This window comes from Verrucosispora sp. TAA-831 (genome assembly GCF_050780145.1).
Taxonomy (GTDB): domain Bacteria; phylum Actinomycetota; class Actinomycetes; order Mycobacteriales; family Micromonosporaceae; genus Micromonospora.
Genome location: NZ_CP192240.1, coordinates 1 through 55,646, shown reverse-complemented (window position 1 = coordinate 55,646; position 55,646 = coordinate 1). Strand labels below are relative to the sequence as shown.

The 55,646-nt window shown below is 71.5% G+C and carries 57 protein-coding genes and 3 tRNA genes; 34 read left to right on the top strand and 26 right to left on the bottom strand.

Annotated elements, in window-relative coordinates:
• Positions 1-53 precede the first annotated feature (53 nt).
• Positions 54-965, top strand: coding sequence for a UbiA family prenyltransferase (locus tag ACQVFL_RS00300; protein WP_396691967.1), 912 nt, complete (start codon positions 54-56; stop codon positions 963-965).
• Positions 966-1,002: 37 nt separating this feature from the next.
• On the opposite strand, the gene ACQVFL_RS00295 is transcribed toward ACQVFL_RS00300, so the two are convergent.
• Both ACQVFL_RS00295 and ACQVFL_RS00290 read right to left on the bottom strand, forming a co-directional pair.
• Complete coding sequence (locus tag ACQVFL_RS00295; RefSeq protein WP_396691966.1) at positions 1,003-1,677, bottom strand: response regulator; 675 nt, start codon at positions 1,675-1,677, stop codon at positions 1,003-1,005.
• Positions 1,674-2,750 (bottom strand): sensor histidine kinase, encoded by a 1,077-nt coding sequence (locus tag ACQVFL_RS00290; RefSeq protein ID WP_396691965.1) that lies wholly within the window; start codon positions 2,748-2,750, stop codon positions 1,674-1,676. Before ACQVFL_RS00290 ends, ACQVFL_RS00295 begins: the two co-directional genes overlap by 4 nt.
• A 500-nt stretch (positions 2,751-3,250) precedes the next feature.
• Here ACQVFL_RS00290 and ACQVFL_RS00285 point away from each other — a divergent pair, with 500 nt between their 5' ends.
• Entirely contained in the window at positions 3,251-4,009 is a 759-nt protein-coding gene (locus ACQVFL_RS00285) for a hypothetical protein (protein ID WP_431728283.1), read from the top strand.
• 12 nt (positions 4,010-4,021) lie between these two features.
• On the opposite strand, the gene ACQVFL_RS00280 is transcribed toward ACQVFL_RS00285, so the two are convergent.
• Positions 4,022-4,711, bottom strand: coding sequence for a TetR/AcrR family transcriptional regulator C-terminal domain-containing protein (locus ACQVFL_RS00280; protein WP_396691963.1), 690 nt, complete (start codon positions 4,709-4,711; stop codon positions 4,022-4,024).
• Between the two features lie 192 nt (positions 4,712-4,903).
• Between ACQVFL_RS00280 and ACQVFL_RS00275 the strand changes: the two genes are divergently transcribed.
• Both ACQVFL_RS00275 and ACQVFL_RS00270 read left to right on the top strand, forming a co-directional pair.
• A complete protein-coding gene (locus ACQVFL_RS00275; RefSeq protein WP_431728282.1) occupies positions 4,904-5,602 on the top strand; it encodes a DUF4386 domain-containing protein in 699 nt (232 codons plus the stop codon).
• Positions 5,603-5,760: 158 nt separating this feature from the next.
• Positions 5,761-6,219 carry a hypothetical protein gene (locus ACQVFL_RS00270; protein WP_396691961.1) on the top strand — a complete coding sequence of 153 codons (459 nt, stop codon included), beginning with the start codon at positions 5,761-5,763 and terminating at the stop codon, positions 6,217-6,219.
• Positions 6,220-6,278: 59 nt separating this feature from the next.
• Here ACQVFL_RS00270 and ACQVFL_RS00265 read toward each other — a convergent pair whose 3' ends face one another.
• A complete protein-coding gene (locus ACQVFL_RS00265; RefSeq protein ID WP_431728281.1) occupies positions 6,279-8,663 on the bottom strand; it encodes a glycoside hydrolase family 65 protein in 2,385 nt (794 codons plus the stop codon).
• 58 nt (positions 8,664-8,721) lie between these two features.
• Positions 8,722-9,423 (bottom strand): prepilin peptidase, encoded by a 702-nt coding sequence (locus ACQVFL_RS00260; protein ID WP_431729923.1) that lies wholly within the window; start codon positions 9,421-9,423, stop codon positions 8,722-8,724.
• 704 nt (positions 9,424-10,127) lie between these two features.
• On the opposite strand from ACQVFL_RS00260, the gene ACQVFL_RS00255 reads away from it, so the two are divergent.
• The 12 genes from ACQVFL_RS00255 to ACQVFL_RS00200 all read left to right on the top strand — a co-directional run bounded on the left by ACQVFL_RS00255 (position 10,128) and on the right by ACQVFL_RS00200 (position 19,158).
• Positions 10,128-10,703 carry a hypothetical protein gene (locus ACQVFL_RS00255; RefSeq protein ID WP_396691959.1) on the top strand — a complete coding sequence of 192 codons (576 nt, stop codon included), beginning with the start codon at positions 10,128-10,130 and terminating at the stop codon, positions 10,701-10,703.
• Positions 10,704-10,762: 59 nt separating this feature from the next.
• On the top strand, positions 10,763-11,668 hold the full coding sequence (locus tag ACQVFL_RS00250; RefSeq protein ID WP_431729922.1) for a hypothetical protein: 906 nt from the start codon (positions 10,763-10,765) through the stop codon (positions 11,666-11,668).
• On the top strand, positions 11,665-12,333 hold the full coding sequence (locus ACQVFL_RS00245) for an SAF domain-containing protein (protein ID WP_431728280.1): 669 nt from the start codon (positions 11,665-11,667) through the stop codon (positions 12,331-12,333). The genes ACQVFL_RS00250 and ACQVFL_RS00245 overlap by 4 nt, the downstream gene beginning before the upstream one ends.
• 2 nt (positions 12,334-12,335) lie before the next feature.
• The gene (locus ACQVFL_RS00240) at positions 12,336-13,136 is read left to right on the top strand and encodes a ParA family protein (protein WP_396691957.1); all 801 of its coding nucleotides are present in this window, start codon (positions 12,336-12,338) and stop codon (positions 13,134-13,136) included.
• Positions 13,126-14,655 (top strand): CpaF family protein, encoded by a 1,530-nt coding sequence (locus ACQVFL_RS00235; protein WP_396691956.1) that lies wholly within the window; start codon positions 13,126-13,128, stop codon positions 14,653-14,655. Before ACQVFL_RS00240 ends, ACQVFL_RS00235 begins: the two co-directional genes overlap by 11 nt.
• Positions 14,656-14,658: 3 nt before the next feature.
• Positions 14,659-15,561 carry a type II secretion system F family protein gene (locus tag ACQVFL_RS00230; RefSeq protein WP_431728279.1) on the top strand — a complete coding sequence of 301 codons (903 nt, stop codon included), beginning with the start codon at positions 14,659-14,661 and terminating at the stop codon, positions 15,559-15,561.
• A complete protein-coding gene (locus ACQVFL_RS00225; RefSeq protein ID WP_431728278.1) occupies positions 15,558-16,421 on the top strand; it encodes a type II secretion system F family protein in 864 nt (287 codons plus the stop codon). Before ACQVFL_RS00230 ends, ACQVFL_RS00225 begins: the two co-directional genes overlap by 4 nt.
• Positions 16,422-16,523: 102 nt before the next feature.
• Positions 16,524-16,718 (top strand): hypothetical protein, encoded by a 195-nt coding sequence (locus ACQVFL_RS00220; RefSeq protein ID WP_396692694.1) that lies wholly within the window; start codon positions 16,524-16,526, stop codon positions 16,716-16,718.
• A gap of 3 nt (positions 16,719-16,721) precedes the next feature.
• Complete coding sequence (locus tag ACQVFL_RS00215) at positions 16,722-17,168, top strand: TadE/TadG family type IV pilus assembly protein (RefSeq protein WP_431728277.1); 447 nt, start codon at positions 16,722-16,724, stop codon at positions 17,166-17,168.
• Positions 17,150-17,617, top strand: coding sequence for a TadE/TadG family type IV pilus assembly protein (locus tag ACQVFL_RS00210; protein WP_431728276.1), 468 nt, complete (start codon positions 17,150-17,152; stop codon positions 17,615-17,617). Before ACQVFL_RS00215 ends, ACQVFL_RS00210 begins: the two co-directional genes overlap by 19 nt.
• The gene (locus ACQVFL_RS00205; protein ID WP_431728275.1) at positions 17,614-18,039 is read left to right on the top strand and encodes a pilus assembly protein TadG-related protein; all 426 of its coding nucleotides are present in this window, start codon (positions 17,614-17,616) and stop codon (positions 18,037-18,039) included. Before ACQVFL_RS00210 ends, ACQVFL_RS00205 begins: the two co-directional genes overlap by 4 nt.
• 15 nt (positions 18,040-18,054) lie before the next feature.
• A complete protein-coding gene (locus tag ACQVFL_RS00200; protein WP_431728274.1) occupies positions 18,055-19,158 on the top strand; it encodes a LysM peptidoglycan-binding domain-containing protein in 1,104 nt (367 codons plus the stop codon).
• A gap of 111 nt (positions 19,159-19,269) precedes the next feature.
• Here the strand turns inward: ACQVFL_RS00200 and ACQVFL_RS00195 are convergent, their stop codons facing one another.
• The 11 genes from ACQVFL_RS00195 to ACQVFL_RS00145 form a co-directional block, all read right to left on the bottom strand.
• Positions 19,270-20,121, bottom strand: a complete 852-nt coding sequence (locus ACQVFL_RS00195) for a Rieske 2Fe-2S domain-containing protein (protein WP_431728273.1) — start codon at positions 20,119-20,121, stop codon at positions 19,270-19,272.
• A 186-nt stretch (positions 20,122-20,307) separates the two neighbouring features.
• Positions 20,308-24,594, bottom strand: coding sequence for a discoidin domain-containing protein (locus tag ACQVFL_RS00190; protein WP_431728272.1), 4,287 nt, complete (start codon positions 24,592-24,594; stop codon positions 20,308-20,310).
• A 103-nt stretch (positions 24,595-24,697) separates the two neighbouring features.
• A complete protein-coding gene (locus ACQVFL_RS00185) occupies positions 24,698-27,574 on the bottom strand; it encodes a discoidin domain-containing protein (RefSeq protein ID WP_431728271.1) in 2,877 nt (958 codons plus the stop codon).
• A 132-nt stretch (positions 27,575-27,706) separates the two neighbouring features.
• Entirely contained in the window at positions 27,707-29,344 is a 1,638-nt protein-coding gene (locus ACQVFL_RS00180; RefSeq protein WP_396691946.1) for a glycoside hydrolase family 13 protein, read from the bottom strand.
• A 26-nt stretch (positions 29,345-29,370) separates the two neighbouring features.
• Positions 29,371-30,258: a carbohydrate ABC transporter permease gene (locus ACQVFL_RS00175; protein WP_396691945.1), complete on the bottom strand. Its 888-nt coding sequence runs from the start codon at positions 30,256-30,258 to the stop codon at positions 29,371-29,373.
• Positions 30,259-30,270: 12 nt separating this feature from the next.
• Positions 30,271-31,227 (bottom strand): carbohydrate ABC transporter permease, encoded by a 957-nt coding sequence (locus ACQVFL_RS00170; RefSeq protein WP_396691944.1) that lies wholly within the window; start codon positions 31,225-31,227, stop codon positions 30,271-30,273.
• Between the two features lie 83 nt (positions 31,228-31,310).
• On the bottom strand, positions 31,311-32,681 hold the full coding sequence (locus ACQVFL_RS00165) for an ABC transporter substrate-binding protein (RefSeq protein WP_396691943.1): 1,371 nt from the start codon (positions 32,679-32,681) through the stop codon (positions 31,311-31,313).
• 359 nt (positions 32,682-33,040) lie between these two features.
• Positions 33,041-34,042 (bottom strand): LacI family DNA-binding transcriptional regulator, encoded by a 1,002-nt coding sequence (locus ACQVFL_RS00160; RefSeq protein ID WP_396691942.1) that lies wholly within the window; start codon positions 34,040-34,042, stop codon positions 33,041-33,043.
• A gap of 72 nt (positions 34,043-34,114) precedes the next feature.
• Positions 34,115-35,593: a dihydrolipoyl dehydrogenase family protein gene (locus tag ACQVFL_RS00155; protein WP_431728270.1), complete on the bottom strand. Its 1,479-nt coding sequence runs from the start codon at positions 35,591-35,593 to the stop codon at positions 34,115-34,117.
• Between the two features lie 55 nt (positions 35,594-35,648).
• Positions 35,649-36,971, bottom strand: coding sequence for a cryptochrome/photolyase family protein (locus ACQVFL_RS00150; protein WP_431728269.1), 1,323 nt, complete (start codon positions 36,969-36,971; stop codon positions 35,649-35,651).
• Positions 36,968-37,879, bottom strand: coding sequence for a phytoene/squalene synthase family protein (locus ACQVFL_RS00145; protein WP_431728268.1), 912 nt, complete (start codon positions 37,877-37,879; stop codon positions 36,968-36,970). The genes ACQVFL_RS00150 and ACQVFL_RS00145 overlap by 4 nt, the downstream gene beginning before the upstream one ends.
• Before the next feature lie 65 nt (positions 37,880-37,944).
• Here ACQVFL_RS00145 and ACQVFL_RS00140 point away from each other — a divergent pair, with 65 nt between their 5' ends.
• The 8 genes from ACQVFL_RS00140 (at position 37,945) to ACQVFL_RS00105 (ending at position 43,572) form a co-directional block, all read left to right on the top strand.
• The gene (locus ACQVFL_RS00140; RefSeq protein WP_396691938.1) at positions 37,945-39,099 is read left to right on the top strand and encodes a polyprenyl synthetase family protein; all 1,155 of its coding nucleotides are present in this window, start codon (positions 37,945-37,947) and stop codon (positions 39,097-39,099) included.
• Positions 39,099-40,595: a phytoene desaturase family protein gene (gene crtI, locus ACQVFL_RS00135; protein WP_431728267.1), complete on the top strand. Its 1,497-nt coding sequence runs from the start codon at positions 39,099-39,101 to the stop codon at positions 40,593-40,595. Before ACQVFL_RS00140 ends, crtI begins: the two co-directional genes overlap by 1 nt.
• Before the next feature lie 16 nt (positions 40,596-40,611).
• Complete coding sequence (idi, locus tag ACQVFL_RS00130; RefSeq protein ID WP_396691936.1) at positions 40,612-41,190, top strand: isopentenyl-diphosphate Delta-isomerase; 579 nt, start codon at positions 40,612-40,614, stop codon at positions 41,188-41,190.
• Positions 41,180-42,115, top strand: a complete 936-nt coding sequence (locus ACQVFL_RS00125; protein ID WP_396691935.1) for a MerR family transcriptional regulator — start codon at positions 41,180-41,182, stop codon at positions 42,113-42,115. Before idi ends, ACQVFL_RS00125 begins: the two co-directional genes overlap by 11 nt.
• A 156-nt stretch (positions 42,116-42,271) precedes the next feature.
• The gene (locus ACQVFL_RS00120; RefSeq protein WP_396691934.1) at positions 42,272-43,060 is read left to right on the top strand and encodes a polysaccharide deacetylase family protein; all 789 of its coding nucleotides are present in this window, start codon (positions 42,272-42,274) and stop codon (positions 43,058-43,060) included.
• A 153-nt stretch (positions 43,061-43,213) separates the two neighbouring features.
• Positions 43,214-43,286: transfer RNA gene (locus tag ACQVFL_RS00115), tRNA-Glu, on the top strand.
• 33 nt (positions 43,287-43,319) lie between these two features.
• Positions 43,320-43,393, top strand: a tRNA-Asp gene (locus ACQVFL_RS00110).
• Positions 43,394-43,495: 102 nt separating this feature from the next.
• Positions 43,496-43,572 (top strand) — tRNA-Phe (locus ACQVFL_RS00105).
• A gap of 97 nt (positions 43,573-43,669) precedes the next feature.
• On the opposite strand, the gene ACQVFL_RS00100 is transcribed toward ACQVFL_RS00105, so the two are convergent.
• Positions 43,670-43,945 carry a hypothetical protein gene (locus ACQVFL_RS00100; RefSeq protein WP_431728266.1) on the bottom strand — a complete coding sequence of 92 codons (276 nt, stop codon included), beginning with the start codon at positions 43,943-43,945 and terminating at the stop codon, positions 43,670-43,672.
• 326 nt (positions 43,946-44,271) lie between these two features.
• Positions 44,272-44,676, bottom strand: a complete 405-nt coding sequence (locus ACQVFL_RS00095; protein ID WP_431728265.1) for a GntR family transcriptional regulator — start codon at positions 44,674-44,676, stop codon at positions 44,272-44,274.
• Between the two features lie 161 nt (positions 44,677-44,837).
• Here ACQVFL_RS00095 and ACQVFL_RS00090 point away from each other — a divergent pair, with 161 nt between their 5' ends.
• The 3 genes from ACQVFL_RS00090 (at position 44,838) to ACQVFL_RS00080 (ending at position 46,696) form a co-directional block, all read left to right on the top strand.
• A complete protein-coding gene (locus ACQVFL_RS00090) occupies positions 44,838-46,073 on the top strand; it encodes a helix-turn-helix domain-containing protein (protein WP_431728264.1) in 1,236 nt (411 codons plus the stop codon).
• Positions 46,074-46,332: 259 nt separating this feature from the next.
• A complete protein-coding gene (locus ACQVFL_RS00085) occupies positions 46,333-46,506 on the top strand; it encodes a hypothetical protein (RefSeq protein ID WP_431728263.1) in 174 nt (57 codons plus the stop codon).
• Complete coding sequence (locus tag ACQVFL_RS00080) at positions 46,499-46,696, top strand: hypothetical protein (protein WP_431728262.1); 198 nt, start codon at positions 46,499-46,501, stop codon at positions 46,694-46,696. Before ACQVFL_RS00085 ends, ACQVFL_RS00080 begins: the two co-directional genes overlap by 8 nt.
• Before the next feature lie 61 nt (positions 46,697-46,757).
• On the opposite strand, the gene ACQVFL_RS00075 is transcribed toward ACQVFL_RS00080, so the two are convergent.
• Positions 46,758-46,979, bottom strand: coding sequence for a hypothetical protein (locus ACQVFL_RS00075; protein ID WP_431728261.1), 222 nt, complete (start codon positions 46,977-46,979; stop codon positions 46,758-46,760).
• Between the two features lie 148 nt (positions 46,980-47,127).
• Here ACQVFL_RS00075 and ACQVFL_RS00070 point away from each other — a divergent pair, with 148 nt between their 5' ends.
• From ACQVFL_RS00070 to ACQVFL_RS00040, 7 genes are all read left to right on the top strand, one after another.
• On the top strand, positions 47,128-48,549 hold the full coding sequence (locus tag ACQVFL_RS00070; RefSeq protein ID WP_431728260.1) for a hypothetical protein: 1,422 nt from the start codon (positions 47,128-47,130) through the stop codon (positions 48,547-48,549).
• A gap of 3 nt (positions 48,550-48,552) precedes the next feature.
• Positions 48,553-48,747 carry a hypothetical protein gene (locus ACQVFL_RS00065; RefSeq protein ID WP_431728259.1) on the top strand — a complete coding sequence of 65 codons (195 nt, stop codon included), beginning with the start codon at positions 48,553-48,555 and terminating at the stop codon, positions 48,745-48,747.
• Between the two features lie 77 nt (positions 48,748-48,824).
• Positions 48,825-49,163, top strand: coding sequence for a hypothetical protein (locus ACQVFL_RS00060; protein WP_431728258.1), 339 nt, complete (start codon positions 48,825-48,827; stop codon positions 49,161-49,163).
• Positions 49,163-49,399 carry a hypothetical protein gene (locus ACQVFL_RS00055; protein ID WP_431728257.1) on the top strand — a complete coding sequence of 79 codons (237 nt, stop codon included), beginning with the start codon at positions 49,163-49,165 and terminating at the stop codon, positions 49,397-49,399. The genes ACQVFL_RS00060 and ACQVFL_RS00055 overlap by 1 nt, the downstream gene beginning before the upstream one ends.
• Before the next feature lie 14 nt (positions 49,400-49,413).
• Entirely contained in the window at positions 49,414-49,923 is a 510-nt protein-coding gene (locus ACQVFL_RS00050; protein WP_387261538.1) for a hypothetical protein, read from the top strand.
• Positions 49,923-50,405, top strand: a complete 483-nt coding sequence (locus ACQVFL_RS00045; RefSeq protein ID WP_431728256.1) for a hypothetical protein — start codon at positions 49,923-49,925, stop codon at positions 50,403-50,405. Before ACQVFL_RS00050 ends, ACQVFL_RS00045 begins: the two co-directional genes overlap by 1 nt.
• 147 nt (positions 50,406-50,552) lie before the next feature.
• The gene (locus ACQVFL_RS00040; RefSeq protein ID WP_431728255.1) at positions 50,553-50,954 is read left to right on the top strand and encodes an MmpS family transport accessory protein; all 402 of its coding nucleotides are present in this window, start codon (positions 50,553-50,555) and stop codon (positions 50,952-50,954) included.
• A 114-nt stretch (positions 50,955-51,068) separates the two neighbouring features.
• Here ACQVFL_RS00040 and ACQVFL_RS00035 read toward each other — a convergent pair whose 3' ends face one another.
• The 7 genes from ACQVFL_RS00035 to ACQVFL_RS00005 form a co-directional block, all read right to left on the bottom strand.
• The gene (locus ACQVFL_RS00035) at positions 51,069-51,317 is read right to left on the bottom strand and encodes a hypothetical protein (RefSeq protein ID WP_431728254.1); all 249 of its coding nucleotides are present in this window, start codon (positions 51,315-51,317) and stop codon (positions 51,069-51,071) included.
• Complete coding sequence (locus ACQVFL_RS00030; protein ID WP_431728253.1) at positions 51,314-51,517, bottom strand: hypothetical protein; 204 nt, start codon at positions 51,515-51,517, stop codon at positions 51,314-51,316. The genes ACQVFL_RS00035 and ACQVFL_RS00030 overlap by 4 nt, the downstream gene beginning before the upstream one ends.
• Before the next feature lie 11 nt (positions 51,518-51,528).
• Positions 51,529-51,843: a hypothetical protein gene (locus tag ACQVFL_RS00025; RefSeq protein WP_431728252.1), complete on the bottom strand. Its 315-nt coding sequence runs from the start codon at positions 51,841-51,843 to the stop codon at positions 51,529-51,531.
• Between the two features lie 9 nt (positions 51,844-51,852).
• A complete protein-coding gene (locus ACQVFL_RS00020) occupies positions 51,853-52,227 on the bottom strand; it encodes a hypothetical protein (protein ID WP_431728251.1) in 375 nt (124 codons plus the stop codon).
• Positions 52,228-52,229: 2 nt separating this feature from the next.
• Positions 52,230-53,084, bottom strand: a complete 855-nt coding sequence (locus ACQVFL_RS00015; RefSeq protein WP_431728250.1) for a peptidoglycan-binding protein — start codon at positions 53,082-53,084, stop codon at positions 52,230-52,232.
• A gap of 242 nt (positions 53,085-53,326) precedes the next feature.
• Positions 53,327-55,105 (bottom strand): hypothetical protein, encoded by a 1,779-nt coding sequence (locus ACQVFL_RS00010; protein ID WP_431728249.1) that lies wholly within the window; start codon positions 55,103-55,105, stop codon positions 53,327-53,329.
• Between the two features lie 13 nt (positions 55,106-55,118).
• Positions 55,119-55,562: a hypothetical protein gene (locus ACQVFL_RS00005; protein WP_431728248.1), complete on the bottom strand. Its 444-nt coding sequence runs from the start codon at positions 55,560-55,562 to the stop codon at positions 55,119-55,121.
• Between the last annotated feature and the right edge of the window lie 84 nt (positions 55,563-55,646).

The following is a 55,646-nucleotide window of genomic DNA, read 5'->3' as shown; positions in this document are numbered from 1 at the left end:
CGACTGATCGAGAATAGAGGCATCAATGCCGTGTCGCTATTCGAGGGGCGCCGATGTCTATTCAGTCGATTGCGGATCCGCTCTCGGGCGGTTCGCTGTCCCGGGTCGTCGGCCTCTCATTCTCGGAGAGCCGTCCGGTGGTGCAGGCCGTCTTCCAGCTCCGCTTCCTGACCGGCGCACTGCTGGCCGCACCGCCATTTCATCCGACCGCGGTACGGGACCTGACAGTGGGCGCACTGGCCTGGCTCTGCGCCACCTGGCAGGTGTATCTGCTCAACGGTCTCTGCGACCGCACCGAGGACCGACACAACGGCTCGGGCCGACCGCTCGCCACCGGCGCGCTGTCCGCCACCTCCGCCGGTGGGGCGGCGGCCGTCCTCAGCGTCCTCGCGATGACCCTCGGCCTGCTGGTCTCCCCCGGCTTCACCGTCCTGGTGGCGGCCATGCTGGCGCTCGGCTGGCTCTACTCGGCGGCGCCCCGACCGCAGAAGGCCAACCTGCCCGGCTTCGTCGGCGTGGTGGTGGGCGGCGGCCTGGCCACCTATCTGGCGGGCTGGCACGCGGCCGGCGGCGGCGTGCCGGACCCACGAGCGGTGACGGTGGCCGTGGCGCTGTCGTTCTGGATGGGCCTGGTGGGCATGACCAAGGACCTGCCGGACGTGGCCGGCGACCGGCTGGCCGGTCGGCACACCCTGCCGATCGTGCTGCCCGAACGTGTCGCGCGTCGACTGCTCGCCGCCGGCGCGCTGCTCGTCGCGGCGGGGCTGGCCACGGTCGCCGTCGCCGAGCCGACCCTGGTGCCGGCGGCCGGACTGCTGCTGGCCGGTGCGGTGGTGCTGGGCGTCTGCGTCCTGACCGGGTTGAGCCAGGGCGACCGCAGCCGCCGACGCCGCCCCTACCGCGCCTTCATGGTCACCCAGTACGCGGTGCACCTGACGGTGATCGCCCAGTGCCTCGCGGTCTGAGTGACCGCCCGCCGGTCCTGTCGCTGGCGGCTGCGGGTCAGCGGGAGAGCCGCTGCCCGTCGGAGATGATCCGGCGGGCGACCGCCTTGCGGATCGCGTCCACCCGGGACACGGCGTTGAGTTTGGCGTACGCGTTGGTGAGATGCCGTTTCACGGTGGCCTCGGTGATGAGCAGCCGGGAGGCGATCTGCTGGTTGCTCAGCGCACTCGCGGCGAGGACCAGGACCTCCCGTTCACGCTGGGTCAGCGCGGTGCCCGGCCCGCCCGAGCCGGGCGGCCGGCGGTCCAGTTGCTCGACCGTGCCGCGCGAGACCGCCAGCAGGACGTTCGCCGACGGCCCGCGCACCGACCGGACCGCCGCCAGCAACTCGTCGCGCAGGATCGTCTTCAACAGGTACGCGCTGGCGCCCGCCTCCAGCACCTCACGGACCAACTCGGCGTCGTCGTGCATGGTGAGCACGATGATCTGCACCTCGCGACGCTGGTGCAGCACCTGCCGGATGGTCTCGGTGACACCCGCTCCGGGCATCTCCACGTCGAGCAGCAGCACGTCCGGCTGGTGGGCGACGACCAGCTCGACCGCCTCCGGGCCGCTGCCGCCCTCGCCGACGATCTGGATGCCCGGATCGGTGCCGAGCACCTCCTTGAGGCCCTCGCGGAACAGGTTGTGGTCGTCCACCACCACCACGCGGATGATGCCCGACGTGCTCATCCTTCGGGGCCGTAGAGCGGCACCTCGACCGCGACAACCGTGCCGCTGCCGGGTGCCGAGGTGATGGTGAACCGGCCGTTGAGCAGGTCGGCGCGCTCGGCCATGGACCGTAGCCCGAAACCGGCGGTCTGCGCGTCGATCAGGTCGAAGCCGCGACCGTCGTCGACCACCTCGGCGTTGATCGCGTCCTCGGTGGCGACGATCGTGATGCGCAGCTCGGTGGCCTCGCCGTGCCGTACCGCGTTGCGCGCGGCCTCGCGCAGGATGAGGTACAACTCCTCACCGACCTCCCGGGGCATGACCTTGACGTCACCGGTGACGGTCAGCCCGGTGCGGATGGTGGCCGGCACGCTGGACGAGAGGTAGCCCCGCAGGGCCGGCTCGATGCCGTCCGCGCCGAACGAGCGGCGCAGCTCGGCGGTCAACTCCTGCACGGTCTGCAGCGCCTCCCGCATCTCGTGCATCGCGGCGCCGACCTTGGCGTCGGCCCGCGGCCGGTCGTGCGCGCCGTAGTGCCGGGACAGGTCGAGGTGTTGTAACGAGAGGCCGATCGAGTGGCCGAGCCGGTCGTGCAGGTCACGGGCGATCCGGCGACGCTCCTCGCGGCGCGACGCCTGCAACTTCTCGATCAGGTAGTTCACGTACGCCAACGAGGAGAGCGACACCCGTCGGGCGATGGCGTCGTGCAGGGCGAGGGCGACGGCAGCGACCCGGGCCGGGTCGGTGATGACGTGACGCCGCAGGATGATCGGCAGCGCGACCTCGAAGAGCAGCGCGGCGGCCCGCAGCGACTCGATCGGATGGATGTTGCGCAACGCGCGGTCCACCCCGATCTCGGTGGGCAGCAACGCATGATCGACGACTTCGTCGATCTCGGCGGGCGGGTCGACGATCGGCGCCGGAAGGTCGAACTGCTCCACCACGTCGGCGACGATCGCGTGGACGTTGCGCCGCAACTGACCGAGCACCGGAGCATTACGGGTCAGTGCGATCGAAGCGGACTCCAGACGCCGATGATGCTCGCGAAAGATCTCTTCGGCCAGTCCGTCGTGCGTACCTGTCTGAAAGCCCACGTGCTATCCCTGTATTCGATTCCACCGATTAGGCCCACTGATATTCCTACTGCCGTGTCCCCGTGCGTGGATCCGATTTCGGGCTTGTTTCATGGGAGCGCTCCCGAGGCGTTCACTCTAACAGGAGACATGGATCACAGCAAGCAAGGTGCGCCCTTACCGGCATGGTCGACGCGCGCCGAGTGGCCGCCCGGGCACGGTCGACCGCCGTCTACAGCAGGCAGGACCGTCGATTTCCGATCGACCACCGTGGCGGCGATAAGACCGTTTTAAGCCGACCGGTTGGCAGATATTGGGAAACCGAGGTGTGCGACCCGAGAAGTGATCGATCAAATTGACGACCGGCTTACGTCGAACGGCGGCAGACAATTGACCGAAAGGTGGAGCCGCGTGCCCGACGATCCCGGCGACGGCCGCCATTCGTCCCCTATGGACGACGAGTTCCACCGCGCGGCGCGCCGAGTCGACGGACTGTCGCAGGGGTACGCCATGCTGCGGCCATGAACTCGTCGCCGCAGTGGCTCAGCCGCTACCGCAGGGGCCAACGGGAGCAGGTCTGGCACGAGCTGCACCAGTGGGGCAGCAGGATCCGGCTCCGCCCCGAGCTGGCCGAGGAGGCGCAGTCCGTCTGCGACGAGATGGCCCACCGGGCCCGGCAGAACGTCGAGGTGCTGGTGGCGCGGCTGACCGCAGCCGGCTACCGGTTCCACGAGAACGACGACGAGGAGACGCCGGTGACGCGCCCGCACGTCCCGCCGACCACACAGGCCGACGCGCACGCCGACTGGCTCCGGGACCGGTTCGAGGCGGTGCCGATGACGGTGTGCTCCTGGGTCCGGCTGGTGGGCGACGTGTGGCTGGTCGGCACGCATCCGGAGTGGGCCGCCTCGGCGTCGGCCGACCCGCTGGTGATCGAGCTGGAGGGGTCCCGCCACCCCGACGGATCGTCCCTGCGCGAGTACTACGACGAGGAGTGGGCGCAGTGGCAGGAGGAGCAGGACACCGACGAGGAGTCCGGGGTGTTCGTGCTCCCGGTCGCGCCGGACCGACTGCACAAGGAGAACACCAGCGGCGGCGAGCCGTACGGCTTCGTGCTGCCCGACGGGGCCACGGACGGCCTGTTCGCCGGTGAGACGATCACCTCCTTCGTCGGCTACCTGAACCACGTCTTCGGCAGCGGCGGCTTTCCCTGGCCCACCGGGTCGGAGAGCGAGTGGCAGGTCAAGAGCGGCCTGGCCGAGGACCTCCTGCCGCTCTGACCGCTGCGGGCGTCACCCCCGGGCTCGTTCGAGGCCGCCGAAGAGCAGGTCGAGGGTGAACTCGAACTCGGTCTGCGAGTCGCACCAGCCGAGCGTGGGATCGTCCGCCTCGTGCACCTCGGCGGCCACCATCGCCGTCAGGTGGGGCAGCTTCTCGGCCATCGCGGCCAGCTCCGCCTCGGCGACCTCGACATCGGTCGCCCCACCGGCCGCGGCCGGGCGGAACACCTCCTGGGCGAAGCCGAGCGCGAGACTGCCGAACGCGTGCAGGGCACGGTGGGCGATGCGATAGGAGAAACCGCCGTCGCGCAACGTGGCGATGATCTGGTCGTAGTAGGCGTACACACCGGGCGGCACGGTCGGGCGGGAGCCGAGTAGGCCGGGTGCCCACGGGTGGCGCAGCATCACCGCGCGGGCGGCGAGGAAGCGCTGTCGCAGACGCGTACGCCAGTCGTCGCCGGCCACCGTCGCGTCGGCCGCCTCCGCCGCGGCCTCGATCTCGGCGATGACCGCCTCTACCAGGCCGTCGAGCAGCCCCTCCTTGCCCGGCAGGTGGTAATAGAGCGACATCGCCTCGACGCCGAGCCCGGCGGCCAGACGGCGCATGGTCAGCGCGGCCAGCCCCTCCGCGTCCACCAGCGCGATCGCCGCGGCGAGGGCCCGCTCCCGACTCAGCGGCTCCCGAGGTCTTCTCGCTCCCATCCGGCCCCCATCTTCCCTTTACCTTACATCGTATGGTTGCCTTACGTCGTAAGACACCGTGTTCCCGACCCGGCACCGCTTGCCCGATCCGACACCGCCCTTCCTCACCCGGCACCGCCTTGCCGACCCGACATGGCCTTGCCGACCCGACACCGGCCGCGCCGCCGACGCGCACCCCGAAGGAGCCTTCCCATGCACCCGTTGATCCGCACCGCCCGCGCGACCGGGTTGTTCTACCTCAGCCTCGCCATCGCCGGCGCACTGGGTTTCCTCACCATCCGGCCCCGGATCCTCGCCGCCGGTGATCCCGACGCCACCCTGGCCCACCTGGCCGGCAACGAGTCCCTCGCCCGCGTCGGCATCGCTCTCGAACTGCTCGTGGTGCTCGCCCAGACGTGCACCGCCGTCTGGTTCTACCGCCTGTTCCGCGCCGTCGACGCCACCACCGCCGGCAGCATCGCCGTGTTCGGCATGGTCAACGCCGTCGCGATCCTGGGCAGCGCGGCGTTGCTCGCGACCGCCGTCCAGGTGGCCACCGACCCGTTCGGCGACGCCGCCTCCACCGTGCAACTGCTGTACCTGATCAGCGGTGACCTCTGGACGGTCGGCGGAATCTTCTTCGGCCTCTGGCTGATCCCGATGGGCTGGTGCGTGCTCCGGTCCGGCTGGCTGCCCCGCGCCCTCGGCTGGACCCTCGTCGTCGGCGGCCTCGGCTACGTGCTCAACACGTTCGTCACCTACCTCGTACCCGATGCCGGGATCCTCGCCGACCTGCTCGTCGTCCCGGCGACCGTGGGCGAGTTCTGGATCCTCGGCTACCTGATCGTCCGGGGCGTACGACGGTCGGCGCTGACCGAACCGGCGCGGGCCACCGCCGCGACGGCCGCCTGAACGCCGCTGACACCGCGACCACCGTCGCCGAGACACGGCAGCGGGACACGACGGCGCGCCGATGCGCGGACCGGCCGGGCCGTCGTGTCGTTGATCCGGTTGTGCCCGCCGCCCACCGGCCACCACGGTGGGGGCGCCGACGACCGGAAGGGACGCCGATGACCAGTGAACGCGAGACCGTGGAGGTCGACCCCGCGCTGTTCCAGGCCGTCTACGACTCACCCGCGTCGCTGCCCGGGCGGCACCGGTGGACCACTCCGGAGGCCGACGTCCGGCGGATCGAGAAGCTGCTCGGTATGCCGCCACGCACCATCGGCGCACCGCTCTGGGTCAGCGGCGACCAGCCGGACTGTCCCAAGTGCGGTCGCCGGATCACCTGGTACGACATCGTCGCCTCGGCGTTGAAGGGCGTCCACGACCCGGCGATGATCGCCACCGTGATCCTCGGCGACCGCCGGTACGTCAACACCGGACTGCCCGCCGCCATCCCCGACGTCCGCTGCACCGACTGTCGCTCACCGATCGACGGGCTTCGCAGCTTCAAGTGCCACAACTGGGCGTACGCCTTCGAGGAGCTGACGGCGATCCAGCAACGCATGGCCGGCACCCAGACGTAAGGAAGGGTCCCCTGCTATACACCCGGCGTTAGCAGGGGACCCTTCCTTTCACACGGCCCCTACGCGGCGGCGGCGCGACGGGCGGGCCGGCGGCCGGGAGGGGCGGTCGGCTCGTCGCCGAAGTCCGGCACCGACGGCATCGGTCGGCGGGCCGGGGCACCGGCGACCACCCGTACCCGCTCGCCGAGATGCCAGAGGTCGACGGCGGTGTCGGCCGGGGCGTCGGGCAGTTCGTAGCGGGCCTCGTCGGCGGTGAGGGTGACCAGCAGCCGGTGCCCGTGCCAGCACAGGCTGAACGCCAGCCGCTCGATCCGGTCGGGCAGCCGGGGATCGAACGAGAGCAGCTCACGGTCGTCGCGCATGCCGCCGAAGCCCTGCACCAGCGCCAACCACGAGCCGCCCAGCGAGGCCAGGTGCAGCCCGTCGCCCGTCTTGTCACCGATGTCTTCCAGGTCCTGCAACACCGACTCGGCGAACAGGTCGTACGCCAGGTCGAGGTGACCCAGTTCGGCCGCGAGCACCGCCTGCGGCGCGGCGGACAGCGACGAGTCCCGGACCGTACGCGCCTCGTAGTAGGCGAAGTTGGCCGCCTTCTCCTCCACGGTGAACTCCCCGGGGCAGCGCAGCATGGCCAGCACCAGGTCGGCCTGCTTGACCACCTGGCGGCGGTACAGCTCCAGGTAGGGGAAGTGCAGCAGCAGCGGATAGTCGTCGTCGCCGGTGTCGTCGAAGTTCCACTCCGGTTGGCTGGTGAAGCCGGCCGCCTGCTGGTGCACCCCACGCTTGGCGTCGTACGGCAGCACCATCGCGTCGGCCGCCGCCCGCCAACCGGCCACCTCGGCCGGGTCCACGCCCAACCGACCGGCCGCCTCCGGATACCGCGCGACGGCGTCCGCCGCACCGCGCAGGTTCCGCCGGGCCATCAGGTTGGTGAACGCGTTGTCGTCGACGAGTGCGGCGTACTCGTCCGGGCCGGTGACCCCGAAGATGTGGAAGCCGCCGTCGTCGGTGAAGTGCCCGAAACCGCGCCACAGCCGGGCGCTCTCCACCAGCAGTTCCAGCCCGGCCCCAGCCCGGAACTCCTCGTCGCCGGTGGCGGCGACGTAGCGCAGCACCGCGTCGGCGATGTCGGCGTTGACGTGCAGCCCGGCGGTGCCGGCCGGCCAGTAGCCGGAACACTCCTCGCCGCCGATGGTCCGCCACGGGAAGGTGGCACCGGTCAGCCGCAGTTCCGCCGCGCGATCCCGCGCCCGGGGCAGGTGTGCGTGCCGCCAGCCCAGGGCGGACCGGGCGACACCGGGAGCCACGTACGTCAGGACCGGCAGCACGTACTGCTCGGTGTCCCAGAGCACGTGTCCGTCGTACCCGTTGCCGGTCAGTCCCTTGGCCGGGATGCACAGCGGACCGTCGGGGCGGCCCGCCTGGATCAGGTGGAACATGGCGAACCGGATCGCCAGTTGGAGTTCCTCGTCGCCGTCGAGCACCACGTCGGCGGTCTGCCAGGCGGTGTCGAGGGCGGCCCGTTGGTCGGCGAGCAGGGTGTCGAAGCCCGCCGTACGGGCCGCGTCCGCCTCGGCGGTCACCTGGTCGGCGAGTTCCTCGGCGTCGGTGCCGTCGACCGGTGCCCACTCGTACGCCACGAACTTGGTGAGGCGTACCCGTGCGCCGGCCCCGACGGTTCCGGTGAGGGTGAGTCGGATCCGGTCCTCGGTGGCGTCGGTGCTGGTGGCGATCTCGTCGGGGGCCGACAGGCGGTGCGCCACGGCGACGGCGATCCGCTGGTCACTGTGCTCGGTGCGGTGCACCAGTACCCCGTCGACGCCGTCGGCGTGGTGCCGCTCGGCGGTCAGCGGGTCGTGGATGATCGACGCGGCCCGGGGGTCGTCGGCGCGCTCCGGGACTCGCTCGTTGGCCAGCAGGTCGGCGCAGATCCGCAGCTCGACCGCCTCGTCCAGGGGTTCCACCGTCCAGTCGAGGGCGGCGACCCGGCGGCGCGGCAGCGACACCAGTCGAGTGCTGCGGACCCGCACCCCGTGTCCGGCCGGCGAGATCCATTCGGTGACCCGTTGGAGCACCCCGGCCCGCAGGTCGAGCACCTGTTCGTGGGTGCGCAGGGTCCCGGTGCGGACGTCCAGCGGTTCGCCGCCGACCCAGAGCCGGACGAGGGTGGCGTTCGGCGCGCTGATCACGCTGTCGCTGAGCTGCGGGAAGGCGTAGCCGTCCTCGGGGTAGTCGAGCGCCCGCCGTTCGTGGAACCCGTTGAGGTAGCTGCCCGGCATGTCGCAGGGGTCGCCCTCGTCCAGCGTTCCGCGCCAGCCGAGCCAGCCGTTGCTCAACGCGAAGATCGATTCGGTCTCGCCGAGCCGGTCCAGGTCGTCCTGGGTGCGGACGATCCGCCACCGGCCGTCCGACGTCGGTGACGGCCGGTCGGGGGTGCTCTGCACAGCGCCTCCTGGGGTGCGACGACGAGCCCTGCGGACCGTCATTTCCCCGCCGGCCCGCTCACCACACCAGCAGCAGCGCCCCCAGGGTGCCGAGCACCAGGTACGGCCCGAACGGCAGGTGGCTCGACCAACGGGCCCGTCCGGTGACCAGCAGGGCCAGCGCCACCAGCCCGGAGAGGACCAGCGCGAGCAGCAGCCCGGTCACGAGCAGGCTCCAGCCGTACCAGCCGAGCAACGCGCCCGCGCTGAGCGCGAGCTTGGCGTCGCCGATGCCGAACCCGCGCGCACCGAGCAGCAGCGTGGTGACCGCGAAGAAGAGGGCCAGCCCGAGCCCGGCAGCGACGGCGCGCCACCAGGGCGTGGCCCCGGCACCGGTCAGCGCGGCGACGCCGAGCAGCAGCCAGATGCCCGTCGCGGCCGGCCAGGTGAGCCGGTCCGGCAGCCGGTGCACCGCGAGGTCGACGAAGACCAGGGGAATCGCGAAGGCCAGCCACCACGCGGCTGCGGCGAACTCGGCGACCGGCGGGCGGGTCAGCAGCAGCCCAGCGAGGACGGCCACGGCGACCAGCTCGACGCTGCCGGGTAGCGCGCCGACCCGCGCGCCGCATCCGTCGCAGCGGGCGGTCGGCCCGAGCGCCGGCCACGGCCGGGCCAGGCTGATCGGAGCGCCGCATGCCTCGCAGGCGGACCTGCTGCCGACCTCGGCGGGTACGGCGAACCGCGCGATCGCGTACCGCATCAGCGGGGTGATCGCCAGCATGGCCAGGGCACGCCGACCCGGCCGGCGGGTGGCCGAGGCGTCCGACGGTGGGTGTTCGGCCGATGCCCGCTCGCGGAGCGGCGGGCTCGGGTCGCGCCGGCTCATGCGGCAGACTCCGCAGTCGACCCCACCACGGACCGTAGTGTGTCCGCTCGGTGCGAGTGGTGGAACGAACGTCGGGCCGGGGCTCCTCCGGCTCTCACGGAGTGTCGACCGAAACGCGCCGGACCGACTGATGCAATTCCCATGGAATGCAATTGGCGCGATAACAAGCCGGAAATGACCGGGGACAGATCGGACCACATGCCATTTCCCGTCACATGACGAACGGCTGATCGACCGCTCCACGAACGACGGTTCGGCACGACCGACCGTACGCGTCCGCCCGACGCTCCGGGCGTCACGACCGATACCCGCAACCTACCGGTAACCACCTGACACCACCACCATCCATGACTCAGCGTGTTCGGTTGAATTGCCTCTGTTGCATCGGCCGGCATCAGCCTATGCTCGCCCCTTGGACGTGGCGCAACCCATGTCGACGGGGGCAGCACCAGCCAGGCAGTGCATTTATGGAGATCTACACAGGTAAATGCGGCTGCGATTCGGGCAGGACCGGGGAACGGCCCTCCGGTCGTACTACCGCACGCCTGGGAAACGCCGGCGACGGCGGTCGCCGGATCAGCACCGAGGAGGGCACGAAGGTGCGAGCACGGCAGCTCAGTCGCTGGACGGCCGGTCTGGTCGCGGTGGCGGCGGTCGGCACGACCACCGCCTGCGGCGGCGCTCAGCAGGAGGCGACCACCACGACACCGGCCGAGCGACGCGGGACACCGGCCGACACGCAGCGGGTGGCCGAGGAGAAGGCCGCCGAGAAGGCGGCGCTGGCGGCCTACACCGGCTATCTCACCGCCTCCCGCACAGCGAGCCGCCGGAGCGACCCGCAACATCCGGACCTGACCCGCTTCCTCGGTGACCCGCTGCTGACCCGGGTCCGGCTCAGCCTGGTCAAGGCCCGGGACAACGGTGCCGTCAGCGTCGGCACGATCCGCTCCGACCCCGCCGTGACCTCGGTCAACCTGGACGCCTCGCCGCCCACCGTGGAGATCCAGGACTGCCTCGACGCGACCGGCTACCGGCTGGTCTACCGCAACGACGAGAAGAAGACGGTGCCCGGCACCCGGGGCTCCCGACACCTGGCCACCGCCACCGCCCTGCGCTACCCCGACGGTCGCTGGCTGATCAGCGCCGGGGCCGCCCACCGGGACCAGCCGTGCTGACCGCGGGCGCGACGCGAGCCCCACGGCCCCGGGACGACGACCCGCGTCCCGGTCGTCGGCTGGTCCGCCGGACGCTGCTCGGTAGCGCCCTGGCCCTGCTGCTGCTGACCACCGGGCCGGCGGTGCCGGCACACGCCGACCCCGGCGCCGAGTGTCCGCCCGCCCAGCCCAACTGCAACGTCTGGGACGACGACCCCGGCAACGGTGGCAACGGTGGCAACAACGGCGGTGGGGGCAACAACGGCGGCGACAACGGCGGCGGTGGCGCTGGCGTCTGCCAGTGGAACGGAAAGACCATCCCCTGTTACACCGACGATCTGGGCTGGTTCAACAGCAACGACGGTTGCTACTACAAGCTCGCTGAGCCGCAGCCGGAGGCCCGCGAGGGCTACCAGTGGTACACGCGCACCTGCAACGGCGGCGATCTCGGTGCCGTGGAGGTCGTCGAACTGCCCGAGGCACCACCGGGCTTCGGGGCCCCGCCGGACCCGGAGGAGTTGGCCCGTCGGGCGTTCGCCTCGATCAGCCTCGTCGCTCCCCGAGCCAGGGTCGCCCCCCGTAAACACATCGGCCCCGGCCTGGTCGGGCTGCCGGTCTGGATGTGGGCGGAGCGCGGCCCGAACCAGTTCGGTCCGCTGACCGCCTCCGCCTCGGACCGCGGTCTGACCGTCAGCATCCGCGCCGAGGTCGACGAGGTCGTCTGGAACATGGGCAACGGCGTCAAGGTCACCTGCAAGGGCCCGGGCACCGCGTACGACCGGGATGGTCGGCACGCCGGCAAGAAGTCCCCGGACTGCGGCTATCACAGCGGCTACCCGAGAGCCGACACGTACGAGGTGCAGGCGACGACGCACTGGAACGTGACGTGGGTGGGCGGCGGCCGGAGCGGCACCATCCCCGGCGTCACCCGCACCACCGGTCCGGTCGAGATCCAGATCAACGAGCTTCAGGTGGTGACCCGATGAGCGTGGCGACCCGCAACGGCAACCCTTCGGTGGACGCGCCGGTCGCCCCGCCCCGGGTGGTCCGCCAGCGTCGGGTACGCCCCGGCCTGCTCGGCCTGGCCGTCCTGCTGATCGCCCTCGGCGGCCTGGGTTCGGCGTTCGCGATCACCTCGGTCCGCGCCACCGGCAGCTACCTCGCCGTAGCGCAGACCGTCGAGGTGGGCAGCGTGCTCGGCGCGGACGACCTGGTGGCCGTGCAGGTGGCCGGTGGGCAGGGGCTCGACCCCGTGCCGTCCGGTCGGCTCGCCGAGGTGATCGGGATGCGGGCGGCCGTCTCGCTCGCCCCGGGGACGCTGCTGACCATGGCGCAGCTCACCGACGACCCGCTGCTCGGCCCCGGCCAGCAGCAGTTCGCCCTCGGGCTGCGCGCGGCCCAGGTCCCCGCGCCGAAGCTCCGCCCCGGCGACCAGGTCCTGCTGGTGAGCACCCCCAACAACGACGGCAACAGCAGCGGCGGTGGCTCGTCGAGCGCCACCCGGTTCACCGCCACCGTCACCGACGCGGTCAGCACCGAGGGCCGCGACGAGGTCGTGGTCTATCTGGCGCTCGCCGTTCGGGACGTACCGGCCGTGGTGGCGTTGGCCGCCCAGGACCGGATCGCGGTCGTGCTGACCAAGGCGGCCTGAGTATGGCGATCATCGCGTTGGTCTCGGCCAAGGGCTCGCCGGGGGTGACCACCGCCGCGTTGGCCTGCGCGTTGAGCTGGCACCGGCGACTGGTCCTCGCCGAGTGCGACCCGGCCGGCGGCTCGGTGCTCGCCGGCTACCTGGGCGGTGCGCTGGACGGCCCCCGGGGCATCGGCGAGCTGGCCGTCGGGGAACTGCGCGACGGCAGCCTGGAGTCGACGTTCTGGTCGCAACTGGTCGACCTGGACGCGCCCCGCCGCGAGCGGCTGCTGTTGCCCGGCGTCATCGACCCGGCCCAGGCGGGCAGCGTCATCCCGCTCTGGCAGCGGTTCGCCGACTACTTCAGCGGGCTGGAGCACGGCGACCCGCCGTACGACGTGCTCGTCGACTGTGGCCGGTTGCACGTGGTCGGCACGCCGTGGCCGCTGCTGCGAGCCGCGTCGGTGGTGCTGGTGGTGAGCCGGGCCCGACTGCCCGACCTCTCCGGCACCCGCGCCATGATTCAGACGATCGAGCGGGACTTCGCCGAGCACCGGGTGCAGCCCGGCACGCTCCGGCTGCTGCTGGTCGGCGGCGGCCACGGCAAGACCGAGGTCGGCAAGGCGTTGCACACGCCCGTCATCGCCCGGTTGCCGCACGATCCGCGTACCGCCGAGGTGCTCAGCCTGGGCGGCACCGTCCGGGCGTCGCGGCCGCTGCTGCGCGCGGCCCGGGGCCTTGAGGTGCCGGTCGGCGCGCTGCTGGAACGGCGACGGGCCCGACTGGCCTGGCCGGTGACCCAGGTGGTGCCGGATGCGGTTTGAGCCGGTCTCGTCGGACCCCCGCCGGTTGCCACCCGGCGCGACCTCGACCGCACCGCCGCTGCCCCCGGTCAACGGACGGCACCATCCGCCGATGCCGGCCCCCGTCGCACCGGTGGCACCCGAGCCGCCGCCCCGGCCCCGGGTGGACTTCCAGATCGTCCGCGAGCTGCGTCGCGAGTTGAGCGAGCGGCTCACCCGCTGGCAGCGCGGCCGGGAGTTCACCGTCGACGAGGAGGACACCGAGCGGGCCCGGCTCGCGGTCGAACTGGTCGCCGAGTACGCCGACTCGGTGCGCCGGGCCGGCACGCCGATGGCCGCGGGCGAGGAGCGGCTGCTGCTCGACCAGGTCACCGCCGAGCTGGCCGGTCTCGGTCGGCTCCAGACGCTGCTCGTCGACGACAGCATCGAGGAGGTGCACATCCTCGGCTGCGACCAGGTCCGCATCACCCGGCACGGCGGCGGCGTGGACTGGGCCGATCCGATCGCGGACAGCGACGACGAGCTGGTGGAGATCCTCCAGGCAGCCGCCCGCCGGGCCGGCGCCACCGAGCGTTCGCTGTCCACCTCGAAGCCCACCCTGGACCTGCAACTGCCCGACGGCAGCCGGTTGGCCGCGGTGTTCCTGGTCAGCCACCGTCCGTACGCGGTGATCCGCAAGCACAACACGCTCGACGTGACCCTGGACGACCTGGCCGGGGCGCGGGGCGACCTGGACGAGATGATCGACCCGCTGCTGCGGGACTTCCTCCGCGCGTCCATGCGCGCCGGGCTGAACATCATGGTCGCCGGGCTGGCCGGTGCCGGGAAGACCACCGTCATCCGGGCGTTGATGAGCGAGATCGCGCCGGACGAGCCGTACGTGCTGTTGGAGGAGAGCCGGGAGTTGCTGCCGGCCCGACGCGGCGCGCGGCACCGGGCGGTGATGAGCTTCGAGGCACGGGAGGGGCACGGCGAACGCGGGCCGGACGGCCGCCCGGCCGGTGAGGTGAGCATCGCCGACCTGATCCCGGTCTCGCTGCGGATGGGCGTGCTGCGGATCATCGTCGGCGAGGTGCGGTCCCGGGAGATCGTGCCGATGCTCCAGGCGATGACCACCAGTCGGGGCTCGATGTGCACGATCCACGCGCGTACCCCCGGCGGGGTGAGCGAACGGATCATCGAGTTGGCGCTGGCGCACGGCCGCGAGATGACCGTCGACCAGGCCCGCCGGATGGCCGGTAACGCCCTCGACCTCATCGTCTACGTCAACGTGGAGGACGAGACCGGGATCGGTGGCCGCAAGCACCGGTTCGTCTCGCACGTCGAGGAGGTCCTCGGCGTCGGCGAGGCCAGCCGCATCACCACCACCCAGGTGTTCGGCCCCGGTCCGGACGGCCGGGCCGTCCCCCGGCACCTGCCGGAACGGATCCGCGACCAACTGCTGCGGGTCGGCTACGACGCCCGGCTGCTGAGCCGCTGGATCGAGGCCGGCCAGGGCGCGTGGCGACGTCCCAAGCAGACCCGACTCGGGCGGCGGTGACCCGTGCTCGACAACATCCAACTCATCGCGGTGGTCTCCGGGGCGGCCTGCGTGGCCGGGCTGGTGCTCACGGTCGTGGCGCTGGTCGGCACCCGCCGTCCGCCCGGTCCCGCACCCGGCGCGGGTCCGGGGCTCGGTCGGCTGTGGCGCGGCTCCGGCACCACGCTGCGCGAACAGCAGACCCACCAGGCGCTGCTGATCGGCGCGGTGGTCGCGGGCGCACTGGCGTTCCTGGTGACCGGGCTGCCGGTGGTCGGGCTGCTGGTCGCGGTGGCGGTGCCCGGCACGCCCTGGCTGTTCTCGGTCGGACGGGCCGAGCGGCGGGCGATCGCCCGGATCGAGGCGGTCGGCGAGTGGACCCGCCGGCTCAAGGACGTCTCCTCCACCGGACAGGGCCTCCAGCAGGCGATCATCGGCACCGTCGGCACCGCCCCGGAGGAGATCCAGGAGGAGGTACGCCTGCTCGCCGCCCGGCTCCAGGCCGGTTGGCTGGCCCGCTCCGCCCTGCTGGCGTTCGCCGACGAGATCGGTGACCCGGTCTGCGACCAGGTGGTGGCGGCGCTCATCCTGCACCTGACCGACCGGGGCGAACGCCTCGGCGACGTGCTCGGCTCGATCGCCTCGGCGGCGTCCGCCGAGGTCGCCACCCGGCGCGAGATCGAGGCCAAGCGCACCCAACCCCGCTTCGCGGTCCGCTTCCTGACCGGGATGACCCTGGCCACCATCGCGTACGGGCTGCTCAACCGCGAATACGTGCAGCCGTACGACACGCCGTTCGGCCAGGTGGTGATGGCGGTGCTCGGTGCCGCCTTCGTCGGCCTGCTGGCCTGGGTGCGGTCGATGAGCCAGCCGCCGCGACCGGCCCGCTTCCTGCCCGCCCCCGATCCCCGGGAGGTGGTGGCGTGAACCTGCACCTCACCATCGCCGTGCTCGGCGGTGCCGTGGTCGGGCTGGGTGTCTTCCTGATCGTGCGTGAGCTGGTCCCGGCGACCCCGGCGCTGGGTCCGGCGCTGCGTCGGCTGCACCAGCCGCCGGGGACGGCCCGGCTCGCCCCGGCCGACCGCCGGCTGGACTGGCTGACCGGGCTGGCCCGCTGGCTGCGTCCGCCGCACCGGCAACTGGCCCTGCTCGACCGCACTCCTGAGCAGTACGCCCTCTCGCTGCTGATGTCCGCGTTGATCGGGCTCGCCGCACCGGCCCTGCTCGGCTTCACGCTGTTCGCCGTGGGCGTCTCGCTGCCGCTGACCGTGCCGGTGCTGGGCAGCATCGGTCTGGCAGTGCTCTGCGCCCTGGTCGCGCACCGGTCGCTGATCGCCCGCGCCGACGCGGCCCGGGACGAGTTCCGGCAGGCGGTCTGCACCTATCTGGACCTGGTCGCCTTGCAGCTCTCCGCCGCGCACGGCCCGGTGCAGTCGCTGGAGCGGGCCGCCGCCATCTGCGAGGGCTGGGTCTTCGACCGGATCTCCGAGGCGCTGCGGATGGCCCAGATGCAGATGCACTCGCCCTGGGACGAACTCCGCGACCTCTCCGACCGGATCGGCATCCCGGAGCTGGGCGACGTCGGCGCGATCATGCGTTCGTCCGGCAGCGAGGGCGCCCAGGTGCACGAGACGCTGCGCAGCCGCGCCGACTCGCTGCGCGACCAGATCCGCACCGACAACCTGGCCCGCGCCGAGGGGGTGACCAGCCGGCTCGACATTCCCGGCGCGCTGCTGGTCTTCGTCCTGCTCGGCTTCGCCATCTATCCCTTCCTCGCCCGCCTCTGACACTCGACCTCGACCGAAGGAGCCCCGATGTCCGTCCACACCGACCGGGACGTCGCGCTGGGAGCGCGACTGACCGACCTCAGCGACGCGGTGGGCACGCGGATGACCCGCGCGCACGTCGCACTCCGGATCCGCCTGTCCGAGCTGCGCGGTGACCGTGGCGACAGCCCGGTCCCGACCGCAGTGATCATCTTCGGCCTGGTGGCCGTGGCGATGGCGGTCACCGCCGCGGCCCTCGGCGCGGCCAACGACTGGATGAGCAACATCCCGAGGCACCAGAACCCGACGGCGCCCTGACCGATGCGCCGTGCCCTGTTCGCCGGCGGGTGCCGGGCGGTCGCGGCCGTCCGGCACCGTCGGCTGCCCGGCGACGGCGAGCGGGGCGGGAATCCGGTCGAGTTGGCGGTGACGCTGCCGGCGATCCTGCTGATGGTCTTCGCCGCCATCCAGGTCGCCGCCGTCTTCGTGGCCCGTTCCACCGCGTTGCACGCGGCACAGAGCGGGGTGAACGCCGAGCGGCTCGACCAGGCCCCGGCGGGTGCCGGCGAGGAACGCGCCGCGCGCTTCCTCGCCCAGGCCGGTGACTGGCTCGTCGACTGGGACGACCCCGGTCCGGACTGCGCCGTCACGGCGACCGACGTGACCTGCACGGTGACCGGTCGGTCGCTCTCGATCGTGCCGGGGGTCAGCTTCTCGGTGCGGCAGACCGCGCACGGCACCGCAGAACGATGGACGAATCCGCCGTGAGCCGGGGCTCGGTGTCGATCGAGGTGGCCGTGCTGGCACCCGCCTTCGTGGCGTTGATGGTGCTGGGCGGGGTCGCCGGGCGTACCGCGATGGCGAGCGAGGCGCTGGAGGCCGCCGCGCACGACGCGGCGCGGGCGGCCTCGATCTCACGGGACGCCACCTCGGCCCGCGACGCGGCCCGGGACGCGGCGCGCCGCCAGCTCGACTGGCGGCGGGTCTCCTGCTCCCGCCTGCCGGAGGTGGAGTTCAGCGGCTCCGTCGACGGCCGGTCCACCACCTTCGACGAGGCGTTCCGCAGTTCCGTCGGGCAGGACGCGGCGGTCACCGTGGAGATCACCTGCCGGGTGTCCTATCAGGACATCAAGATCTCCGCACTGAGGATGCCGGACGGCAACCGGGTCACCGTGTCGTTCACCTCGCCGCTGGACCGCTACCGGAGCCGGGGATGACGGCCGGGCGGGGCGACGCCGGGCGGGTGAGCATCTTCCTCGCCGTGGCGATGATCGGCGTACTCGGCATCATCGGCATGGCGTTCGACGGCGCCGGTCAGCTCCGCACGCTGCAACGCGCCGAGAACCTGGCCGCCGAGGCGGCCCGGACCGGTGGCCAGGCCATCGACCTGGCCACCGCCATCGAGGGCGGTCCGAAACGCATCGACCAGACCGAGGCCCGGTCGGCCGTCGCGGACTACCTCGCCGCCGCCGGGGTCAGCAGCCACGCGGTGACCTTCCCGGTGGTCGACGGCGAGACCGTCATCCGGGTACGGGTGTCCGTCACCTACCGCCGGGCGATGCTCGGCCTCTTCGGCTTCTCCAACACCGTCACCGTCTCCGGTGAGGCGACCGCGCGGGCGCTGACCGGGGCTCCCTAGGGAAGGAAGGTAGCCATGGCCGCATCGGGTGGCACCGCCGTACGGCGGGTCGGTCGGGTGCTGACCGGATTCGGCGCGCTGGTGGTGCTGATCGGGCTGCTGGTCGGCGGTCCGATCGCGTTACTGGCGTTCGCCGGCAATCCGCTTCCGGACCACGTGCCCACACTCGCCGAGATCGGCACCACGCTGACCAGCCGGGACGACGGGCAGCTCTTCCTGCGGGCGCTGGCGATCGTCGGGTGGTTCGGCTGGGCCACCTTCGCGCTGTCGGTGCTCGTGGAGTTGGGCGCGCAGTCGCTGCGCCGCCCGGCACCCCGGTTGCCCGGGATGGGTCGGCAACAACGGGCGGCGGCGGCCCTGGTCGGCTCGGTCGCGTTGATCATCGCCGCGAGCCCGGCGGCCACCGCCGCCACCACGGCGTACACCGCGCCCAGCTATTCCGCGCCGGCAGCGGCAGCCACGACGTTCGCCGCACCGGCGACGCTGGCCGGGCCGGCCACGGCGTACGAGCCGGTGACCTCGGGGACGGAACGCGCGACGGCCGACGCGCCGGTCTACCGGGTGGCGAAGGGGGACTACCTCGGCAAGGTCGCCGACCGCTACCTGGACGACTTCGAGGACTATCGGAAGCTGGCCGCGCTCAACAAACTGCGGGACCCGGACCGGATCCGCCCCGGTCAACTGATCACGCTGCCGTCGGACGCGAACGACCAGGGTGCCCGGCCGCACGCCACCGGTCGGCTGGTCGGTGCGCAGGCCCGTCCCGCGCCCGAGCAGTCGCGTCCGACGCCGTCGAAGCCGGACGTCGAGCAGCCGGAGTCCCCCGCGCCCACGCCGCCACCCGCCGCCACCCCGCAGGGACGACCGGCACCGCACGACGAGGCACCGGAGGGGCACCCGCCGGTGGTGACGGTGGGTGCGGCACGGGCCGGTGAACCGGACCGGGTGAACCGTCCGCTCGCCATCTCCGCGGTGCTCGCCGTGGCCAGCATCGTCGGGGCGCAGATCGGTGCGGTGCTCGGTCTGCGGCGTCGACCGGTGCCCGTGGCCGCCGCCCGGCAGCCGGTCCGGAGCGGTCCGCCCGCCGAGCTGCCGGTCGGCCGCCACCGCAAGGACTGACCGGGCCCGTCGCACTCCCGCAGGGACTGACCGGGGGCGCTCGCACCCGCTGGGGCGGGCCGCCCTCGGGTGGTCCCGCCGGTGCCGGACGGCGTCACCGGTGGCACCGCCTTACGGCAGTCGGGCCTCCACCCGGCCCTGGACCACCCGGGTCGGCAGGGTCTGCTGGTCGTTCGAGGACGGCCCGTGCACCACCTCGCCGCCGTTGAGACGGAAGGTGCTGCCGTGCCACGGGCAGACCACGCAGGCGTGGCCGTCGATCTCGGTGACCTCGCCCTCGCCGAGCGGTCCGCTCTGGTGCGGGCAGCGTTCCAGCATCACCGTGACGTCGTCGCCGTGCCGATAGAGGATCACCGAGACGTCGTCCACCTTGCGGGTCACCAGTTGCCGCTGCGGCAGCGAGGCCATCTCGGCGACCGAGTGCCAGCCGCCGCTGATCAGGTGCAGGTCCGAGACGCTCACGTTCACCTGCGCACCCTGCTTGTACGCCAGGTGTCCCCCCAGGTACGCGCCGGCACCGGCCGCGCCGAGCCCGAGCCAGCCGAGCGTACGGCCGAGTTGGTGGCGGCCGGCGAACCGCGCGGCCACCGAGCCGGAGTAGAGGACCAGCGCGACGGTGTTCGAGGCGGCGTGCACCAGGCCGACCCGACGCTGGTCACGGGAGAGCGCCGCCCAGTCGTTGAGCCCGGCGACGGCCGCCGGCAACGCGCTCACCGTGCCGATCGTGGTGAGCGTGGTGGCGGCTCGGCGCTGGCCCGGCATCAGGTCCAGGATCGCCGCACTGACCCACGAGCCCACCGGCACCTGCACCATCGCCGGGTGCAGCGGATGGCCCAGCCAGACGCCGTGCAGCAGGTCCCGGACCCGCTGCCCGCGCAGGGTGCCCTGCACCGCTCGCTGCAACCGGTCACCGAACCGGTCCAGCCCGGACGCTTGCTCGATCTTCGTCAACAACGCTCGCACCCGTACCGACTTCCCGCCCTACGCGGTCGCAAACCGGTCGCTTGGGACGAAACGGTGGCGACGGCGGCAGGCCGCACCTCGACACGCCCCGCGATCATGGAGTTGTGGCGGCCCTTCTGCACCTTCTGTGGGCTCTCGGGGGTGCCACAACTCCATGATCGACGTGAGGGTGGGGGGGGTGGTGGATCAGTTGCGGTTGATGGTGAAGGTGGACGTGGTGTTGCGGATGTCCTGCCAGTTGTCGCTCAGGCGCAGGTTGGTGAAGGTGACCGAGCCGACCGCCGGGCCCTGACCCGCCTCGGGCATCTCGTTGACCCAGATCCCGAAGCCCGACTTGGCGTCGAAGGCGTCACCGCTGCGCCGGGCACCGCTGATCGACACGTTGGTGAAGACCGTGTCGGTGATCGGGTTCTCCGGTTGGCTGCCGGTGTACTTGGTCTGGAACATGATGCCGGAGTAGGTCGGGTCGACGATGTCCACGTCGCTGACGCGGATTCCCCGGAACTCCTTCGACGCGGAGAACACCCAGATCGCCGGGAAGGTCTGCGCGCCCCAGAAATGGCCACCGGCCCGGACCAACGAGATGTTCTCGAACCGGGTCGGTGGGCTGGATCCGAATCCGACGAACGGATACCCGAAGTCCAGCGAGCTGATGGTGATGCCCGAGTACGTCAGCATGTCCGCGATGTAGAGGTTGCGGAACACGTTGTCGTAGCCGCCGTACACCGCGATCCCGGCCGCTCGCCAGGTCAAGGTGGCGGTCAGGTTCTCGAACACGTTGCCGTGGTTACCGGTCGACGCGCCCTGGTCGGTCGCGGAGAACAACGCGAAGGCGTCGTCGCCGTTGGAGCGGCCCTCCGAGTTGCTGACCAGGTTGTCGGTGCTGCCGTTGGTCAGGTTCACCGCGTCGGCGAAGGTGTTCCGGAAGCGGCTGTTGGTGATCTTCAGGCCGCTGACGCTCACCCCCCAGTACGCGCAGACCGTGTGCTCGACCCAGACGTTGTCCAAGGTGAGGTCGTCGACGTCCTTGAGTTCGCCCCAGACCTTGCCCGGCCCGTCCTGCCGGACCGTGTAGTTGCCGAAGAACGCCAGGTGGGAGAAGGTCGACCCGCTGGCGCTCGGCTCCACCCGGAACCCGGCGTCGGTGTTCTGCTGCGACGACGGCGTCTGGAACCGGGTGAACCACATGCCGGCGCCGACCACCTTCACCGCCTTGCCGTACACCTGGAACTTCTGCGCGGTCTCGTACGTGCCGGCGGGCAGGTAGACACCGACCAGGTTGCCGGTGGTGTCCATCCGGACCGCGTCCAACGCGCTCTGCACGTCGGCGTGGCTGAACCCGTTGGGCACCCGGTACCGCGCCGGGTCCGGGTTCTCCCGGGGCGTCACCTGCTCCAGGTTGACGAAGTCGACGGCGTACGTGGTGGTGTTCGCCGGGTCCTTCTGCAACCGGATCCGGCTGCCGGCCGGGATGGTGGAGTTGAGCAGTACGTTCGCCTCGTCGTAGAGGTGCCGGGGCGGCCCGGCGCTCGGCGAGTCGCTGGGGCTGGCCTCGGCGCCGTACAGCCAGATGTGCTTCGAGGTGAGGCTGATCGGCTTGTGCAGCACCCCGTTGACGTAGATGTTCAACGTCGAGGTGATCCCGCCGCCGTTCGGGGCGTCCGGGATGGAGAAGCGGGTGACCAGGGCGTTGGCCGGTGCCTTGGTGGTCCACTCGACGTACGCGCCGGTGGTGTTGAGGGTGACCGCCCGGCGGCCGGACGCCTCACCGGCCAGGTCACCGATGGTCCGGTTCGGCCCGATCACCTGGGCGCCGCCGCCGACCGAGCCCTCCTCGGCCTCGTAGTGGTCATACGGCAGGTTGGCGCCGCGCCCCACGAACAGCGGACGCTCGCTGGTGTTGTTGGCCCGCTTCACCGGCAGTTCGTTGGCGTCGGCGGCGATCACCACCCGGACGGTGTACCGGCCGTTGGCCGCCGTCCAGGTGCCCAGGTCGACCGGGCTCGCCGTGACGCCCGCGCCGATGCCGCCGCCCGTCGAGCCGGTGAGTGTCCGCACCGCCGTACCGGCGTCGTTGAGCACGGTCAGCGTGATGCCGTGCGAGCCGCTCGCCGAGGCGATGGTGCCCTGGTTGCGCACGGTCACCGTGAAACGGACGGTGGCGCCCGCGCTGGGCGTACCCGGCGACCAGGTGACCGCCGAGGCGACCAGGTCGGAGCTGGCCACCGGAGCGACCGTCAGCCGGGTCGGGTTGGTGTACGAGTTGTTGCCCTCGTTCTGCTCGATGACCGTGTTGGCCGGGTCGACCGTGGCGCTGAGCTGGTAACTGCCCGCGTTCCGGGCGGCGATGGTGGTCGACACGCTCGTCGACGCACCGGCGGCGAGCGCGCCGACGTTCGCCTGGCCGACCTTCGTCCCGTCCAGGGCGAAGTCGACCGTGGTCGCGCCGGAGCCGAGGGTGCCCGCGTTGCGCACGGTGGCGGTGAGCGTGAGCTGGTCGGTCTCCACCGGGTTGGCCGGGGCGGAGGTCACCGTGGTGACGGTGAGGTCCGGGTTCGGTGCCGGGGTGCCGATCACCTGGAGTTCGGCGACCTGCCCGTTGGAGGATCCGGTGTTGGCGGTGAAGGAGAGCCGCACGTCGGCGGCGGTCGCCGAGACCGGGATGGTGACCGTGTTGCTGCCCGCCGGGCTGAACGAGTAGTTCGCCGAGCCGACGAGCGTGCTGAAGCCGGAGGCCGACTGCTCCCGGCCGAGCACCGAGAAGGTCTGGGTTCGCGGACCCCACGCCGGGTCCGGGTTCAGCTTCACCACGATCGCGCTGACGCTGGCGTTGGCGCCGAGGGCGACCGTCAGCGTGCTCGGGTACGCGCCCGGCGCACCCTCCCAGTAGGTGGTGACGTCGTCGTCGACGGCGTTGGCCGCGGCGAAGACGTGCACCATCGACGAGGCGGTGGCCGGCTTGCCGGCGGCCAGGTTGGTGCCGCCGGGCGTGCTGCCGACACGGGTGACGGTGTTGCTGTTCGCCGAGACGTTGCCCGCCGCGTCCTTCGCCCGGACGAAGTACGACACCGTCGCACCCGCCGACTGCGTGTCCGTGTACACCAACGTCGTCCCCGACACACTCGCCCGCAACGCACCGTTGGCGAACACGTCGTACCCGGTCACCCCGACGTTGTCCGTCGACGCCGACCACGTCAACCGCACCTGCCCACTCCCCGGCTCGGAGAACGCCAGGTTCGTCGGCGCGGTGGGTGCCTGGGTGTCGCCGGAACTGCCGGTGCGGGTGACGGTGTTGCTGTTCGCCGAGACGTTGCCCGCCGCGTCCCTGGCCCGGACGAAGTACGACACCGTCGCACCCGCCGACTGCGTGTCCGTGTACACCAACGTCGTCCCCGACACACTCGCCCGCAGCACACCGTTGGCGAACACGTCGTACCCGGTCACCCCGACGTTGTCCGTCGACGCCGACCACGTCAACCGCACCTGCCCACTCCCCGGCTCGGAGAACGCCAGGTTCGTCGGCGCGGACGGCGGCTGCGTGTCACCGGTGGCCGGCCCGTACACCTCGAACTCGGCCAGTTGCCCCGCCGACCAGCCGGTGTTCGCGGTGACCAGCAGGCGGACGTAGCGGGTGGCCGCCGAGCCGACGGTGATGGTCACCGTGTTACCGCTGGCCGGGTTGAAGGCGTATCCGGCGGAGGCGACCAGGGTGGTGAAGCTCGTGCCGGTGGTGCTGCCCTGCACGGTCACCGTCTGGGTACGCGCGCCCCACCCGGCGGGCAGCTTGAGCACCAGCCGGTCGATGGTGACCGTGGCGCCCAGGTCCACCTGGATCCACTGCGGGAGGGCGTTGTTCGGGCTCTCCCAGTAGCTGGTCTGGTTGCCGTCGTTGGCGTTGCCGGCGACGTAGACGTCGGCGTGGCCGCTGGCGGACATGGTCCGACCGGCCGCCAGGTTGGTCGAGGACGCGACCGCGCCGTACACCTCCAGCTCGGCCAGTTGGGCGGCGGGCCAGCCGCTGTTCGCGGTGATCGCGATCCGCACGTACCGGGTGCTGGTGGCCGGGAAGTCGAGGGTGACGGTGTTGCCGCCGGCCGGGCTGAAGGCGCGGCCCGCCGACCCGACGATCGTGGCGAAGGTACTGCCGTTGGTGCTGCCCTGCACCGACAGCGTCTGGGTACGGGTTTCCCAGCCGGCCGGCAGCTTGAGCTTGACCTGGTCGACGGAGTGGGCGGAGCCCAGGTCGACCTGCACCCACTGCGGGAGGGCACCACTGCTCTCCCAGTAGGTGCCGGCGTTGCCGTCGGTGACGTTGGCCGCGACGAACGCGCCGTTGACGCTGCTGGCGGTGGCCGCGCGACCGGCGGCCAGGTTGGGTCCACCGGCTGCGGCGGCCGGTGGGGCGGGTGCTGCGGTGAGGACGAGGCCGACCGCGACGAGCACGGCGGTCAGCCGGGTACGGAATCTGGACATGGGGGATCGACACCTTCTTCCGGGGGGTGTGGAGAGGCGTTACCGGGTGGCGCTCTTGCGGCGTGGGTGGGCCCCGCTTCGGCGTGCGGGGCCCACCCACGGGTCAGGTGGCGTGGACCTCGAACTCGGCGATCTGCGCCGCCGGCCAGCCGGTGTTGCCGGTGACGTTGAGCCGGACGAACCGGCGGTCACCGGCGGGCAGGCTGATCGACACCGTGTTGCCGGTGGCCGGGTCGAAGGTGCGGCCCGCAGGGGCGGCCAGCGTGGTCCAGGTGGTGCCGTCGGTGGAATCGAGGACCGCCACCGTCTGGGTACGGGTCTGCCAGGCTGACGACGGCGGCAGCTTGAGGACCACCCGGCCCACCCGACGGGCGGTGCCGAGGTCGACGGTGAGGGTCTGCGGGAAGGCGTTGCTGACGCTCTCCCAGTACGTGCCCGCGTTGCCGTCCACCGCGTTGCCGGCCGCGTACACGTCGACGTGGCTGGTCGCCGCGACCGGCCGTCCCTGGGCCAGGTTGCCGGTCGGTGGCCCGGTGGTGGGCGGTGGGGTGGTCGGCGGCGGGGTGCTGCCGCCGTACACCTCGAACTCGGCGATCTGCGCCGCGGGCCAGCCGGTGTTGCCGGTGACGCTCACTCGGACGAACCGGCGGTCACCGGCGGGCAGGCTGATCGACACCGTGTTGCCGGTGGCCGGGTCGAAGACCCGTCCCGCCGAGGCGGCGAGCGTCGTCCACGAGGTGCCGTCGGTCGAGCCCAGCACCGACAGCGTCTGCGTGCGCCGCTCCCACCCGCTCGGCAGCCTGAGCACGACCCGGTCGACGGAACGGGCCGCGCCGAGGTCGACGGTGAGCGTCTGCGGGAACGCGTTGTTGACGCTCTCCCAGTAGCTGCCCGGGTTGCCGTCCACCGCGTTGCCCGCCTGGTAGGTCTGGTTGTGGCTGGACGCGACGGCCGTCCGGCCCTGGGCCAGGTTCCCGCCCGGCGGCGGCGTGGTCGGCGGCGGGGTGGTGGGCGGCGGGGTGGTCGGAGGAGGCGTGGTCGGGGGCGGAGTGGTGGGCGGGGGGCTCGTCGGGCCGCCACCCCACTGCGGCTCGGGCCACGGACCGCAGTACGGGTTGGCGGAGTACCAGCCGGAGTTGCCGGCACCCTGGGTGATCTGGAAACCGCTGCCCACGCAGTTGTGGATCGGGTTGGGTTGGGCGACGCCGGTGGCGCGTACGTTGGTGAAGGAGACCTGGCTGGGCGCCTGCACCTGGAGCGCGTACGTGCCGGTGCCGTCGATACGGACGTTGCTGAAGCTGATGCCGCTGCTGACGCCCTCGATCCAGTGCAGCGCCGCGTACGAGCTGTCCAGGATGTCGGTGTCGCTGACCTGGATCGACGCGCCCTGGAGCGGCTCGTTCAACGCGGAGAACCAGATCGCCCCGACCCCGAACCGCCAGTTGTAGTCGGAGTTGCCGTTGCGGATCAGGGTGTTTCGGGCCACGGTGATCGTGCCGGCCACCGCGGTCGACCCCTGCACGCCGGTGTACCGGTTGGCCACGTGGATGCCACCACCGTTGGTGACCGAGTCGGCGGTGACGTTGTCGGTGATCCGGATGTCCCGGCCGCCGTAGGTGACCAGGTGGTTGGCGAGGATGGTCACGCCGATGGTGTTGCGGGTGAACGAGTTGCCCACGTTCGGCACGGTGTCCGCCCACATCGCCAGCGCGTCGTCCCCGGTGTTGCGGACGAAGGTGTTGGTCACCGTGGAGTTGGTGACTCCCCAGTGGAAGTTCACCCCGTCGGCGGTCTGGTCCAGGATCCGGCTGTTGCGGATGGTGAAGTTGTCCATCGGCCCGTCCATCCACGCGCCGACCTTGGTGTGCTGGAGCCAGAGGTTGTCCACCACCGAGTCCGACATCGCCCCGCCGATGGCGTTGACCTGATCGTCGTCGACGCGTTCCCGGATGTCACCGATGATGGCGAAGTCGCGCAGCACCACGTTGCGGCTGGGCCCACCGGCCTCGTGCGGCCGGATCTCGCCCCGGTATCCGCCGCCGGTGACGTACTTGCCGTAGATCCCGGCGGCCCGCTTGCGGTCGGTGGGGTGCCGGCCGCCGAGCACCGAGTGCCACGGCCCTGCCCCGCGCAGGGTCACCCCGTCGACCACGACGTGGTCCCAGAGGGTGAAGGTGCCCGGCGGGATCCAGACCGTACGCCCCTGGGCCTTCCCGGCGTCGACGGCGGCCTGGAACCGGGCGGTGGAGTCGGTCGCGCCGGTCGGGTCGGCACCGAAGTCGGTGACCACGTCGAGCACGTTCGCCGGCTTGGTGATCGGCGCGGCGACCAGTTCGAAGTCGGCCAGGTCGATGGTGAACGTCGGCGACTGCGCGGTCGACGAGACCTGGAGCCTGATCTTCGTACCGGCCGGGTAGGTGGTGCCGAACAGGGTCCGCGCCTCGTCGTAGAAGTGGTGCGGGTTGACGTCGCCGGGGTTGTTGTTGAACGGGTAACCGCCGTAGTACCAGCCGTACTTCGAGGTCACCGGTACCGGCTTGACCAGCGTGCCGTTGGCCCGCAGGTCGATCGTGGCGTCCCGGCCGGTGCCGGCGGCGTTGTCCGGGAGGCTGTAGCGGAACGTCACCGCGTTCGCGGGCGCGGTGAGGGTGAACTCGACGTACTCCCCGACCGCGTCGAGGGTGACCGCCTCCCGGCCGCTGGCCTCGGACGGCAGCGTGCCGTAGCGGCGGTCCGGGCCGATCCGGGTGCCGGTGTGCGCGGCGTTCTCGGCCTCGTGCTCGACGAACGGGACGGTGGCACCCCGCCCGACGATGTCGAACGGACTGAGTCCGGCGGCCCGCGCCGGGGTCGCGGTCCCGGCGAGGGTGACGACCGTGATGGAGGCGGCGGCGAGGGTGGTACCGGTGAGCGCGGCCAGCGCGGTACGGAACCGGTGTCCGGGTGGGTGGGGATGGTGCGGAACGGTGTGGTCGGCCATGAGCGGCGCTCTCCCTTTCCTCAGGTGGCCAGATACCCCCGTGTTCGTGGTGCCGGTGCTGCGGTCACCTCCTCGTCGTCGCCGGTCCCGGTGTCGGCGGCGGGACGGAGCCGCCGACACCGGGACCGTGCCCTAGGCGGAGCGGGGCGCGGTCCGCAGCCAGACGGCGGTGTCCGGCGGCAGCAGGTCGTCGTCGAGCGGCCCGCTGGCGAGCAGCCGCTCGGTGTGCGGCGGCAGTGGCACCGCCACCGGGGAGAGGTTCACCGCGCAGGCGAAACCGGGGTCCCGCCGGAACGCCAGCACCCCGTCCGGGGCGGGCAGCCAGGTCATCGGGCCGTCGCCGAGGGCCGGCTCGGCGCGGCGGACGGCGATGGCGGCGCGGTACAGCTCCAGCATCGACCGGTCGTCGCCGGCCTGCGCGTCGGCGGTGCGGTCCTTCCAGTCGGCCGGTTGCGGCAGCCACGGCGCGACCGGCGCGCCGTCCGGGCTGAAACCGAACGGCGGCGACTCACCGGACCACGGCAGGGGTACGCGGCAGCCGTCCCGGCCCGGGTCGACCCGCCCGGACCGCTCCCACATCGGGTCCTGACGCAGCTCGTAGGGGATGTCCTCGACCTCCCAGAGACCCAGTTCCTCGCCCTGGTAGACGTAGGCGGCACCGGGCAGCGACAGGGACAACAGCGCGGCGGCGCGGGCCCGGCGGGTGCCCAGTTCCAGGTCTGTGGGGATGCCCTCGCGTTTGGCGGCGAAGCTGAACGTGGTGTCCGCCCGGCCGTACCGGGTGACGTGCCGGGTGACGTCGTGGTTGGAGAGGACCCAGGTGGCCGGTGCGCCGACCGGGGCGTGGGCGTTCAGCGTGCCGTCGATGCTCTCCCGCAACGCGGCGGCGTCCCAGGCGCAGCCGAGGAAGTCGAAGTTGAACGCGGCGTGCAGTTCGTCCGGCCGCAGGTAGGCGGCGAACCGCTGCCGGTCGGGCAACCACACCTCACCGATCAGGGCCCGGTCCCCCGGGTACGCGTCCGCGATCCGCCGCCAGCCCCGGTAGATCTCGTGCACCCCGTCGAGGTCGTGGAAGGGGTGTGGCCGGTCGGCCGTCACCTCGGGCAACGTGCCGTCCTTGACCAGCAGCCCGGCGGAGTCGATCCGGATGCCGTCCACGCCCCGGTCGAACCAGAAGCGCAGGATGTCCTCGAACTCGGCGCGGACCCGGGGATGGTCCCAGTTGAAGTCCGGCTGCTGCGGGGCGAACAGGTGCAGGTACCAGTCACCGGGGCGGCCGTCCGGGTCGGTGGTCCGGGTCCAGGTGGGGCCGCCGAACTCGCCGACCCAGTCGGTCGGTCGCTGGTCACCGTCGGGGCCCCGGCCCGGGCGGAACCAGAACAGGTCCCGCTCGGGGGCGTCCGGGCCGCCGGCCAGCGCGGCCTGGAACCAGGGATGGGCGTCGGAGCAGTGGTTCGGCACCACGTCGACGATGGTCCGGATGCCGACCGCGTGCGCCTCGGCGATCAACGCCTCCACCTCGCCCAGCGTGCCGAAGACCGGGTCGATGTCACGGTAGTCGGCCACGTCGTACCCGGCGTCGGCCATCGGCGAGGGGTACCAGGGGCTGAACCAGATCGCGTCGACACCGAGCGCGGCGAGGTAGCCCAGCCGGGATCGGATGCCGGCCACGTCGCCGATGCCGTCACCGTTGCCGTCGGCGAAGCTCCGGGGGTACACCTGGTAGATCACCGCGCCTCGCCACCACGGACCGCTGTCTGCTGGGGACACGAGCACCTGCTTTCTGCGTTTGGGGGCTAGCCCTTGAGTCCGCCGGTGGTCAGGCCGGACATGATGTTCCGTTGGAAGATCAGGAAGATGACCACCGTCGGTATCGCGGCGATCACCGAGGCGGCGATGACCACGTTCATCGGCGTGCCGCCCGCGAAGGCGTAGATGCCCACGCTGACCGTCCGGGTCTCCGGTGAGGGCATCACCAGCTTCGGCCAGAGGAAGTCCTTCCAGACGGCGGTCACCGCGAAGATCGAGACCACGCCGAGGATCGGACGGGACATCGGCAGCACGATCGACCAGAGGGTGCGCAGCGGCGTCGCCCCGTCCATCAGGGCCGCCGACATCAGGTCCTCCGGTATCGAGTCGAAGAACCGCTTGAGCAGGAAGATGTTGAAGGCGTTGGCGACCAGCGGCAGCCAGATCGCGAACGGTGAGTCGAGCAGGCTGATGTTCAGGATCGGCAGGTCGATCACGGTGACGTACTGCGGGACGATCAGGACCATCGCCGGGATCATCAGCGTGGCCAGCATCAGGCCGAGGATCGCGGAGCCGAGCACCGGCCGCAGTTTCGACAGCGAGTACGCCGCGGCGGTGTCGAAGACGAGTTGGAACAGTACCGCCCCGGCGGCGTAGTAGAACGTGTTGAACAGCAGCTTGGCCAGGGCCAGGTGGTGCCACGCGTCGGCGTAGTTGCGCCACTGCGGGTCCTGCGGGAACAGCGACGGAGGGGTCTGCGCGATCTCCTGACCGGACTTGAGCGCGCCGGTGACCATCCAGTAGAGCGGCCCGAGGAAGACCAGCGTGAAGCCGATGACCACGACGACGAGCAGCGTCCAGTAGATCGTCCGGCCGGGGCCGCGCCGGAGTTGCGCCTGCGAGATGAGGGTGCGGGTGCCGGAGTCCTGTGCCATGGCGTCGGTGTCCTAGTCCTGTTTCGCGGTCAGCCGCAGGTAGACGGCGGAGAAGCCGGCCAGCACGACGAGCATGATCACGCCGAGTGCGGCGGCACCGTTGAGGTCGTTCTGGAAGAACCCGTGCTGATAGATCAGGTACGCGACCGAGGTCGCCGAGTCCTCCGCGCCCGCGCCGTTGGCCAGGATCAGCGGCTCGATGAAGAGCTGCATGGTGGCGACGATCTGGAGCATCGCCAGCAGGGCGAGGATCAGTCGGGTCTGCGGGATGGTGACGTGCCGGATGCGCCGCCAGATCCCGGCGCCGTCGAGTTCGGCGGCCTCGTACAGCTCACCGGGGATGTTCTGCAGGGCAGCCAGGTAGATCAGTACCGCGCTGCCCATGTTCATCCAGGTCGACGCGATGACCATGGCCGGTACGGTCATCTCCGGGGACTGCATCCACTGCGAGGTGGGCAGGCCCAGCCCCTTGAGGATCGCGTTGAACAGCCCGGCGTCGCCGGGGTCGTACGCGTAGAACTTGAACAGGAACAGGGCCGATGCGGGCGGCAGCATCACCGGCAGGTAGACCAGGATCCGCAGGTATCCCCGGGCGTGCCGGAACTCGTTTAGCAGGACCGCCACGAAGAACGGCACCGCGTACCCGAGGACGAGCGCGAGACCGGTGAAGTAGAAGGTGTTCTGCCAGGCCGTCCAAAAGCTGGGGTCGTCGAGGATGCGCAGGTAGTTGTCCCAGCCGACCCAGGTGGTCTCGCCGCGCCGGGTGCGCTGGAAGCTCATCACCACGCCCCGGACCATCGGGTACCAGGAGAAGACCGCGAAGCAGAGCACCGCACCGATGAGGAACGCGTGCCCGGTGAGGTTGTCCCGGACCTTGCGGCCGAGGCTGGACCGTGGTGGCCCGGTCGGGACCGGTGAGCTGGTACGCCCCGGGGCTCGGGTGGCGGCCGGGGCAGCGGTGATCGCCAAGGCAACTCCTGGTGGGGGTGGGACGACCTGGGCGGTACGGCGGGGCGGGGCGGGGGCCGTTCGCCGACCCCCGCCCGTACGGGTCAGCCCTGCGCGGCGAGGAGTTGGTTGACCTTGTCCTCGGCGGTCTTGAGCAGCGCGTCGATGTCGGCGTTGCGGTTGGTCAGCACCCCGGACATCGCGGCGTCCAGGACCGCGTAGATCGCCTGCGCGTTGCGTGGCTCGCCCTTGATCGGGACCGGGTTGGCCTCGAAGATGGCGAAGTTCGCGGTGTCCACGTTCGCGTTCGCCTTCCGCAGTTCGAGTTCCTGCTTCTGGGCGTCGCTGCCGTTGGTGAACAGCAGCGGCTGCGGCAGACCGACCGGGTAGTTCTGCGGCTTGGCGCGGGCGTAGTCGAGCTGACCCTTGCCCGGCGTCAGCTTCTGGTAGGCGATCCACTTGAGACCGGCCTTGACCTGTTCCGGAGTGAGGTCCTTCTTGAAGAAGTAGCCTTCGCCACCGCCGAGCGTGCCCAGCGCCGTGCCGTTCTGACCGGGCAGCGGTGCCATCGCCCAGTCCTCGAACCTGCCCTGGAACTGGCTGACGATCGCCTGGGTGGTGTCGGGCGCGCCGACGAACATGCCGACCTTGCCCGCACCGGCGTTGGTCAGCAGGTCACCCCACTGGAGCAACTGGCGGTCGCCCATGCTGTCGTCGCCGTACCGCATGTCCTTGAGGTTCTGTAGGACCTGGCGGCCCTGCGGGCTGTTGAAGGCGGCCTTGCCGCCGTCCTCGGTCAGCACCTGGCCGCCCTGCGAGTAGAGCAGTGCGGTGAAGTGCCAGCCGCCGGTGTTGCCGGCGCTGTACTCGGCGTATCCGGCGATCCCCTTGCCGAGGGCGGAGATCTTCTTGGCCGCCTCCCGGACCTCGCTCCACGTCTTGGGCGGGTTGTTCACGTCGAGCCCGGCCTGCTGGAACAGCGCCTTGTTGTAGACCAGGCCCATCGAGTAGTTCTTCACCGGTACGGCGTAGAGCCTGCCGTCGTCGGTGAAGACCTCCTTGAGCGCCGGGTCGACGCTGTCCCAGGTCGGGATGGTCTCGGCGGTGGCGTGCGCGGTGATGTCCATCGCCTGACCGGAGTCGAGCACCTGCTGGAGATCGGTCATGTACCCGTAGAACACGTCGGTCACGGTGCCGCCGGCCAGACGGGCGGTGAAGTCCGGCGGGTTGTTGCACTGCTCGCCGACGCTGACGCTCTTGACCACGATGTCGGGGTTCTGCCGCTGGAACTCGGCGACGTCCTCGTTCCAGTTCTGGAGCAGTTCCTTCTGCGCGCCGACCGGCTGGCAGTCGACGGTGATGGTGACCTTGCCGCTCGCGTCGTCGCCGGCGTCGCTCTTGGTGGAGCACGCCGTGAGGCTGAGCCCGGCCACGAGCGCCAACGCCGCAGCCTTCCGGTACTGCGGTACGGACATCTGTCCATCCCTTCGGGGAACGAAGTGTCGCCATGAAGTTCGCTGAACCGCGGTGATCGTCACCGCCGCGATGCCTGTTGCTGATCGGTGTCCACCCCGCACCCTGACCCCGTGTGATCGACCGGGGGCCGGGTGTGAGTGGAGTCACTGTAGCGAAGGCGACTCATTCCAGCAAGGTTTCGATCTGATGATGAAATTTAGCGACACTGCTCCGAGAGATACGGACACAGGACTCTCGTCGCCGCCGCGACGACGAAGGCCGCCGACCGCGAGCAGCGGTCGGCGGCCTTCAGAGGTCGCGCGGGGTCAGCGGAGGGCGGACGTCGGCCGGGGTCGACGCCCCGGGCCGACGGACGGGATCAACGTCCGGGCGCGGGCGCGGTCGAGCCGCGTACCACCAGCTCCGGCTCGAAGAGCAGCTCGTCGGTGAGCACACCGCCGCCCTCGATCTGGGTCACCAGCAGGTCCACGGCGGCCTGCCCCATGGTCTCGATCGGCTGGCGCACCGTGGTCAGCGGCGGGTCGGTGCAGGTCATGAACGCGGAGTCGTCGAAACCGACCACCGAGACGTCACCCGGCACCGAGCGGCCGAGCCGGCGGACCGCGCGGATCGCGCCGAGGGCCAGCACGTCGCTGGCGCAGATCACCCCGGTCACCCCACGGTCGACCAGCTTGGTCGCGGCGACCCGGGCACCCTCCATGGAGAAGCTGGACCGGGCCACCAACTCGGTGTCGTCGCCCCAGCCGGCGACCCGCCCCAAGGCGGCCAGCTTGCGTTGCGACGGCACGTGGTCCTCCGGGCCGAGCACCAGGCCGATCCGCTCGTGCCCGAGCGAACGCAGGTGGCCGTACGCCTGCTCCACCGCCACCGCGTCGTCGGTCGAGACGCGCGGGAAGCCCAACTCGTCGACCCCGGCGTTGACCAGCACCACCGGCAGGCCCCGGTCGGTCAGCCGGCGGTAGTGCTCGTGCGAGGCGTCGGCCAACGCGTACGAACCACCGGCGAAGATCACCCCGGAGACCTGGTGGTCGAGCAGCATCTCCACGTACGCCGACTCGGAGACCCCGCCGATGGTCCGGGCGCAGAGGGCGGGGGTGAACCCGCGTTGCGCCAGGGAACCGGTGACCACCTCGGCGAGCGCCGGGAAGATCGGGTTCTGCAACTCGGGCAGCACCAGACCCACCAGCCGGGCCCGTTCGCCGCGCAGTTTGCTCGGGCGTTCGTAGCCGAGCACGTCCAGGGCGGTGAGCACCGCGGTCCGGGTCGCCTCGGCCACGCCACCGCGGCCGTTGAGCACCCGACTCACGGTGGCTTCGCTGACGCCCGCCTTGCGGGCCACCTCGGTCAACCGTTTCGTCACGGCCGCAATCCTACGTCGTGTGGCTGCAAAAACAGAACAGCCATCTGTCACGGACTGACGGGTGACGTCAGATCACGAGCCCAGATCCCGCAACGCCTCGGACACCGCCCGGTGGAACGTGGGATACGCGTAGATCATGTGCCGGAGCTGCGCCACCGGCACCGCCGCGTGCACCGCCACCGCCAGACCGGAGAGCACCTCACCACCGGCCGGACCGGCCGAGGTGGCCCCGACCAGCACCCCCTGGTCGGCGTCGGCGATCAGCTTGATGAACCCGGCAACCTCGGTGCGGTGGATCCACCCCCGGGTGGACGAGGCGAGTTCGGTGAAGCCGACCTGCACGTTGACGCCGCGCTCCCGGGCCTGCTGCTCGGTCAGACCGACCGCGCCGATCTCCGGGTCGGTGAAGGTGACCCGGGGCAGCGCCCGGTAGTCGGCGCGGGGCACCGAACCGGCCCCACCGCCCGACCCGGTGGCCGCCAACGAGCTGGCCACACCGACCGCGCCACCGACCACACTGGAGGTGCCGCTGGGATCCGCGCCGCCGTCCGCCCGCCGTACGTGGTCGAGCAGGTCGGCGACCACGATGGACGCCTGGTACATCGCGATGTGGGTGAACGCCCCCTCGCCGGTCACGTCGCCGACCGCCCAGATCCCGTCGGTGACGTGCAGCCGGTCGTCCACGGCCAGGTACCGACGACTCGCGTCGACCCCGACCGTGTCCAGCCCCAACTCGTCGAGGTGGGCACGGCGGCCGGTCACCACCAGCAGCCGCTCGGCCGTGAACTCCGCGCCGTCCGCGCCGTACAGGGTGAACCCGTCCGGGCCGTGCGCCACCCGGGCCGCGCGCACCCCGGTGTGGATCTCGACACCGTCGGCACGCAACGCGGCGGCGGCCACCTCGGACGCCTCCGGCTCCTCCACCGCGAGCACCCGGTCGAAGGCCTCGACCACGGTGACACGTACGCCGAACCGGGCGAACACCTGGGAAAGCTCCAGGCCGATCGCCCCGCCGCCCAGCACCAGCAGCGACTCGGGCAACTCCTCGACCTCGACGGCCTCCCGGTTCGTCCAGTACGGCGTACCGGCCAGCCCGTCGATCGGCGGCACCGACGGCGCGGTTCCGGTGCCCACCACGACCCCGTGCCGGGCCTGGAAGACCCGATCGCCGACACGTACCCGACCCGGGCCGTCGAGTCGGCCGCCGCCCCGGACGAAGTGCCCGCCCTTGCCGGTGAAGCGTTCCACGGCGACCCGGTCGTCCCAGTCGTCGGTGGCCTCCGAGCGGATCCGCTGCGCCACCGGCGCCCAGTCCGGCCGCACCTGGGCGGTGCCGGCGAGCCCGTCGACCCGCCGCGCCTCGGCCAGCGCGTTGGCCGCCCGGATCATCATCTTGCTCGGGATGCAGCCCCAGTACGGGCACTCCCCGCCGACCAGGTTCCGCTCGACGCCGACCACGGTGAGACCGGCCTCGGCGAGCCGCCCGGCCACCTCCTCACCGCCGACACCGAGCCCGAGCACGACCACGTCCACGACTTCCGGCTCCGCCATGCCGTCAGCATCGCGCACCGGCCGCCCGCCGACCACCCGGCCCACCCGGCGCGTCTCAGCGCAGCCAGACCGGATCCACCGCACGCGCCGCCGTCGGCGGCGGGTAGTCCAGGCTCTCGCGGAGCGCCTCGGGCAGCCGCCACGGCTGGTGCACCGCCTTGCCGGACACCGCCGCCAACTCCGGCACCCAGCGCCGCACGTACGCGCCCTCCGGGTCGTACCGTTCGGCCTGCCGGATCGGGTTGAACCCCCGGTACGGCCGAGTGTCGTTGCCGGTGCCGGCCACCCACTGCCAGTTGCCCGAGTTGTTGGCCACGTCCCCGTCCAGCAGCCACCGGGAATAGACCGCCAGCCCGGAGCGCCAGTCAAGACCGAGCGACTTGGTCAGGTAGCCGGCGGTGATCAGGCGCGCCCGGTTGTGCAGCCAGCCCTCCGCCCGCAACTGCCGCATCCCGGCGTCCACGATCGGAACGCCGGTACGGCCCGCCGTCCAGTCCTCGATCGCCTCGTCGTCGTACCGCCACTGCTCGGTGGCGTTGCGTCGGTAGGCCGTCCGGCAGATGTCCGGGAAGGCGGCGGTGACCTGGTGGTAGAAGTCCCGCCAACAGACCTGGCGGACGAAGGGTGATGCGGGGTCACCGGCCCGGTTCGCCACGGTCAGCGGCGACACGCAGCCGAACCGCAGGTAGGGGCTGATCCGGGAGGTGGCGTCACCGGCCATGTCGTCGTGCCGGTCGCCGTAGTCGGCCAGGTGCGGCAGCCACCGGTCGAGCCGACGCCGCGCCTCCGTCTCGCCACCCACCGCCGCGTCCGGTGACTCGCCGTCGGGCAGCGCCGGGAGGCGGCCCACCGAAACCCCTCCCGGCAGCGACACCCGGGACGGCGCGGCCAGTTCGTCGCGCCACCGCTGCCCGCTCCAGGCCCGGTGGTACGGGCTGAACACCCGGTAGTGGTCGCCACCGCTCGGCTTCGTCGCCCCCGGATCGACCACCGTCAGACCGGGGAAGAAGCGCAGGTGCAGCCGATGCCGGTCGCACTCGGCGCGCAGCCGGTCGGCCCGCCGGGTGGCGTACCGGGAGACGTCGGCCGACAGTGCCACGGCCTCGGCGCCCACCTCCCCGGCCAGCCGGATCGTCTCGGCCACCGGGTCGCCGTGCCGCAGCACCAGGTCACCGCCGAGCCGACGCAGCGCGTCGCGCAGGTCGGCGAGACTCTGGTGCAGGAAACGGGTGCGGTTGGGAGAGCGTCGCGCCAGCACCGGGTCCAGCACGTACAACGGCACCACCCGGTCGAAGGCGGCACAGCTCGTCGCCAGCGCCGGGTGGTCGTGCACCCGCAGGTCGCGGGTGAACAGCACGACAGCGGTACGAGCGCTCACGACAGCCGGGGCCCGGGCAGCTCGACCGGCGTACCGGCCGGGGTGAGCAGGGCGCGGGAGGCGACCGCCATCCGGCGTCGCCGGGGCACGGTGGCGCGCCGGACGAACACGTCGTAGTCCTGGGCGGCCACCTCGTCGAGGATCCCGCCGTACAGCGCGTACGCGGTGCGGATGCAGGCCTGCGAGGCGGAGTCGAGCAGCAGCACCCCCGGTGCGGCAGCGGCGTAGTGGGTCTGGGCGCGGGCCACCTCGTGCCGGATCACCTCCCGCACCGGCTCGGTGGTCCGACCCGCCGCCCGACAGGCCAGCAGGTCCTCGCGGGTCACCCCGAAGGTCTCCAGGTCCTCCTTCGGCAGGTACGTCCGGCCCCGGTCGAGGTCCTCGGCGACGTCCCGGACGAAGTTGGTGAGCTGGAACGCGAAGCCCAGTTGACGGGCCGGTTCCCGGGCCGCCGCCGGGGCGGAGCTGCCCAGGATCGGCAGCATCATCGTGCCGATGACCGCCGCCGAGCCCTCCATGTAGTCCAGCAGGTGGGCGTAGGTGCGGTACGAGGTCACGGTGAGGTCCATCGCCATGCTCTTGAGGAACGCGGCGAAGTCCTCCCGGTCCAGGTCGAACACGGCGATGGTGTGCAGCACCGCCGGCAGTAGCGGGTCGTCGACCTGCTCGCCGTGCAGACCCGCGATGAACCGGCCGCCCCAGTCGTCCAGCCGGGCGGCACGCGCCGGCGGCGGCAACGCCTCTGTCTGGTCGACGATCTCGTCCGCGTACCGGGTGAATCCATATAAGGCGTGCACATGACGCCGTTTCCATGCGGGTAGGAGGCGGGTGGCGAGATAGTAGGTACGCCCGTGGCGTTTGTGCAGCTCACGGCACCTCTCGTAGGCGGCGCTGAGATCCGTCTCCACGGGCCCTCCTCGAAAACCGACGCAGCAATCGACGCAACTTGAAACCTTAGGGTACGCTCAGCCGCATGGCCAGCGACCGACTTACCGGTAACCTGCTTCGCGTGGGGCCTGAGCAGCCGGTCGGGAACGACGACCCGATCCGGGCCGTCCTGGCCGCTTACACCCGGGATCTCGTCGCCGCCGTCGATGAGACCCTCACTGAGTTCCTGACCGCCGAGGTCGACGCGCTGACCGAAATCGACGCGGCGATGGGCGGTTTCGCCGCAACGGCACGTGACTACGTCCTCGCCGGCGGCAAGCGGGTCCGCCCGACGTTCGCCTACTGGGGATGGCGTGGCGCGGTCGGCGGCGACGAACCGCTGGCCCCGGTGCTGCCCGCACTGGCCACGTTGGAGCTGCTGCACACCTTCGCGCTCGTGCACGACGACGTGATGGACGCGTCCGCCACCCGTCGCGGCCGACCCACCGCCCACATGGCGGTGGCCGCCCAGCACGCCGCCGCGGGCCGCCACGGCGACTCGGGCCGCTTCGGCGAGGCCGTCGCGGTGCTGATCGGCGACCTCTGCATGGTCTGGGCCGACCAGTTGCTGTCCCGCGCCGCCCTGCCCCCGGGTCGGCTGCTCTCGGTGCGCCGTGGATACGACCGGATGCGGGTCGAGACGGTCGCCGGGCAGTACCTCGACATCCTCGGCGAGGCCGACCCGGAGAGCTGGTCGGTCGACCGGGCGCTGCGGGTGGCCCGTTACAAGACCGCCAGCTACACCGTCCAGCGTCCGCTGCTCTTCGGCGCCAGCCTGGCCGGCGTCACCGACGACGACCGGCTCACTACGGCGTACACCGCCTACGGCCTCTGCGTCGGGGAGGCGTTCCAGCTCCGCGACGACCTGCTCGGCGTGTACGGCGACCCGGTCGCCACCGGCAAGCCGGCCGGCGACGACCTCCGCACCGGCAAGCCGACCGCGCTGCTCGTACTGGCCCGGGAGATGGCCACTCCGGCCCAACTTGAGGAGCTGGACGGCACCGGCGGCCCGGTCACCGGGCCTCAGGTCGCCCGGCTGGCCGAGGTGGTCGTCGACACCGGCGCGGTGGACCGGATCGAGCGGATGATCGACGAGCGGGTCGACCAGGCCCTGGCGGCGCTCGACACCGTCGCCGTGGACGAGACTGCGCGGGTGGCGCTGGCCGGTCTCGCGGCGGTGGCCACTCACCGGAGGGCGTGATGGGGAGATTCTCGGTGCGGACCGTGGACGGCCGTACGGATCGGGTGGTGGTCGTCGGGGCGGGTCTCGGTGGCCTGGCCTGCGCGCTGCACCTGGCCGGCAGCGGACGGCAGGTGACCCTGCTGGAACGTGAGCCGGTGCCGGGCGGACGAGCCGGGCGGCTCAGCGTGGACGGCTACGAGTTCGACACCGGTCCCACCGTGCTCACCATGCCCGACCTGATCGCCGAGGCGCTCGGCGCGGTGGGCGAGGAGTTGTCCGACTGGGTCGACCTGATGCCGCTCGACCCGGCGTACCGCGCCTACTACCCGGACGGCTCCACGCTCGACGTGCTGACCGACACCGCCCGGATGGCGGCGGAGATCTCCCGGGTCTGCGGGCCCCGCGAGGCCGACGGCTACCTGCGGTTCGTCGACTTCGCCCGCAACCTCTGGCGGCTGGAGCGGGCCGACTTCATCGACCGTAACCTGGACGCGCCCACCGACCTGCTCACCGCCAACCTGCTCAAGCTGGTCGCCACCGGCGCCTTCCGGCGTCTGCAAACCAAGATCGACCAGTTCTTCCGCGACCCCCGCACCCGGCGCATCTTCTCCTTCCAGGCGATGTACGCCGGCCTCGCCCCGCACGACGCATTGGCCATCTACGCGGTCATCGCCTACCTCGACTCGGTGGCCGGGGTCTACTTCCCGCGCGGCGGCATCCACGCGGTCTCCCGGGGGCTGGCCGGTGCCGCCGAGAAGCACGGCGTCAAGATCCGGTACGGCACCACGGTCACCCGGGTGCAGACCGCCAACGGTCGGGCCACCGGCGTGCTGACCGCCGACGGTGAGTTCGTCCCCGCCGACGTGGTGGTCCTCAACCCCGACCTGCCGGTGGCCTACCGCGACCTGCTGCCGGAGGCCAGGCAGCGCCGACTGACCTACTCGCCGTCCTGCGTCGTGCTGCACGTCGGGTCGTCCCAGGGCTACCGACGCATCGCCCACCACAACATCCACTTCGGGCGCGCCTGGAAGGGCACGTTCGACGAGGTCATCCGGCGCGGCGAGCTGATGAGCGACCCATCCCTGCTGGTCACCAACCCGAGCCGGACGGATCCGTCGGTCGCCCCCGCCGGACGGCACACCTACTACGTGCTGGCCCCGGTGCCCAACCTGGAACGGGCACCCTTCGAGTGGCGTGGCGACCTCACCGCCCGGTATTCCGACCAACTCGTCGCCACTCTCGAGGAACGCGGCTACGTCGGCTTCGGCGCGGGCGTCGAGGTGCTCCGGGCGATCACCCCGGCCGAGTGGGCGGAGCAGGGCATGGCCGCCGGCACCCCGTTCGCCGCCGCGCACACCCTGTTCCAGACCGGCCCGTTCCGCCCGTCGAACCTGCACCCGTCGCTGTCCAACGTGGTGTTCGTCGGCTCGGGCACGCAGCCCGGCGTCGGAGTGCCCATGGTGCTCATCTCGGGCAAGCTGGCCGCCGGTCGCATCACCGGCGGTGGCCGGTGAACGGAGGATTGCTCTGATGTCACTGTCTCGGGAAGCCCACCTGGTCGAGCTGGTCGACGAGGCGGGCCGACGGACCGGGTCGGCCACCGTGGCCGCCGCCCACCAGACCCCCGGTCGACTGCACCGCGCCTTCTCGGTGCTGCTCGTCTCGCCGGACGGCCGGATCCTGCTCCAGCGCCGGGCCGCGACGAAGACCCGGTTCCCGCTGCGCTGGGCCAACACGTGCTGCGGCCACCCGCAGCCCGGCGAGGACGTGGCCGAGTCCGCCAACCGTCGGTTGCACGAGGAACTCGGCGTCGGTCCGGTGACGCTGACCGAGGTCGGGGTGCACGTGTACCGCGCCGAGGACCCGGCCACCGGTCGGGTCGAGGTGGAGTACGACCACGTCCTGCGCGGCGAGTTCTCGCCGGACACCCCACTGACACCCGAGCCTGCCGAGGTCGCCGAGCTGCGCTGGGTCGACCCTGCGGCGCTGACCACCGAGCTCGACCGCGACCCCGACGCGTACGCGCCGTGGCTGGCCGGCGTGGTGGACCGCCTGCTGCACCCCTCGGCCTCGGCCGGCGACGGGTCGGAGCGGTCGGGTGGCCGATGAGGCACTGAGCGCGGGGGCGGTCGCCCGGCGACTCGGCGTCGCGGTGACCACGCTGCGCACCTGGCACCAGCGCTACGGCCTCGGGCCCAGCGAGCACGTACCCGGGCACCACCGCCGCTACACCGCGGCCGACCTGGCCCGGCTGGAGATCATGCGACGGCTCACCGGCGAGGGGGTCAGCCCGGCGGAGGCGGCGCGATGGGCCCGGCAGACCCCGACCACGGCGGCGGGCGGCATCGCCCGGTCGAGGACCGCACGGGACGGCGGTGGCAACACCATTCCGGTGGGTCGCGCCGGTCCGGCAGCGCGTGGCCTGGCCCGCGCCGCGATGCGACTGGACTCGGTCGCGATCACTGAGGCGATCACCCGCAGTCTGGCCACCGAGGGCGTGATCGGCACCTGGGACCGGCTACTGCGCCCGGTGCTCGCCGGCATCGGGCAGCGGCACGCCGCGACCGCCGCGCTGATCGAGGTGGAGCATCTGGTCTCGCGCTGCGTCTCGGCGGCGTTCGCCACGGCGGCGGCCGGCCGCCCCATCCTCGGGGCGCCGCGCATCCTGCTCTCCTGCGCCGACGAGGAGCAGCACAGCCTGCCCCTGGAGGCGCTGGCCGCCGCGTTGTCCGAGGCCGGCGTCGGGCACCGGATGCTCGGTGCCCGGGTCCCGGTGGCGGCACTGCTGGACGCGATCGACCGGACCGGACCGGCCGCCGTGGTGGTCTGGTCACACACCCGGGCCACGGCCGATCCCGCCCAACTGTGTGCCCTGCTCACCGTGCCCCGTCGACCCCTGCTGGTCCTCGCGGCCGGGCCGGGGTGGCTCGCCGAGAGCCTGCCGGCGGGGGTGGTCCGTCCGGTCGACCTGACCGAGGCGGTCTCGCTCGTCGTCGCCGTACGCGACTCGCTCGACCGTCCGGCCGCGTCCTGATCGAAATTTCGGGTGCCTTCGCACGCATCCATGCATGTTTGGGGCTTTCGGCCGGCACGGAAAGCGGCGGCACCCTGACCCGGCGTTTGTCCACTCAAAACGGGTGAACTAGCGTCGGGCAGTCCGCCGAACCCGAACCCCTCTCGGGAGCGAACGATGCGTACCCGTGTCCTGCTCGCGTGTGTCACGAGCCTGGTCCTGCTGGTCACCGGCTGCGGCAGTGGCGGCGACTCGCCCCAGGCGACCGCACCGTCCAGCCCTCCTCCGTCGGCCGCCCTGCCGCCGGAGCCGTCACCGTCGCCGTCGCCGACGCTGGCCCCGACCAAGCCCCCGCTGCGGGCACTGCCGGCGAAGCTGCCGGCCGGGCTGGTCCGCAGCACCGGGGCCGAGGGGGTGGCGCTCACCTTCGACGACGGACCCGATCCGACCTGGACGCCCAAGGTGCTCGACCGACTTGAGAAGGCCGGGGTCACCGCCACCTTCTGTGTGGTCGGCAGCCAGGTCCGCAAGCACCCGGACCTGCTCCGGCGGATCGTGCAGGAGGGGCACCAGCTCTGCAACCACAGTTGGAACCACGATCTCGACCTGGCCCGGCGTCCGGTCGCCGAGATCCGCGCCGACCTGGTCCGGACGAACAAGGAGATCCGGCGGGCGGTACCCGACGCGGAGATCCCGTTCTACCGCCAGCCCGGCGGCCGATGGACCGCCGAAGTGGTCCGGGTCGCCAAGAAGCTGGACATGCGGTCGCTGCACTGGACGGTGGACCCGCAGGACTGGGCCAAGCCGACCGCCGCCACGATCGCGAAGCGGGTGAAGCGTGCCGCCAAGCCCGGTGCGGTGGTGCTGCTGCACGACGGAGGCGGCAATCGGGCCGCCACGCTCGCCGCCTGCACCAGGGTGATCGCCGCCCTGAAGCGCGACCTCGGCATCACCAAGCTCGACTAGACCCGCTCTGAGCTGCCGTTTTACGAGACGTTGTGGCTGTAGCCATACCGGTTTGGCCGACCGGTGAGACATCACGTATGCTTTCCAAGCCTCCGGCGGGGCCGGATGGGAGCAAGTCCGCTCACGTTGCGAATGTGCAATGATAGCGGGGCCGCCCTCATCGTCTAGCGGCCCAGGACGCCGCCCTTTCAAGGCGGTAGCACGGGTTCGAATCCCGTTGGGGGCACGGTTCGACCTCGGTCGAATGCAACACCAGCTAGGTCCTGTGGAGCAGTTGGAGTGCTCGCCGCCCTGTCAAGGCGGAGGTCGCGGGTTCAAGTCCCGTCAGGACCGCAAGCGCTGACGCCGCGCACCTCGCGCGGCGTTCTGCGTATCGGGGCATGTGACCCTCCCGACGGGAAGCCGGTGGGCCGGGTAGCATGAGCCGAGCACCACGGCCAGGTAGCTCAGTTGGTACGAGCTTGGTCCGACTGAAAATCGGAAGGTCGGCGGTTCGACCCCGCCCCTGGCCACATAGCCTTTCGCCGGGCTATACAGGGAAAACGCCCCACCGGAGATCATCCGGCGGGGCGTTTCTCTACGTGTGGGGACACTGTGGGGACAGCGAGGTCAGCGACTCTCGCTGGCCGGCCGATCCCGCAGGGCAGCCGCGAGCCGGTCGACGGTCTCCCGCACACCGTCGACATACCCGCGGGCCCGGGCTGCAGCATGACCGAGCAGCCCCAGGCTGGCCATCCCGAGCATCACGTCCGCAGTGGCGAGGACGGCGATGCGGATCGTCACCGGCCCATCAGCGCGGACGCCGTGGTAGACGAGCCAGGCGAGCAGGATCACGGCCAGTGTGCCTGTGGCGCAGCCGGCGATGATCAGCGGTCGGTGGTGCATGGGGCAGCTCCTCGCATCGGTGCGGTGAGATCAGTGCCGAGGGGACCCACGAGGCGGCGTATGGGCAAGAGTGCGCCCTGGTGGTCGCCTCCCCCACGGTGGCGATCTCCACGGTCCCGGTGATGAGACCGGAGGGGCCATAGTGGCTGATGAGACGGGATCGCGCACCTACGGTGCGATCGTCCGGCGTCCGGAAGGTGAGCAGTTCGCATATTTCGATGGGATTAGCAGGAAGCCTACTTTGCGCTATATGGAAATTGCACTTGGCAACCGTGACGTTCCGCCTCGCCGAACGATTCGCGCGCGAGGCAAGATCGACGATCTTGTTACCGGAAAGACAGCTCCGTCGTGCTCGCCGGATGCTCCGCCACGACCCGGCCACCCAACGACACCACCAGCACATGCTCACCCACCGCCAGGCCAAACCGGTCCCGCTGCTCCCGAGACGCCGGCACGCTCACCGCCGTCGCCCCGCGCGGCACAGTCACCCGCCTGCGCTCCTCGGCCACCAGCACCCGCGTACCGTAGCCGGACTCGGTGACTACCAGCCCTTCCCCACGAAGCACCGCGAGCGCCCGCCGCACGGTCTCCCGACTCACCCCGTAGGTCTGTTCCAGCCGCTTACTGGACGGCAGGAGACTCCCTGGCGGGATTTCCCCAGCCTCTATCGACGTGCGCAGCAAGTCAGCAAGCTGCTGGTAGACAGCCCGCTCCGCGCCAAAGTCGATCATCCCCGAACGGTACGAAGTGGCTATCCACATAGGTACCTGGGATCCTGGGATCCCCGGATCCTCACCATGACCACCAGCAACCGGTACCGTCGAACACGGCGGACCTGCCGGTTGTAGCGGTCGGCAGGCCGCCGCCCAGACCGCTACCTGGGAGTCCTGCCATGACCCGAACCACCGGCCAGATCCTCGCCGATCACCGCCAACGCGCCAGCCTCACCCAGGAGCAGCTCGCCGAACGCTCCGGGATCAGCGTCGAGACCATCCGCAAGCTGGAGCAAGGCGTCCGCAAGAGCGCCCGCATGGACACGCTGCACGCACTCGCACGTGCCCTCGGCCTGCCCACCAGCGCGCTGATCGGAGACCAGGCCGAGGCCGCCGCCCGCGCCGAGCCCGACCACCGGCCTCTCTCCCTCGCGGAGATCCGCCGCGCCGTCGCGCCGGTCCGCGGCCTCGGTGGCACCACCCTCGCCGCACCGCCGGGCGAGCCGCCCGCACCCGAGGTGCTGCGCCGCCGGCTACACGCCGCCGATCGGGCGTACCAGGCCAACGACTACGCGACCGCGCTCAGTTCGCTGCCACCGCTCCTGCTCGGCGTCCGGGCCGCCGCCGGACTGGCCACCGACAGCACCCGCCCGGCCGCGCTGGTGCTCGTCGCCCGCACCCTTCACCTCAGCGGCAACCTGCTGATCCAGCTACGGGCCGGCGACCTCGCCCAGACCGCGCTCACCGCCGCGCTCGACGCCGCCGAGGACGCCGGGGACCAGGTGGTGGCCGCCACCGTCGTGCAGGGCATGTGCTGGCTACTGATGCGGCAGGGTCGACTCGCCGAGGCGGCCGAGCTGGCCACGCGCACCGCCGACCAGATCGAGCCTCGCTTCTCCCGGGCCACTCCGGCGGAGCTGGCCGCCTGGGGTTGGCTGGCCATGGGTGCCGCCGCCGCGTACGCCCGCGACAACCGCCCAGACGTCGCCGCCGACCTGGTCGACGCGGCCGCCGCCGCGGCGGTCCGGATCGGTGAGCGGGCCCCCGATAGTGAGCACCTGATGATGGTCGGCGGATTCGGCTCGGCGAGGGTACAGATGCAGCGCGTGGAGAACGCCGCAGTGGCCGGTGACCCCGGCCGCGTGCTCTCCCTGGCTGAGGTGGTCCCGTCCGGCCCGACGCCCGTCGGGTCGAGTTGGCAGCGTCACCGCCTGGACGTGGCGTGGGCACATGCCGAGCAGCGCCAGTACGCCGACGCCACCGCGGTGCTGCTCCAGCTTCAAGAGCGCGCTCCGGCCTGGCTGCGACATCAGCGATACGCGCGAGACATCGTGCGGCAGATCGCTGAGGGCCGTCGCCGAGCAATGTCGACCGAGCTGGCCGGGCTGGCCGCACTGGTGGGCTGCACACCGTAACTGGTACGTGGCGTACCAGTGATAGCGCACTGGCTGGCAACTGGTCGTAGGCGCACCTGGTTGATCGCCGATCTACAACCGAAAGTCAGATTGTGAGTTGTCGGCTACCGTGCGCTGCCCCCGTGGTGCATGGCGCGGCCCTCACCGCGACAGGCAGGGCCTTTTCCATGGCAGGAGGCGGGCCCGTCGTCGTGTCGGAAAGACCGGCGGCCGGTGCAGGGGTGCCCGGCCGCCGGGACCGACCTCCCGGGAGGCTGCGATGCACGACGAGCCCGCGCCGGACGTCGAGCAGTTGGCCGCCGTGGTGATGGCCCGGCACCGGGACGGACGCTGCCGCGCCTGCAAGACCGACGGCTGCCCCGAGCTGGACTGGGCCGCACCGGTCATGGCCGACGCCGAGGCGCGGTGGCTGGAGGCAGCCCGCGGTGGATGAGATCGCCCGGATCCGCGCCCGGCTGGTCCTCGCAGCCCGCGTCATCATCACCGACCACTGGCCCACCACGGACCGGCCCGACTGGTGCCCGATCTGCAACTGCCCGTGGAAGTGCTGGCCGCTGGCCACCGCGTACGCGTACCTGCGGTTGGAGGGCCAGCACCTGTGGACCCCGCCGCACGCGCGCTGACCTGCGAGACGCAGAATGCCCCACCGCCCGATGGGGCTGGTGGGGCGTCGCGGTGAGGAGGTCAGGAGGGCGGCTGCTGGGCTTCCTGCCGGCGCCGGAGGAACGCCTCCACGGCTGCAGGGGCGACCATGCGGTATCCGGACTCGGTGCGATACCAGTCCTTGCCCTGCTCGCCGAAGTGCCCGCCGTCGATCCTGCGGCGGAGGGTGTCGATCTTGTCTGGGTAGCCGGCGGCCCGAACCGCGTCCATCACCTGCTGCACGGTGAGCCACTCCGCTGCCACGTCCGCCCTCTCTGTCGACCCTCGCAACCCTGGCGAGTCTCCTGATGATCGCAGACGCGGGGGCGCATGGGCAGTAGCGGTAGGGGGCGACATGCCGCAACCCTAGCAACATTGGCAACCCTAGCAACCTTGTGTCATGATTCCGGGCATGCAGATCCCCCAGCCGCTCCAGGACGCGTACGCCGCGACCGCCGAGGTGGTCGCGGCGTACGCCTCTCTCGTCGCCGCCGGCGCCGGTGCGGTCGGCGCGCTCATTGCGGTCTACACGTTCCGCAAGTTCGTCAAGCGGCACGAGCACGACGAGATCGCCGCCAACCTCGGCGTTCTGCTGTTCCTGGTGGTTACCACCGAAGGCATGTGGGAGGTCGTGCGCTTCAAGATGGGCGTCCCGCCCCTGCTGGCCGTGGCCATGTTCGCGGCATACGACGTGGTCATCTACTCGCAGGGGGCGGCGGCTCTACGCAAGCTCCGCGAGAACGCGGCCGCCCGGATCGGCAGCAACCTCCTGATCATCTGGGGGCTGTCGGCCGCCGCCTCGGTCACCGTCAGCTTCGCTGGCGGCAACCTGGCCACCTGGTTCTTCCGCTTCTTCAGCCCGCTGGTCGCCGCTGCCCTCTGGACCCAGAAGTTGCAGGCCCACCGGGCGCGGACCGGAAAGCGCCAGGAGTCCAACTGGATCTGGACCCCGGACCGCCTGCTGGTCCGGTGGGGACTCAAGAAGCCGGGCGCGGTCGACGACCTCAGCGACGTGTTCTCGCGGCGGCGCATTGCTGCTCTGGTCAACGCCGGGATGGAGCTGTACGTGCAGCAGCAGGCCGCGAAGCTGCGCGGCGACGCGCCCGCCGAGACGTCACGGTGGCCGTGGCGCCGCCAGGACCCGCTCGCCTCGGCCCTCCGCCACCTCCAGGAGCTGACCAAAGAGGCCGACGCTGCCACCGTCCGGGCAGCTCGGGAGCAACTGCGCCGGGTGCTGAGCATCGAGACCGAGTTGTTCCGCGACGACACCCGGCCGACCGAGTCTGAGCGACGGGCGATGAATGAACTTCTACTGTCGGCGCGGATGGTCACCACCGACCTGGGCCGCCAGGTGGACCAGATGCGGGATGTCGGCTGGGTCCGGATGCCTACCTCGATCGCGGACCAGATCCCGGACCACCCGCCTGCGGCCTGGATCGCCCAGCACCGGACCAGCCTGGACCAGCCGACCGGACAGACCGCCACCAGCGAGGTGGACCAGCCGCCGGCCACCCAAGCGGACCAGGGAGCCGGACCAGCCCAGACCGGCAGCCCGGACCAGACGCCGAGCAGCGGGACCATCCCCGCCGTCCGCCCCGCGCCGGCCCAGCGGGCCACCGTCCGGGTGGCCCAGGTCCAGCCCGTCAGCCCCGCCCCGGCGGGCGAGGTGCCGCCCCGGGTGCGCGCCATGGTCCAGGCCCTGCGCGAGCAGTACCCGGACCAGGTCCCGGGCCGCCGGACCGTCATGCCGGTCATGGGATGGACCAACCACGAGGACTCACAGACCGCTATCAACCTGGTCCGCGCTGAGCGGACCAAGACCACCCAGGAGTGAGCGATGCCGAAGTCCCGCAAGGCAACCCGACAGGACTTCCTCAACATCGTGGGCCGGCTGGTAGTCGAGCGGTCCGGCCGCGATGACGAGAGCCGTCGTGCGTTCCGGGCGCTGCCGCCCGACGTTCAGGGCGAGATCCACGGCTGGGCTGCCGACGACCGGCAGCGCCTCGCCGAAGGCGTCATCTTCACCGACTGAGCACCCGTATCGCGGGGCCCGGCCCAAGCCTCCTACAGCACGGCCGGGCCCCGCACCTCCCAGAGGAGACACTCATCATGCCCCACCTGATCCGCGGCACCGTGCCGCCCGACTCGCCCGCGCGGGCACTCGCCGGCCGCACCGTCACCGTGCCCGCGACTGACCTGCCCGCAGTCGCCACCCGCGTCGCCGAGATGCGCGCCGCCCGCATCGACCCGGTCGTCCTCCCGGCCCGCTATGTGCCCTGGACGCCCATCGCCCTCACCCTGGCCAGCGCGGTCCTCGGCGCCCTCGTCGCCGCGCTGGCCGCCATCCTGGCCGGCGAGACCGGCATCGCCTGGGCCGCAGCGGGCGCCATGGTGCTCCTCGGCCTCGGCCTCTTCCCCGTCCTCGCGCACCAGGAGATGGACGCCTGATGGCCGCTCTGCCCTACCGGCTGCACATCTTCGACGGCCAGTACGAGGTCCTCCACGACCGGCGACACGTCGTGATCCTCGACCTGTCCATCCCCGGGTACGCGAGCATCCTCAGCCAGCAGCTCCAGACGCTCACCCGGGCGGCCCTGGACGCCAACGAACCGATGGACTCGCCGAGGTTGGAAGTCAGGGACGCCGCCACCGGCGTCAAGATCCTCGACTGGACGGGGGCCTGACCGTGGAGCACACCATGTCCCCGACCGCCGTAGCCGTGCTGCTGCTGCTCGCCCTGGTCGTCGACTACATGAGCGTCGGGCCGAACTCGCTCAGGGACCGGCTGGCGTTCTTCCTCGCCGTCCCCGCGATTTACGAGGGCTTCAACGAGTCGCCACTCGACCAGTGGACCGTCGGCACCGCCACCGCCTTCATCGAGAAGCTCCTCGACGCCACCGGCGGCGCCTACATCGCGGGCGCCTCCATCAACGCGATCCTCGGCGCCCTCGTCGGCCTGCTGTGGATCTACACGATCGGCTGCCTCCTGCCGGTCAAGGCCAGCAAGAAGCTCGGCCGATTCGCCACTCTCACGTTCCCGCAGAGCCCGCTCTACCGGATCAACACCCGGCTGTGGATCGCCGCGATCCTCCTCGGCATGTTGTCCGACCTGCCGGGCGGCCTGGTCGGTGACCTGACCCGGGGATCGATCGACCTACTCACCTGGCTGGTTGCACCGCTGCCGGCCCTCCTGTTCGGAGCCGCCTGATGCTGACCCTTGCTGCTGCTGAGGCAACCCGAGGTTGGGGTGGCCCGGTCGCCCTGCTCGTCGTCGCCGTTCTCTACATCGCTGGGGCGACCATCCACTACGGGTGGCTGGAGAAGCGCGGCGGCCTCCCCTCCCCCACCGAGGACACCGACACCGATCCTGGTGTCAAACCGCAGGTCAAGCCGGTGTCTGACACCGATGACACCGGCCGTGACACCGGCTGGTGGGGGCGGATCGTCGAACGCGACGGCCGCCGGGTACGCGCCACCGGCCCGGCCCCGGAACGGGACGAGGACCTCGACCTGGAGCTGGTCGACGAGGAGCCGGAGACTGCCGAGAAGGTCATCGGCCGGATGCTCGACCGTGGCCACCCGTACATGGAGATCGTGCGGCAGGTGATGGACGATCTCGAGGTGTCCGAGGCGACGGCCAAGCGCGCGATCCGGGACGTGCGGGCCGAGCGGATCGCGGCAGCGAGCTGACCGATGGTTCACACCTCGCTCGCCGATGCGGACACGATCACTATCGGCTGGGCGACAGTCATGTTCCGTAGTGGACTTGGCGCCCATACCTTCGGGCCTTTGCCGCTCCGGGCCCCCTCCGGAGCGAGGCGATTCGAGGAGATCCCCTTGCGTACGAAGATCACCACCGCGGGCGTTGCTGTGCTCGCCCTAATGGCCATCGCTTGCGGCGCCGGAGAGAGTGACACGGCTGGGCCCGGGGCCCAGGACCAGGCGGCCGGAGCTGCGGACAAGAAGGGCGAGAAGAAGGTCATCCTGGAGGTGACCGGGCCGAAGACTGCCGACGTAACCTACGGCCTCGGCGCCGACCAGTCGCAGGACAACGGCGCGAAGCTTCCCTGGAAGAAGGAGCTGACGTCGAAGGAGGCCATCATCATCCCGACGATCGTGGCTCAGTCGAAGGGCTCCAGCAAGATCAAGTGCAAGATCACCGTCGACGGTGAGGTGGTCAAGGAGAACGCCTCCGAAGGTGAGTTCGCGGTCGTTACCTGCACGGCCGACACCTTCTGACCCACGACGAAAGGGCCCCGCTCTCCCTAGGGAGAGCGGGGCCCTTCGGCATGATGGTCGGTCCCGCCGAGACGTCAGCGGCGGCACCGCGTCGACGATCCTATCGGGGCGGTGTCACGCCCATCCGCCGGTCAGGAAGTGCACCGACAGCCAGGCCATGAACGCCAGTAGCAGTACGCGCCTGGCCTGTGTCCAGCCGGAGCGAGGGCGCTCCGGCTCGCCCGGCTGACGCCGTTGGGTACCGAACCACGCCCAGACGTGCTCGCTGAGGGTGTCGCCCTTCCTGCTGTTGGCCAGGGCCAGGCCCTCGACGACCGAGAACCATGCGAACCAGGCCAGCCAGGCCCACGTCCAGCCGCTCACCGGGGCTCCGGGGCGCGGTTGGGTACGCGGTAGGTGGCGATGCCGACGCTGACGCCGGCGGCGATGCCGAGGCCGATGGACCGGGACACGGCCTCGTCGGTGAGGCCGGTCTCGGTGGCGGCCTGGACGAGCGCCGCGGCGAACGCGGCCGCGCCGGAACCGACGCCGGCGACGACGGCCTTGCGGATACGAGCGATCATGGTGAGCCTCCTCAGACTCGTTCGTTGCGGTCCCGCGCGCTCGGCGGGACGGGGTCCGGCGGAATTGGTTCCACGCCGGCGAGCCTCAGCTGGTAGCCGTAGCCTCCGGCCACCTGCCGCCAGTAGTCGCGGTCGGTCTCCGCTGTCTCGGCGCGGTTGTCGGCCTTGTCCCGTGCCCGGGCCAGGTCCCGCACCGACTCGCGCTCGTGCGCTCGCGCGCCCTGACGAAGCGAGCCGACGCCGCTGAACAGCGCCCGCAGGAATGCGATGCCGCCTCCGCCCAACAGGCCGGCTATCAGGGCGGTGATCGCTTCGGGCATGGTCACGGGCACCCCCTACCTGGCCCGACGGGTCGCCTCCACCCGTACTACCGACACGTCTCGCCACCGTCCGGCGAGCAGTAGCGCGAACCCTCCGAGCGCCAGGCTGGCCACCACTGACGCGGGAGCGAGGGCCGAGGCGAGCACCACGGCGTACACGCCGTGGGCGGCGCACAGCAGCGGCAGGCCGAGGTGCTCGCCGATCCATCGGTCGGTGATGGCGCCGGCGGCCGCCAGCACCCCGCCGAGGACCAGGAAGCCAGCCCAGAGGTACACCAGCGGGCCGGTGGCCTCCTGGACGCTCGGGGTGGGGTACAGGGCTGCGCCGATGCCGGCGGCGGCCATCATGGCGTAGCCGGCTACCCGGGACCACCGGCGCGGCGATGCCACCGTCACCCCTGCTTGGTGAGTTGCTCGGCGGCCAGGCCGATTGCCTCACGCGCCAGTAGCCGGTGGTCGACCTGCGCCGGCTGCGCCGGATCACCCTTCGGGCCCGCCGGGCCGCGCGGACCTTCCGGACCTCGGGGGCCAGGCTGCCCGGCGTTACGAATCGCGTGTGCCCGGTGTACCTGCTCGTAGGCGGCGGGGCTGTACGTGTCGCCGCTGGTGGCTTTGCTGCCGAGACTCTTGCGGCAGGCCAGCAGCGCGGCCGACGTCTTGTCCCAGTAGTGGCCGTCGATCTCACCGGGAGAGAAGCCGGCTGCCGCCAGCATCCGCTGCAGCGTCTCGACCGCCACCCCGCGGTCACCCTTCTTGCAGAGCATGTCCATTCCTCCAGTCGCTGGCACCCACAGATTCGCCCGCTGGTCGGCCCGGCTGCGATACCAGGCGATGTGTGACCAGAGATCGTGGCCACGCCCGGTGTAGAGAGCGAGGGCGCTGACACCCGCCCACCTGGCCCAGTAGTAGACGGGACGGTCCGGCCACGGCTGACCGATGAACTCGCAGACCATCGACAGCGCCGGGTCACCGGCCATGAGCCGAGCCAGCAGCTCGCGGTGCATCGTCCGCAGCGCCTGGTCGCCGCCGTGGCGAAAGTCGCCCGCGCACGCCCACGACCAGTTCGGGTACGGCCCGTCGGCGCCGGCCGGGTCGCGTCGTCGGCTGTAGTCGCCCGGGCCGACCTCGTTGGCGGCCCGGTGGAAACCTGAGCCGTGGGCGCCGTCGCCGACGATGCCGGAGTTACCGCCGCCCAGAGCCGTCCAGTCCGCCATCTCCTGCACGATCACCGGAGCTGCTACCGCCATCGACGTTCACCTCCTGGCCGAACTCGGCGTCGAGGAGCCTGCGAACTTCGGCGATGCCCGTTTGGTCGAGAGGTTCCGTCCACTGCTCGGGCTCGGAGTTGCCGGGGTCCGGCGGCGCGTCCTTCGGTTGGTCGGGGTCTGTCACTGCTGCTCCCATGCGAGGTCAGCCGCACACGCGGGCGTGGCGGCAACGAGGTGACGCGAGAGGGGTCTAGGTACGGCGGGCGACCATCAGGGCCCTGCTACTCGGGTTTGATGGCGATGAGTGCGTGGCCGGATCCCTGCGCGGCCCCGAACTCCCAGGCCACGCCCTGCGCCTCGACGGGGGCATCGACCTTGTAGACCACGGCCGGGCCGGCGCTGTGGGTGCCGAGCATCGTCCAGCCGGCCGATGGGGTCATCTGGCTGACCGTGTTGTTGTTGGCCTGGCAGATGCCGATGAGCAGCCGGCCCGGGCCGGACGGGGTGATCAGCAGCGGCGCCGGCGTCAGCGACGACGAGCGGAAGTCCGCGACGACGTCGTCGATCGGGGCGACCGGGTCGTGGCCGTCGACCTCGTAGAGACTCGCGTAGGCGGTGCCGGCGCCGGTGAACGCGATGGAGATGGTGATCTCGCCCGAGGCGGCCGGCTGGCAGGTGTAGACCGCGACCTGGCGGCCGACGCCACCGGACTGCGGCGCCCACCCGCCCGGGTCGAGCGCCCACGCGTTGCTGGCCGAGTCGGTGACGCCGGTGAACCGGCCGGTAGCGGTGGTGTGGGCCAGGGCGAGCACGTAGAAGCGGCCGGCGGTGACGGTGCGGGTGATCGTCAGCGGCGAGGTGCCGCCGGGGGTGGCCGAGCCGGCGTAGGAGATCTCCCACCCGCCGGTGTCCTGCTCGGCGATCACCCGGGCGTATGTGACGTCGTCCAGGCTCAGCTCCAGCGGGCCGGCCACGGTCGCGCGGGCGACCAGCTCGCCGGCGACGTTCAGCTCACACGACACTGCGGGCCCGGTGGTGGTCGGCAGCGCGAGGAGACGCCGGGACAGCGGCAGGAACCCGGTCGGCAGGGCGAGGATCGTGTCTCCGGAGGTGATGCCGGCGCAGGCCACCCAGCCCTGCAGCCGCACGACGTCGTCGGTGTCCCAGCGGGCTCCCAGTGGCGCGGGGCCGACTGTGCTGGAGGCGGCGTAGTCGCCGGTGTCGTCCGGGTCGACGTCCAGGATCGCGACCCAGGTCTGGTCGGAGGTGACCGGTCGGCCGGCGGCGTCGATCCCGCCGATGTTGACTCTCTGGTTGTCCACTCCGCGGCGCTGGACCAGGATCGCGCGGCCGGTCGCGTCGTAGGCCATCACGATGGTGATCGGGGAGTCCCACTTGGCTCCTTCGACCACCTCGTACCGGTCGTAGTTGCGTTCGTTGGACCAGCGGACCATCCGCCACACGCCGTTGTGGTTGACCCACGTCTCGCGGACGTTCGCGGCGTTGTAGGGGGGCGTCGACGTGAACTGCAGGATCTCGATCGGCTCCGTCAGCGGCGGCATCTGCTCCGGCCAGCGCTGCTGGTAGCGGACGTCCCCGCGGGCGGCGTCGAGGTAACCGGGGTGCGGGTCCGGAGCCTCCAGGTGCGCGGGCAGCGCGGAGTTGCTCGCGGCCTCGCGGGCCGCGCTGGCGGCCTCCTGCGCGGCTACCACTGCGGCGTCGGCCACCTCTCGGGCCTGCGCGGCGAGCTGCGGCACGTCGGTGGTGACCACGATGAAGCGGGGGCCGCCGTCGACTGAGACCCAGATGACCGGTGCTGGTGCCCGGAACCGTGGCCACTGTCCCGGGCCGTAGACCTCGCTGGTCTCGGGGATGACCACGTCGGTGATCGGTGCGCCGCTGGCGTCCGCCAGGTCGGTGATCTGGTCGTCGCCGCCCTGCGACCAGTGGCAGGTCAGCTTCGCGCCTGGCTTGAAGCGGGCCAGCAGGGTGGTGCCCGAGACGGTGACGGCCTGGGTCGCCCAGTCGGCCGGGCCGCCACCAAAATGAAACTGCGTCACGGCAGCCCCCTCCTCAGTAGTTGACCGGCCACGACACGGCCTGCAGGTTGGCGAAGCGGTTCGTCTCGATGCCGCCGCCCCAGAACGTCAGGGTGATCAGCCCTGTTGCGGCGAAGACCTTGCCGGTGACGCGCGCTCCGGACGAGGGCACATGGCCGACGATCTCGAAGTCGTCCATGGGCCGGAAGCCGGTCGGGATGGTGCCGAGATTGCTTGTCGCCGAGGCCGCGATGTTCGCGCCGGACCGTTGAGGGCTGATCGCGAGGGACGCCCAGCCGTTGCGCTTGCGGATCCGGTTGATGCTGGCCTGCCACTGCTGCGCGGCCGGCGGAGCGGGCGACAGGCCGCCGAGGGATGAGGCCGCGTTGTCGCCGATGACGAACCACTGGCTGCCGGTGCCGACGAGGTAGCGGCCGGTCTCGTGTTCCCAGAGCGTGCGGCCGGCCTCGTTGGGCATGAGGGTCGCGCGGCCGGCGCGGTACTGGGCGTCGCTGCCGATGTACCAGGTGGTGGGGGTGGCCGTTGCGCCGGCGACGGTGCC

Bases quoted from the DNA above. Each gene is read 5' to 3' on its own strand.
- ACQVFL_RS00140 (WP_396691938.1), top strand. From the start codon at position 37,945: ATGGCCAGCGACCGACTTACCGGTAACCTGCTTCGCGTGGGGCCTGAG.
- ACQVFL_RS00215 (WP_431728277.1), top strand. From the start codon at position 16,722: ATGCGCCGTGCCCTGTTCGCCGGCGGGTGCCGGGCGGTCGCGGCCGTC.
- ACQVFL_RS00190 (WP_431728272.1), bottom strand. From the start codon at position 24,594: ATGTCCAGATTCCGTACCCGGCTGACCGCCGTGCTCGTCGCGGTCGGC.
- ACQVFL_RS00050 (WP_387261538.1), top strand. From the start codon at position 49,414: ATGTCCCCGACCGCCGTAGCCGTGCTGCTGCTGCTCGCCCTGGTCGTC.
- ACQVFL_RS00085 (WP_431728263.1), top strand. From the start codon at position 46,333: ATGCACGACGAGCCCGCGCCGGACGTCGAGCAGTTGGCCGCCGTGGTG.
- ACQVFL_RS00220 (WP_396692694.1), top strand. From the start codon at position 16,524: ATGACCCGCGCGCACGTCGCACTCCGGATCCGCCTGTCCGAGCTGCGC.
- ACQVFL_RS00090 (WP_431728264.1), top strand. From the start codon at position 44,838: ATGACCCGAACCACCGGCCAGATCCTCGCCGATCACCGCCAACGCGCC.
- ACQVFL_RS00005 (WP_431728248.1), bottom strand. From the start codon at position 55,562: ATGCCCAACGAGGCCGGCCGCACGCTCTGGGAACACGAGACCGGCCGC.
- ACQVFL_RS00280 (WP_396691963.1), bottom strand. From the start codon at position 4,711: ATGGGAGCGAGAAGACCTCGGGAGCCGCTGAGTCGGGAGCGGGCCCTC.
- crtI (WP_431728267.1), top strand. From the start codon at position 39,099: ATGGGGAGATTCTCGGTGCGGACCGTGGACGGCCGTACGGATCGGGTG.
- idi (WP_396691936.1), top strand. From the start codon at position 40,612: ATGTCACTGTCTCGGGAAGCCCACCTGGTCGAGCTGGTCGACGAGGCG.
- ACQVFL_RS00070 (WP_431728260.1), top strand. From the start codon at position 47,128: ATGCAGATCCCCCAGCCGCTCCAGGACGCGTACGCCGCGACCGCCGAG.
- ACQVFL_RS00245 (WP_431728280.1), top strand. From the start codon at position 11,665: ATGAGCGTGGCGACCCGCAACGGCAACCCTTCGGTGGACGCGCCGGTC.
- ACQVFL_RS00200 (WP_431728274.1), top strand. From the start codon at position 18,055: ATGGCCGCATCGGGTGGCACCGCCGTACGGCGGGTCGGTCGGGTGCTG.
- ACQVFL_RS00065 (WP_431728259.1), top strand. From the start codon at position 48,553: ATGCCGAAGTCCCGCAAGGCAACCCGACAGGACTTCCTCAACATCGTG.
- ACQVFL_RS00210 (WP_431728276.1), top strand. From the start codon at position 17,150: ATGGACGAATCCGCCGTGAGCCGGGGCTCGGTGTCGATCGAGGTGGCC.
- ACQVFL_RS00095 (WP_431728265.1), bottom strand. From the start codon at position 44,676: ATGATCGACTTTGGCGCGGAGCGGGCTGTCTACCAGCAGCTTGCTGAC.
- ACQVFL_RS00015 (WP_431728250.1), bottom strand. From the start codon at position 53,084: ATGGCGGTAGCAGCTCCGGTGATCGTGCAGGAGATGGCGGACTGGACG.
- ACQVFL_RS00045 (WP_431728256.1), top strand. From the start codon at position 49,923: ATGCTGACCCTTGCTGCTGCTGAGGCAACCCGAGGTTGGGGTGGCCCG.
- ACQVFL_RS00060 (WP_431728258.1), top strand. From the start codon at position 48,825: ATGCCCCACCTGATCCGCGGCACCGTGCCGCCCGACTCGCCCGCGCGG.
- ACQVFL_RS00285 (WP_431728283.1), top strand. From the start codon at position 3,251: ATGAACTCGTCGCCGCAGTGGCTCAGCCGCTACCGCAGGGGCCAACGG.
- ACQVFL_RS00270 (WP_396691961.1), top strand. From the start codon at position 5,761: ATGACCAGTGAACGCGAGACCGTGGAGGTCGACCCCGCGCTGTTCCAG.
- ACQVFL_RS00175 (WP_396691945.1), bottom strand. From the start codon at position 30,258: ATGGCACAGGACTCCGGCACCCGCACCCTCATCTCGCAGGCGCAACTC.
- ACQVFL_RS00100 (WP_431728266.1), bottom strand. From the start codon at position 43,945: ATGCACCACCGACCGCTGATCATCGCCGGCTGCGCCACAGGCACACTG.
- ACQVFL_RS00275 (WP_431728282.1), top strand. From the start codon at position 4,904: ATGCACCCGTTGATCCGCACCGCCCGCGCGACCGGGTTGTTCTACCTC.
- ACQVFL_RS00155 (WP_431728270.1), bottom strand. From the start codon at position 35,593: ATGGCGGAGCCGGAAGTCGTGGACGTGGTCGTGCTCGGGCTCGGTGTC.
- ACQVFL_RS00205 (WP_431728275.1), top strand. From the start codon at position 17,614: ATGACGGCCGGGCGGGGCGACGCCGGGCGGGTGAGCATCTTCCTCGCC.
- ACQVFL_RS00030 (WP_431728253.1), bottom strand. From the start codon at position 51,517: ATGATCGCTCGTATCCGCAAGGCCGTCGTCGCCGGCGTCGGTTCCGGC.
- ACQVFL_RS00165 (WP_396691943.1), bottom strand. From the start codon at position 32,681: ATGTCCGTACCGCAGTACCGGAAGGCTGCGGCGTTGGCGCTCGTGGCC.
- ACQVFL_RS00295 (WP_396691966.1), bottom strand. From the start codon at position 1,677: ATGAGCACGTCGGGCATCATCCGCGTGGTGGTGGTGGACGACCACAAC.
- ACQVFL_RS00120 (WP_396691934.1), top strand. From the start codon at position 42,272: ATGCGTACCCGTGTCCTGCTCGCGTGTGTCACGAGCCTGGTCCTGCTG.
- ACQVFL_RS00055 (WP_431728257.1), top strand. From the start codon at position 49,163: ATGGCCGCTCTGCCCTACCGGCTGCACATCTTCGACGGCCAGTACGAG.
- ACQVFL_RS00235 (WP_396691956.1), top strand. From the start codon at position 13,126: ATGCGGTTTGAGCCGGTCTCGTCGGACCCCCGCCGGTTGCCACCCGGC.
- ACQVFL_RS00240 (WP_396691957.1), top strand. From the start codon at position 12,336: ATGGCGATCATCGCGTTGGTCTCGGCCAAGGGCTCGCCGGGGGTGACC.
- ACQVFL_RS00300 (WP_396691967.1), top strand. From the start codon at position 54: ATGTCTATTCAGTCGATTGCGGATCCGCTCTCGGGCGGTTCGCTGTCC.
- ACQVFL_RS00260 (WP_431729923.1), bottom strand. From the start codon at position 9,423: ATGCTGGCGATCACCCCGCTGATGCGGTACGCGATCGCGCGGTTCGCC.
- ACQVFL_RS00185 (WP_431728271.1), bottom strand. From the start codon at position 27,574: ATGGCCGACCACACCGTTCCGCACCATCCCCACCCACCCGGACACCGG.